We start from the raw sequence: 57,671 nt of genomic DNA, 5'->3' as shown, positions 1-57,671 counted from the left end.
ACGAATGAAATGCAGGAAAATAACAACAAAATTGTTAGTAGATTTTTCTTCATAAAGTTAAAAAGTTAATTAAAAAAAGTAAGTTATTAACAAAAAGGCAACAAAACAATATATACAGTGAAAATTTGTCGACTTTATTGTAAATAAAACATGAATATTATATGCGCTGGTAAAATTTTTACCTAAAACATCATCAGTATTTGCCCCTTTTCTACCTTTTCACCCGCCTTGATCTTTATGTTTTTGATGACCACATCAGCCGGTGATTTGATAATATTTTCCATCTTCATGGCCTCTAATACAAAAAGGTTATCTCCCTTTTTTACCTCCTGGCCTTCAATGACAAAAACTTTGAGCACCATACCTGGCATAGGCGCTTTAATTTCACTTATCCTGGTATTGTTTAAATTACTTAGGCCAAGTTTATCTAATAAAACATCAAATTGGTCTTTGGCAGTAATAGTATAGGTGTTGGCGTTCACCTTAATTTCGGCAGTCTTTTGGGCCCGGTTAAAAGATACTACGTCAAGGTTATAGGATTGGTTGCCTTCAATAATATGATAAATACTACCGCCAATATGCCTGATATCAGCGTGTACCGTAGTTTTATTGAGCAGCAGATTATCGGCGCTTCTTTCAAACTCAAAATCGTATTGGTCGTTTACTTTTAACTGGTACATAATAGTAATGCCTTTTAGGTGATGTGATTTGAGTACAATGAAATAAGCGTAACCCGCTGTAAAGTAGTATACTTTAAAGTTATTAATCTTTTAGGCAAAATGCAAACCCATTCGCAGCAATCATAATATCTATATTTTTTATAGATACTGTATTTTTTAAAAAAAGTTACTGAAAATAGTTAAGCAAAAAACAATTATTGTGTAAACACATACTGGATCATGTTTGCACCCATTTTTAGCGCTTTAAGACGGGTTTCCTGGGTGTCGCCGGCGTAGGTGCCATAATCTTCCCAGCCGTTGCCCAAATCGCACTCATAGTCGTAAAAACACACCAGCCTGCCTTTGTAGATAAGGCCGAATCCTTGCGCACGTGTACCATCGTGCTCGTGTACTTTAGGCAAGCCATTAGGGAAGCTATATTTTTGGTGATAAATGGGATGATTGAGCGGCAACTCAACAAACTCAAGTTCGGGGAAAACTTTTTTCATTTGCGGCCTTATAAATTTATCCAGGCCATAATTATCGTCGATATGCAAAAAGCCGCCGCTGGTGAGGTATTTACGCAGGTTACGGGCTTCCTGGTCGCTAAAGATCACATTGCCGTGCCCTGTCATAAAAACAAAGGGGTAATTAAACAGCGATGCGCTGCCAACTTCCACTACATCGTCATCGGCATCAAAATTGGTTTTAAGGTTTTCGTTGCAAAACTTTATTAGGTTGGTTAAAGCAGTACGGTCGCCATACCAATCGCCACCACCTGCATATTTAAGTCGTGCTATTTTGTACGATGGCGCGCTAAAACCGCTCATCAACATAATGAAAGCAAATGCGGATAATATGCACCTGAATTTACTCATAGGCGATTCAAAAAATTAACTTCAAAGCAGGCCTCCAACGCGGCAGTCTCGGTACGCAGCCGGGCCTCGCCTAAAGTTATGGGTTTAAAACCACTTTCTAAAGCAAGCTCAATCTCGGCCGGCGAAAAATCACCTTCAGGTCCTATCAATATTAAATAGCTGCCGCCGGCGTTTATTTCCTTCCGTAGATCTAATTTTTCGCCAGGCTCGCAATGTGCTATAAATTTTTGCCCATCAAACGGCGCTGTCAGTAACTGGTTAAGTTTAACCGCATCATTTAAAACAGGATGGTATGCTTTCAGGGATTGTTTAATAGCCGCGGTGATGATCTTATTCAACCTGTCAACCTTGGCTTCTTTACGTTCGGATCGTTGGGTAATAATCAGCGAAACTTCATCGATACCTATTTCTGTGGCTTTTTCTAAAAACCACTCCAGGCGTTCAATATTTTTTGTGGGTGCTACCGCGATATGTAGGTAGTGGTTACGTTTATTAAATTGGGGCGTAACCGATGTGATGTTAAGAATAGTACGCTTGGGGTGCGCATCGTGAATCGCCGCATTGTAAAACCCTCCTCTGCCATCTATTAATTGTACTTCATCACCAACCTCCAACCGTAATACACGAATAGCGTGTTTACTCTCTTCTTCGCTCAAAAAGTATTGGGGATGCGTGGGCTGAAGATCTGGTGTATAAAATAGATGCATGGCAAAGCAGATTAGTGTAAATCTACAGCATCTTCTTCATTTATCAGCAATTCTAATTTAACAGATTCGATGTTCTGATCTGATTTCCGTAAAACGGTAATGTTGTAGCCATTTGATTCTTTTTGCTCGCCAACATCAGGAATTTTACCAAAGATATGGCCAAGCCAACCGCTTACGGTATCAAAGTCACCGTCTTCGGGCAGGTCATGGGGCAGATATTCATTTACATCGTAAATTGGAGCCAGCGCGTTTACAATAAACTCGCGTTCGTTCACCTTCTCTACAATTGGTTTTTCCTCGTCGTATTCATCCTGGATCTCGCCTACCAATTCTTCCACAATATCTTCCAGGGTAACCATACCGGCGGTACCGCCAAACTCATCCAATACAATGGCTATCTGGATGCGCTTTTGCTGCAATTCGGCCATCAGATCGTTGATCTTTTTGGTTTCGGGGATAAAATACGGTTTGCGGATAATGTTTTTAAGTACGATCTCTTCGTTACGGGCCAGCAGCGGCAAAATGTCCTTAGCATGCACAATGCCGATGATCTTATCTATTACATCGTCAAAAACAGGCATACGTGAGTAGCCTTCGTCAATGATCATATCCAGCAACTCTTGTTTGGTTGATGAAATATCGATACCCGAGATCTTGGTACGTGGCACCATGATATTTTTTACCACACGTTCATTAAAGTCAAATACATTTTGGATCAACTCATGCTCGTTTGAATCCAAAGCGCCCGATTCTTTACCCTGTTCAAGCAGGTATTGTAACTCTTCGGAACTGTGATGAGCTTCGCCGCCCTCTAAGGTGTTAATTCCCAAAAGCTTTAAAATAAAATTAGCGAAGCCGTTTAATACCCAAATCAGCGGTTTAAAAAACACGAAGAAAAACCTGAGTGGAAGCGAGATTGCCAACACCGTACGTACCGACTTTTGGATGGCTATTGATTTGGGAGCTAACTCGCCAAAAACAATGTGCAACACGGTGATAAAAGTAAAAGCTAAAATATGGCTGGCTGTGATAAAGCCACTTGAAAGTGTTATACCAACAGCCAAAAACGAACGTATAACAATATTGGTGGCAACTTCTTCGCCCACCACACCAAGGGCAAGTGAAGCAATGGTAATACCCAGCTGCGTAGCAGCCAGGTAGCCATCAAGATTATGCAGTATTCCGCGCGCAACTTTAGCGACACCGCTGCCGCCTTTGGCTTTTATTTCTATTTGCGAACCTCTAACCCTCACCATGGCAAACTCTGCGGCTACAAAAAAGCCGTTCAGCAAAACCAAAAAAACGGTTGCAATTAAATAAAAGGTACTTATTTCGTAATGCGCGGGGTCCATCAATTAATTATTGGTGATCAGGAAATGTAGCTTTATACAATTCCAAACTCTCATTTATTACTTTATGGGCGTAACGTACACCTAATAAATGTTCGATGGTTACGTTTTTGCCTTCCAGTTTTTTGTAATCTTTAAAGAAACGCACAATTTCGGTCATGGCATGTGGCGGCAATTCATTCAAATCGTTAATGTAGTTTACCGACATGTCATTTTTTGCTACCGCGATGATCTTGTCATCCTGCTCGCCATTATCAACCATGTGCATTACGCCAACAACTTTGGCCTCGATGATCGACATCGGGAAAACGTCAATTGAACAAAGCACCAATATATCCAACGGATCCTTATCATCGCAATAAGTTTGCGGAATAAAGCCGTAATTAGCCGGATACATTACCGAAGAAAATAAAACACGGTCTAACTTCAATAAACCAGATTCTTTATCAATTTCATATTTGGCTTTTGAGCCTTTAGGTATTTCTATAATAGCGTTAACAATTTCAGGAATGTTTTCACCAGGTGAAACCTGGTGCCATGGATGCTGTGTACTCATCGGTATCTATATATTTTATTTTATACTGTCTCTTTATTCTCTGCTATTTTGCGGCGGATATAAGCCACAACAAGCGGGATAGTAGTAACTACTATCAACCCCAACACAATGTATTGCATATAATCCTTTAATTGCGGAAACCTTTTCCCTAAAAAAAAGCCCCCTAAAGTAAAGGTGCAAACCCAGGTTACACTGCCTATCAGGTTATATAAACCAAATTTTTTAATGTCAACCTTTACAACACCTGCAAATATAGGAGCAAATGTTCTAACTATCGGGAAAAATCTACCTAAAATAAGGGCCATGCCGCCGTGCTTGTTGTAAAATTCGCTGGCCAATACCACATATCTTTTTTTAAAGAACAGCGAATCGTTCCTGTTAAATAGCACCGGTCCCGTTCGGTAGCCAAACCAATATCCCGTAAAATTCCCTAATATGCCAGCTGCAATGAGCGATAACACCAATGTAGATATGGATACATCAACCTTACCTGCAGAACATAGCAAACCTGCCATGAAAAGCAAATAGTCTCCTGGTAAAAAAAAACCAAAAAACAACCCGGTTTCAGCAAAAACAACAACAAGCAAGAGATAAAAACCTCCCCTGCTTATGATGGATTGAGCGTCCGTTAAATTTTGAAGGTAATCCCAAAAACTTTCCATTCACTATATCTGTAAAACTACAAATATTAAATCAATTTGCAGTACACAGTTATTATTAAATGAACCGTGAGATAAAATCGGGATAAATGCCAATGATGATAGTAGCCAACGCGCTGATGGCAAACACCACCTTATAATAGGCCGGTACAACCAGTTCAGTCCGCTCGGCACTACGGAAATACATGGCCACAATAACCCTGAAATAGTAAAAGATACTGATGATAGCATTAATAACCGCTATAATAACCAGCCAGAACTGGTACCTGCTTAAAGCCCCTGTAAACATGAAAAACTTACCGATAAAACCTGCCGTTAACGGGATACCTGCTAATGAAAGCATAGATACGGTTAATACCAATGCCAGGAAAGGGTTCTTTTTAGCAAGACCATTAAAGCTTTCAAAACTATCGTTGCCGCTTTGTTGCTGTACCAATATCAGACCTCCAAAAGCAATGATCGATGCTACAGAGTAAGCGGTAGCATAAATGAATACCGAGTTTGCAGATGCCGAACCTAACGCTACTATAGCGAATAACAGGTAGCCTGCATGTGAGATACTGGAGAAAGCCAGCATCCGTTTAAAGCTTTGCTGATATAGCGCGGTGATGTTACCGATAAACAACGTTGCCACCGTGATCACCAATAGTATCGGTGCCCAGAAATCTGAAAGCGGCGCGAAACAAGCCGAGAATAAGCGAAGGAAAGCTGCAAAGCCAGCAGTTTTTACTACTGTTGACATGAAGGCTGTGATCAGCGTAGGAGAACCTTCATACACATCCGGTGTCCAGAAGTGGAACGGGGCGGCGCCAACCTTAAAACATAAACCTACAATGATTAACCCAATACCAGTGTAAAACATCGGGTCGATATGCGGATGGGCAACAACCCAGTCACGGATAACTTCCAAGCTGAATGAACCTGTTGAGCCGTAAATTAACGTGATACCAAACAGCAGGAATCCTGTTGAAAAAGCACCCATCAAAAAATATTTTAAAGCAGCTTCGTTTGAAGCGAAATCACTTTTCTTGATGCCGGCCAGGATGTATAAACTTACCGACATGATTTCGATGCCGATAAACATCATGGTAAGGTTATAATAAGAAACCATTACAATGATACCGGCCAGCGAGAACAGCATAATAGCGTAATATTCGGCCACATGATTGCTTATCTTTTCAAAATAGCCGCCAGATAACAGCAGGATCAGGATAGTAGTAACAATAGCGATAGAAGAAAAAACCACCGAAAAGTTGTTGAACAACATCATACCATGATAAATAGGCACCGCGGTGTCAGGGGTTTTATATTCTGCAATGGCGAAACCCAGGGCAGCAATTAAGCCGATAACAGTAACAGGTAATAGTGCTTTATTAGCCTTGTACAAGCCAAGATAAAGCAGCACTATTGGTAAAATACATATGATGATTAAAGTGGTCATTTTCTTTTAAACTCTAAATTCTAAGCTCTAAAATCTAAAAATTAAATTCTAAAATCTAACTTTCAAATCTTATTGTTTAACTATTCTGGTTAATTAGTATTCTTTATTTTTTCAAGTATAGCTCCAAAATCTTCGTTAATTCAATTGTCTCCTGAATTAGCAGTTCCCTGGTCGCCCCTTGTTGTTGTTCATTTATATCCACCAGCCTCAGCCATAAACGGCTCTCTTTCGCTTCTTTTCTACAAATTTTTATTCTATGCGAAAAATCATTCCGGCTAAAACTTTCATTTGCTTCGATAAAGTTTGCCGCTACCGAACCTGATGAACGAATTAATTGTTTATAATATTCGTTATTATGAATATTCTTATCTATCCTCTTTAAAAACTCCTTACAATTATTAGCGAAGTCATAAGTTCTATCCTCTAAATTGAACTTCTTTTCTTTGAACCCGCTGTTCTCCATTGTTTCAACTTCTGAATCCTGTTTTATTTATTTTTTTAGAATTTAGAAATTAGGTTTTAGCATTTAAAAAATCAACTTACCGTTTAGTGAGCTGATCAAATTGGTAACCGCGGCTTCTGAAATATGGAGGATAGGCTGCGGATATACGCCCATCGCAATAATCAACACGCATATGATTCCTAAAACCAATTGCTCTGATCCGCTGATGTCTGTAAACTTAGCAGTAAGCTCATTAAGCTCGCCTTGCATTACGTTTTTATACATGCGCAACATATAAACAGCACCCAATATAATTGTTGAGCCTGCAAATATTACAATGGTAAGGTTTTGATAATGGCCCGCACTGTATTGGAACATGCTATCAATCAACAAAAACTCACCCACAAATCCATTGGTTAATGGTAGGCCCACTGTACCCAGTACTATAATTAAAAATGCAATTGCAAATTTAGGAGCTACTTTAGCTATACCGCCAAGCTGACTGATATCGCGGGTGCCCAAACGCCTGCTGATGATATCCCAAATGAAGAACATACCTACCACGTTAATACCGTGACTAAGCATTTGCACCATGGCGCCTTGTAAGCCTTGTACATTTACCACAAATAAACCGGCTGCAATTAAACCAACGTGGGCAATTGATGAGTAAGCGACCAATCGTTTACCGTCTTTTTGCTGAAACGCGATGATTGAAGCATAAACAATACCGATAACCGCCAGTATAGTGATCAACGTTTGCCAGTGTACCAGGCCAAGCGGCGCATTTGGTATTAACCAACGGATAACACCATAAATACCCATTTTCAACATGATACCCGATAACATCATAGTACCACCGGTTGGGGCTTCGGTATAAGTATCGGGCTGCCAGGTATGGAACGGGAATACAGGCATCTTAATGGCAAATGCCAGGAAGAATGCTAAAAACACCCATGATTGCTGCGGTGCAGTTAATTTTAAAGCATAAAAAGTATGAATGCTGAATGTTTTATCGGGTGATTGCAGGTACAGGTAGATCAATGCTACCAGCATAAACAATGAACCTGCAAAGGTGTAGATGAAAAACTTAAGCGTAATCCGGATGCGGTTTTCGCCACCCCAAAGTGCGCATATAAAGTAGATCGGGATCAGCGCTGCTTCCCAGCCTACGTAAAACAGGAAGCCATCCAAAGCGGTAAACACCACCAGCATACCGGCCTGCATAAATAATATCAGAGCATAAAAAGCGCCCGAGTTTTTATACTCATGGCTAAAAGTGCTTAAAATAATAAGCGGCACCAGTATGGTGGTTAGCAAAACCATAATCATGCTAATCCCGTCTATCCCGGCGCTAAAGTAAATACCAAACTTAGCTATCCATGGTACATCAATAGCAAACTGTGTGGTTGCATCGGGTACAAACTTGCTTAAAAACAGGCCTGCTATTGCAAGTTCGGCAATAGAGAAAAATAAAGCGGCGTATCTGGCTGCCGAATTTTTCAAAAAGGCAACTATAACTGCGGCTATTACCGGTAAAAAAATTAATATACTAACGGTCATTTTTATTTTTTAAACGCTTATCGTTTATACTTTAGTTAAACCAAATACGCTATACAGTAATACAGCTACAATACCCAATACCATTACAAATATGTAGAAACCCACATTACCGGTTTGCAATAAACGCAAGCCCTTGCTGGTTTCAACAGTGCCTTTACCAATGCCGTTCACCAGGCCATCAATACCCATTTTATCTATAACATTATAGAAGAAGGTAGATAGGAAATCCAACGGTTTACGGATCAAAAAGTCGTACAGCTCATCAACATAAAATTTATGGTATGACAGGCCGGTTAATGCAGGGCGCTCTTCGGTATCAGCTACCGGAAGACTTCCATTTTGTACATATTTTATATAAGCATAAACCAATGCTATAAAGGCTACGGAAACAGAAGTAATCATCAATGCCCATTCGGTACTTGATGATAATTCTGCCGAAGGCAATATGGCTGCCGAGTCTTTAAATACCGGGGCAAGGAAGTGTGCTAATGCATCATGCCCGCCCATTATTTCGGGCCAGTTTATTAAACCTCCTACAATAGAAAGAATAGCCAATACAATCAACGGAATATACATCGTTGCAGGTGATTCATGCACGTGGTGTTCCTGCTCATGTGTTCCACGGAATTTACCCCAAAAAGTAAGGTACATCATCCTGAACATGTAGAATGAGGTAAGCATAGCCGTAAACACACCAACTACATAAAATGTAGTACTGTGCGCAAAGGCATGTGCTAATATTTCATCTTTAGAGAAAAAGCCCGAGAATGGCGGAATACCCGATATAGCGATGGTACCAATTAGCATGGTTCCAAAAGTAATTTTGATTTTTCCTTTCAGGCCGCCCATTTTACGCATATCCTGTTCGCCGCCCATGGCGTGAATAACAGAACCTGCGCCAAGGAATAACAAGGCTTTAAAGAATGCGTGAGTTAACACATGGAAGAAAGCGCCGGTATAAGCACCAACACCTAAACCCAAAAACATATAACCCAATTGCGATACGGTTGAATAAGCCAGTACCTTTTTAATATCAGTTTGCGTAAGGGCTATCAAGGCCGCGAACAATGCTGTTGCCAAACCTACAATGGCGATGATCTCCATCGTATCTGGCGCAAGACTAAAGAAAATATTTGAGCGGGCAATCATATAGATACCTGCTGTAACCATGGTTGCAGCGTGGATCAGTGCAGATACCGGGGTTGGGCCCGCCATGGCATCTGGTAACCAGGTAAACAGCGGCAATTGTGCCGATTTACCTACCGCGCCTATAAATAGCAATATTGTAATGGTAAAGAATGGTGCAGCGCCCACTTTCATGGCAGCCGCTTTAGGGAATAAAGTGGCAAATTCAACGCTGCCAAAAGCGTAGATAATCAGGAACACCCCTAACAGGAAGCCCAAATCGCCAATACGGTTCATGATAAAGGCTTTCTTGGCGGCATCGGCATAACTTGGATTGGTATACCAGAAACCAATAAGCAGGTATGAGCATAAACCTACGCCCTCCCAACCAATAAACATAATGATGTAGTTTGAGCCCATCACCAGTAAAAGCATGAAGAAAACAAACAGGTTTAAGTAAGCGAAAAACTTACCGAAACCCTTATCATCATGCATATAACCTATTGAATACAGGTGGATAAGGAAACCTACGCCTGTAATGATGAGCAACATGATAGAACTTAACTGATCTACCAAAAAGGCGAAAGGTATTCTTACCGGCCCGGCGTTGATCCAATTAAAGTACGTAACATTGATAGGCGCACCTGTTGATTTTACCTGGAAGAAAACGGCAAGACTCAAGCCAAATGATACCAATACCAATAAGCTGCCAATTAAGCCTGTTAAGTTTTTTGAAAATGAATTACGGCCAAGTCCGTTAATAATAAAACCGGCTAACGGTAATATGGGAATAAGCCAGATTAATTGATTCATAAGTTCGAGCCCCCTCTAAATCTCCCCCTGAAGGGTGAGACTTTAAAAGTTTTGTTTGTTTATGTTGTTATATATATAAATCCCTTTTGTGAGATTCTGATCATTGTATTTATTCCTCCCCCTTAAGGGGGCCGGGGGGCTTTACCATTTAAGCCTGTTGAGCACGTTAATATCTATCGAGTTTGTATTACGGTAGATCATTACAATGATGGCTAAGCCAATGGCTACTTCGGCGGCGGCCAGGGCCATGATAAAGAATACAAAAACCTGCCCGGTTGCATCGCCCCTGTATACAGAAAACGCGGTTAGCAACAGGTTCACAGCATTCAGCATCAGCTCTACCGACATAAAGATCACGATAGCGTTGCGGCGGATCAATACGCCTATTACGCCTATCGAAAAAATGATAGCACTTAATAAAATATAGTGATTAAGCGGTACCGCGTGTATGGTATTTGATAAGCTTTCCATTATGCAGCAGTTTTAGGGTCTTTTGTGGCCAGTAAAACAGCGCCCACCATTGCCGATAGCAACAGTACAGACGATACTTCAAAAGGCAGTAAAAATTCGTTGAACAATACTTTACCAAGGTTTTTCACCAGGCCCAGGTTAGGGTCTTGTAACACTACCGGGTTTGATGCGGCAACCAGCTTTAATGATGATGTTAAAGCAACTGCCAATATACCACCACCAAACACGCCGGCTACCTTTACCATAAATGGCTTAACAGGTTCACTATCCTTATTCAGGTTGATGAGCATCAAAGTGTACAGGAACAATACCAGGATGGCCCCCATGTAAACAATAAAGTTTACGATAGCCAAAAACTGGGCATTCAATAAAATGTAGTGAATGGTGAACGTAAAAAAGGTAAGTATAAGATAAAGGATACTATGTACCGGATTTTTGGCCGTTATCACCAATATCGAAAAGAATATGGACAAAAATGCGATGAAGTAAAATGTACTCATGTTTATATTTACAAAATACCCTGCCCAGCTAAAAGAGTTGGGCAAAGGTATAAAACTTCTTTATTGATTTAATGGTGCCTCTACTAATTTGTCTTTACCGTAAATAAAATCTTTACGTAAATAATCTGCAGGTACAATATCACCGTCAAGGTAAATTGCTTCTTTAGGGCAGGCTTCTTCGCAAAGACCGCAAAAAATACAACGCAGCATGTTTATCTCGTAAACAGCAGCATATTTTTCTTCGCGGTATAAATGTTCTTCGCCTTTCTGACGCTCGGCAGCTGTCATGGTAATGGCTTCTGCAGGGCACGATAACGCGCATAAGCCGCAGGCTGTGCAACGCTCCTTGCCATTTTCATCGCGTTTAAGCGAATGCATGCCACGAAAGTTTTCAGAAAACTCGCGCTTTTCTTCAGGATAACTGATGGTTACCGGTTTCCTGAAAAAGTGCTTCATGGTAGTGGCCAAACCGCCAATAATGGCAGGCAGGTAAGCACGCTCCATTAAATTGAGCGGCTTTACTTCCAATACTTTTTTCTTATTGCTTAATGATTCCATTTAATTAAAATCCAAAGTGTTTAAGTGCTGTGCTTACCACACCGGTAAGTACAATGTTGCCAATTGCCAACGGGATCAATATTTTCCAGCCCAGGTCCATCAATTGATCATAACGGAAACGCGGGATTGTCCAGCGTACCCACATAAAGAAGAAGATGAACAGGAAGATTTTAGCGAAAAGAACCACGGTACCAATCAGCGGACCGATGGCAGGGCCTGTATGTGCCAATACCCAATCCATACCAGGATAGTTGTAACCGCCCCAATACAGGGTAGCCATTACTGCCGATGAGATGAACATGTTGATATACTCGGCAAACAGGTAAAAACCTAATTTCATTGATGAATACTCGGTATGGTAACCACCTACAAGCTCCGTTTCGCACTCTGGTAAGTCAAACGGGGTACGGTTGGTTTCGGCAAATGCACATACGATGAATAGCAGGAAGCCAAGTGGCTGGCGTAATACGTTCCAGTTAGCACCGTGCTGTTGCTCGGCAATTTCTTTTAAGCTTAAAGTACCGGTTAGCATCAATAACGCGATGATGGATAAACCCATCGAAATCTCGTAGCTGATATTTTGCGATGCAGCGCGGATGGCGCCTAATAACGAGTATTTATTATTGGATGCCCAGCCACCAATCATTACGCCATAAACGCCTAATGATACAACGCCAAAAATGTATAATACACCTACGTTAATATCGGTAACCTGTAAATCAATTGTATGACCACCTACTACCATTTTTTGTCCCCATGGAATAACCGCCGAACCTATACAGGCAGTTAATATAGCCAAACAAGGGCCAACAATGAACAGGAAAGGTGTAGCGTTGGTAGGGATGATCTCTTCTTTCAAAAACATCTTGCCACCATCTGCCAATGGCTGTAAAATACCCCATGGACCGGCACGGTTAGGGCCTATCCTATCCTGAAAAAACGCTGCGATTTTACGCTCGGCATAGGTTGAGTACATGGCCACAACCAAACTGATCAGGAAAATAATAACGATCAGTACAATCCTAAATATTAAATCGGTTCCCATTATAATCGTGTATCCCTTTCAAATTGTTCTTTATTCGCTTCCAGTAATACCGGATTGGTTTTAACAACCGGCAATGGTGTAAACTCATAGTGGTTTGAGCTGATCACCGATTTATGCGATACTTTACTTGGGCCTTCAATTACCCAATCGGCAGTTTTCTTTTTATCAAAGCGGCAGGTGTTGCAGATAAATTCCTCAACCTCGCCATAAACATCTTTACGCCCTGTTACCCTTATCACATCTTCGCCTTTGTACCATAATGTTGTTTTACCACAGCATTTATCGCAATCGCGGTGTGCCTGTACCGGTTTGGTAAACCATACACGGTTTTTAAAGCGGAAAGTTTTATCGGTTAACGCACCTACAGGGCAAACGTCAATTACGTTACCAGAAAAATCGTTATCAACAGCTTTGCTGATGTAAGTTGAGATTTCTGAGTGATCGCCCCTATTCAGGATACCATGTAAACGGGTGTTGGTGATTTGGTCAGCAGTGAAAACACAACGGTAGCAAAGGATGCAACGGGTCATGTGCAGTTGAATCTTATCGCCAATATCGATCCTTTCGAACGTGCGGCGGTCAAACTCATAGCGGGTTTTAGCAGCACCGTGCTCAAAGCCCAGATCCTGCAGGTGGCATTCGCCGGCCTGGTCGCACACAGGGCAATCCAGCGGGTGATTGATCAGCAACATTTCAACAATGCCTTTACGCGCTTCAATCACTTCGGGCGATGTAATATTTTGCACCTCCATGCCATCCATTACACCGGTACGGCAAGATGCTACCAGTTTAGGCATAGGGCGGGGGTCTTTTTCAGATCCTTTGGTCACCTTAACCAAACAGGTACGGCATTTACCACCGCTGCCTTCCAGCTTGGAGTAATAGCACATAGCAGGCGGAACAATATCGCCACCTATCTGCCTCGCGGCATTAAGTATGCTTGTTCCTGGTTCTACTTCAACGGGTATTCCGTCAATCGTTACTTTCATCGACATTTATATATAACGTCCTTTGTATAAACTCTAAACTCTAATTCCTAAACCCTAAAGTTTAGAAGCATTATATTTTCCGATATGTCATTGCGAGCGCAGCGTGGCAATCTCGTTATGCATAGTCGTTACCCTGCCTATGAGATTGCTTCGTTCCTCGCAATGACATAGTGGGGTTGTGGTTTATTGTTAAGCCAAAACCTCCGGTTTCGGCAATGGATCAGCGTAGTGGGCCAATCCAAAATTCCTTGTCACCGCTTCAGCTCCGTGTGTTACGTGCCATTCAAATTCATCCCTGAAATGGCGTATAGCGCTGGCTACCGGCCAGGCTGCTGCGTCACCCAGTGGACAAATGGTATTTCCTTCAATTTTTTTAGATACATCAACCAGCAGGTCCATATCGCTCATGCGACCATGACCGTGCTCTAAGCGGTGCAATACTTTTTCCATCCAGCCGGTACCTTCACGGCAAGGTGAACATTGTCCACAGCTTTCGTGGTGGTAAAAACGGGTAAAGTTCCAGGTATTACGTACAATGCACTGATCTTCATCATAAGCTATAAATCCACCCGAACCCATCATGGTACCGCTTACAAAGCCACCGTCGCTTAGTGATTCATAGCTCATCAGGCGTGGTTCGTTGTTAATGGTTTTGAGGAACAGGTTTGCCGGTAAAATTGGTACCGATGAACCGCCCGCAACAACTGCTTTTAAGCGTTTGCCATTGGCTATACCGCCACAATACTCGTCAGAGTATAAAAACTCTTCAACAGGTAAGCCCAGGTCAATTTCATATACACCAGGTTTCTTCACGTTACCACCAGCCGAGATCAGCTTGGTGCCTGTGCTTCTGCCGATGCCCAATTTTGAATATTCTTCTCCACCTTCGTTAATGATAGGTACTACAGCAGCTATTGACTCAACGTTGTTTACCACCGTTGGGCAACCATATAAACCAGCGATAGCCGGGAATGGTGGTTTAATACGTGGGTTACCGCGCTTGCCCTCCAATGACTCTAACAGGGCGGTTTCTTCACCGCAGATGTAAGCACCACCACCCGGTTGTACGTACAGCTCCAGGTCGTAACCCGATCCTAATATATTTTTACCTAAAAATCCTTTTGCTTTTGCTTCCGCGATGGCGCGTTCCAGGATGCGGATCTGCGGCATCATTTCGCCACGAACGTAGATGTATGATGTTTTGGCACCCAGCGCAAAGCTGGCTACTATCATCCCCTCAATTAACAAGTGAGGGATATAAGTCATCAAATAACGATCTTTAAATGTGCCCGGTTCAGACTCATCAGCATTACAAACCAGGTAGCGCTCTACACCTTCGGGCTTAGCCAAAAAGCTCCACTTCATTCCCGTAGGGAAACCTGCACCACCACGACCGCGTAAGCCAGATTTTTTAACCTCTTCCACAATCTCCTCTGGCGACATTGTTTTCAGCGCCTTCTCCACAGATGCGTAACCACCTTTTGAGCGGTAAACATCAAATGTGTTGATGCCGGGTACGTTTATATGTTCTAAAAGTAATTTGCGACCCATGTGTTTAATTTCTAAACTCTAAAAGGTAAATTCTAAATACTAATCTTTAAATTCTAAACTCTAATGCCTATATTCTAAAAAGCCAAAACCTAAAGCTTCTCTGCCTATCGGAGATTGCTTCGTGCCTCGCAATGACGGGTGGAAGCAGTCCTTGCTCTTTGTCTCTTTATCCTTCGTCTTTCAGTCCTTTATCTTTCCGTCCTTACTCTTTAATCCCTTTTCTTAAATCGCCAATCAGTTTATCAACTGACGCTTCGGTTAAGTTTTCGTAAAAAGTATATTCGGGGCCAATTTGTAAAACCGGGCCAAAACCGCAGGCGGCAAGGCATTCAACACCTCTCCAGCTAAATAAGCCGTCGGGGGTAACCGTACCTTCGGGTACGCCTAAAGTTTTTTCAATATGATCCATTATTTTATCGGCACCAACAACCCCACAAGGACCCGTACGGCAAACCTCTAAAACATATTTACCGCTTGGGCGCAGCAGGTACATGGTATAAAATGTAGCTACTTCATAAACCTCTATCGGTTGTATCTTTAAAAATGCTGCAACCTGGTCCATCGCATTGGGGCTAACCCAGCCAAACTCGGCCTGTACATAGTGCAGGATAGGCAACAACGCCGATTTTTGTTTACCCTCTGGATAGCGGGTAACCGTATCGGCCATCTTATTCAGCAGTTCCGGACTAAACTCTACCGAAACCTGAGCATCTTCAACTCTAAGCATCTAACTCTCCGGCTATAACGTTTAAACTACTCATATTAATAATCGCGTCTGATAATAACATACCGCGGCTCATTGGTGCATACATCTGGTAATTGATAAAGCTTGGCCTGCGGAAATGCAAACGGTATGGGCTACGCCCGCCATCATTTACCAAATAAAAACCTAACTCTCCATTGGCACCTTCAACCGAATGATAAACCTCTGTATTAGGGGTTGGAATTTCGCCCATCACAATTTTAAAGTGATAGATCAAAGCTTCCATGTTATTATAAACTTCTTCTTTCGGAGGCAGGTAAAACTCAGGAACATCGGCATGGAAAATATCCGTTGGCTCTTTTTCCAGTTTTGTTAAGGCCTGCTCTATAATGCGCAAACTTTGCCACATCTCCTCGTTACGTACCAAAAAGCGGCTGTAAACATCGCCATTGGTACCTACGGGTACTTCAAATTCAAAATCTTCGTATGATGAGTATGGGTTCATGGCCCTTACATCGTAATCAACACCAGTGGCGCGTAATATAGGGCCAGTCCAGCTATAGCTTAAAGCATCCTCGGCAGTAACAGCGGCCACATCTTTTGTTCTGTCAACAAAAATACGGTTACGGTTAAACAGCGATTCAAACTCTTTTAATGTTTTAGGAAAATCAACCAAAAACTTACGCAGTTTGGCAAAAGCGATGGTATTGAAGTTACGTTCAAAACCACCTATACGCCCAATGTTGGTTGTTAAGCGGCTGCCGCAAACTTCTTCGTAAATTTCGTAGATGGCCTCACGGAATTCCATCATGTACAGGAAGCCGGTGAAAGCGCCGGTATCTACACCCAATACACCGTTACATACAATATGATCGGCAATACGGGCAAGCTCCATTACAATTACGCGCAGGTAATCAACACGTTTTGGCGTGGTGATACCCAACAGTTTTTCAACCGTCATATGCCAGCCCATGTTATTGATTGGCGATGAGCAGTAGTTTAACCTATCGGTAAGTGGAGTGATCTGGTAAAACGGGCGGTGTTCGGCAATTTTTTCAAACGCGCGGTGAATGTACCCTATGGTTGATACGCCGCTTACAATTCTTTCACCATCCAACTGCAGCACATTTTGAAACACACCATGGGTTGCAGGGTGGGTTGGGCCGAGGTTTAAGGTCGAAAGTTCGCTTTGCGGATCGTTATCTGTATATACAGGATGGTTTTGCATCAGTATAAATTATATTTCTTTATATAGTGATGCCGTACTGTTTTACCAATACGGCATATATGTTATCTTCCGAAAAAGTAATCTTTCTTATCAACGCGATTAGGATCTTCCAGCGGAAATTCTTTACGCATCGGGAAAGCCGTCATATCGTCAACATTTAAAATACGGCGCAAATCCGGGTGACCGTCAAAGATCACACCAAAAAAGTCGTAGGTCTCGCGTTCCATCCAGTTGGCACCATTCCAAAGTTCGGTAGCCGTTGGGATGTGCACATCACCATCAACCAAAAATACCTTAACACGAATGCGTGTATTGGTAGTAAGGCTGTGCAGGTGATAAATAACACCAATTTGCTTTTCCTGCTCCGGGTAGTGTATGCCGGTAATATCTGTTAAAAATGTAAAGCGAAGAGCCGCATCGGTTTTTAAAAAAGCTAACAGGTCGATAATTTGCTCACGAGTAGTTTCAACAGTAAGCAAGCCGTATGGCTCACCAACTAAGGTAACCTGTTCGCCAAATTTCTCGCCGATTCTTTTTAAAAGCTCTTCGTTAGGTATAGTGGCCATTATTGGATTCCGTATTTAGCTAATAATTCCTGGTACTTAGGCTCGTTTCTTCTGCGCAAGGTTTCGGTTTTTACCAACTCCTGGATGTTTATAAAACCATCAATGATCGCTTCAGGACGCGGCGGACAGCCGGGTACATAAACATCTACCGGGATAACCTCATCAATGCCCTGCAAAACAGAATAGGTATCAAAAATACCACCGCTTGATGCACAGGCACCAACTGCCATAACCCAACGGGGTTCGGCCATTTGCAGGTATACCTGGCGAAGTACAGGCGCCATTTTTTTGGCGATGGTACCCATAACCATCAGCAGGTCGGCCTGCCGTGGCGAAAAGCTTAAACGCTCGGCACCAAAACGGGAAAGATCATAGTGAGAAGCCATTGTTGCCATAAATTCGATACCACAACATGAAGTGGCAAAAGGCAACGGCCATAATGAGTTGGCACGGGCTATACCAACTGCTTTATCAAGCGAGGTGGCAAAAAAACCAGACCCTTCAACCCCTAAGGGGGCATTAACTATTTGAATATCACTCATTGAATAATGTTAATAGAAAACATACCTGTTATGACACGGTAACGAGCGCAAATTTACGTAAATAACGATGTAAAAGGTACACTATGCGCAGGCAAAGCCAATATTTAGAATCGTTCTAAAGAATTAAACTATTTAAAAAGCAACCATTCAAAGTCCTCTCCTTTGGAGAGGATTTAGGTGAGGCTCCTTAATCCCAGTCTAACGCGCCTTTTTTAATAACGTAGATAAAACCTAATAAAAGGGTGGCCATGAATATAAACATTTCTACCATGCCCTGCTCGCCCATTGCTTTGAAGTTAACAGCCCATGGGTACATGAAAATAACTTCCACATCAAACAACACAAACAGGATAGCAACCAGGAAGTATTTAATGGAGATTGGGGTACGGGCGTTACCAACAACCTCGATACCCGATTCAAAAGGCGTTAGTTTATCTTTTGTTTTACGTTTAGGGCCTATTTTATGTGTTACAAACATGGTAGTAACTACAAACCCTATTGCCACCAGCATCTGAAATATGATGGGCAAATAGTTAATGGGTAAACTGTGTTCCATGCTGCAAATATAATAGAAAGAGTCAAGAGTCAAGATTTAAGAGGAAAACTTATTTAAGTTACCTTATTGACGCTGTATTCATCGTCACTTAAAAATCCGCTCTTTTTTATAATAAAAAAAGAGCCAAGACTTAGAAAAGCTTTTCTCTTTCCTCTCTTGACTCTTAATTCTTATCTCTTGATTCTGCCTTCTAACTATTTGCTTTTACCAGCACCACCTGCTTTACGGGCAAAGAAAGCTATTACCTGTTTATTAGCAGGGTCATTATCTCTTGCCTTTGTAAAGCTATCGGTTGCCTTAGCATCGTCCTTCTCCTTAAATTGATAATAATTACCTAAGTAAACATAAGATTCGGCAAGGTTCTTTTTACCCTTGTCATCCGGAGCTCCTTTTGCCAATATTAACTCAATGTATTTCTCATAAAAAGGTTTAGCATAACCAACAATGTTATTTCTGTCCTTTTCTTTTAAGTCGTTAACACGTGCTCTGTACAAATAAGCGTCTGCATAAGGTGCAGTTGGCGTTTTTTGAATTACGTAGCTAAATGCGCTATCTGCCTTTGTTAATAAAGAATCTGTACCTGGCTTTTTATCATCATAACCGTAGTAGTAGCTTATACCTTCTAAGAAATAGTCGGTAAGTTTTACACTGCGGCCACCTTTCTGAGTAACCAATTTGTAGGCATCGCCCGCCTGAGCGTATTTTTTACCGCGAAATAATGACTTAGCTATCTCACCATAAACATCTGTTTGAGTCGAATCGAGGGATAACGCTTTTCTTAGTGTATTAATCCCAACTGAATCCTGTCCAGACGCCATTTGGATCCTTCCAAGATATAAGTAGTCACGTGGTAATACCCTTTTAGGATCAGCCTTGGTCATCCAGGTATTCATCGCAGTTGATGCAGCCGGGTAATCTTTGTTCTCATATGCAGCATAAGCTAAATAGCGATATGCTCTCAAGTTTGAATTGGATGTTTTTGCAAGATCTGCAGCCACTGTCTGTAATTCCTGGTATTGACCGGCGCTGATCAGGAAGTCGGCATAACGCATCTGCGATTCTGGCGACAAATCTGTTAAACTCAGGTATTTTTTGTACTCCTCAACAGCTTGTTTAATTTTTGCAGATGCTGCTTTAGGATCGGCAGTAGCCCAACGGTTGTCGGTTTCGGCCCATTCGCGGTAAGCCGGACCGTAGTTAGGGTCGATAGCTAATGCATCCTGGAATTGTTTTTCAGAATCTTCAAAATTGTTGGCATATCTCCATAAAACACCGGTAGCTACTTTAGCTGCAGGGTTTTTAGGGTCGATGGTTGAAGCATCTGAGTAAGCCTGGTAAGCTTCGTTACTTTTTATTTGTGAGGCGAAAGCATCACCTAAAGTAATTAAAAGCTCAACATCTTTAGGGGCAACAACTTTACCTTTTTGCAAAACAGCAATAGCAGCGCTTGCATCATCAACAGATATTTTACCATCTGTAGAAGTAGGCAATAAATATGCTTTACCTACATATGTATATGGAGCAGCTGTTTTACCTGCAAGTGCAATTGCCTGGTTAAAATTGGTAGTAGCACCGGCTTTGTCTTTATCCAAACGGGCAACAGCGCCTAAACCAGCGTAGTTTAACCCCGATTTTGGGTTTACCGCAATACCTTTGTTGAAAGCGGTTTTAGCCGAATCGGCGTAATCCTGTTTAATGTATACCCAGCCTAGGTAAAAGAAATTCTCGTCCTTAGTGCCCTGTGTCACTGTAAGGTTTTTGAGCATCGATTTGGCTTTTTGATATTGTTCGGCGTCAATAGCTTTTTTGGCGTCGGCAAGACTCTGCGCAAAAACTGATGATGAACCCATAAATACCAGTCCTAATGATGCCGTAGCTATTTTACTGATTATTTTCATCTTATAATTTATTTACTATTTAATACTATCTGTCTCGGTGGTATAGAATCGGGCAATAAACCTGATCTTAATATTATTCTTTGGCCTACGTCGCTTCCTAAAAATGTTGCAAAGCCAATAGCCAAACCAATTTTGCTTGAGCAGTCAACCATGTATAATCCCCTGCTTAATGGATACTGTTTTAAGACAAGCGTTTCTTGCGAAGGTTTAAAGTAATCATTTGGGTACTGCTTATTTGCCTCATCCTTAATGGCTACAATTTTAAGCTTGTTTACATCATCCGCAATATCTTTTCCCGGGTCATTCAGCCAGCTAAAGCCGGTTATTCCCAAAGCGTCCGGATGTTCACTAACGTATTTGATAACATCTTTATTGGATTTAAGCGCATAAATATTTTTCTGCTTAAATTCTTTATTACCAGAAAACTCTTTCAAATACCTTACCAAACTTGAGTTAGGGTTATCAAAAACAATTGTTTTGTTTAAATCGCCCTGCCCGTTAAGCATTTTTTTTAAGGTGCTTACGGTAATGGTGGTATCGTTAGAGGCCTGGTTTACAATCAATGCCACCGCGTCGACAGCGAAGCGCTGTACTTTTACGCTCAACTGGTGTTTTATAATTACATTTTTTTCGGTAGTGTCCAAATCACGAGACAGTACTGCAAACCTAACGCTATCATTCAACAGCATGTTTACAGCCCTGTTTTCGGCCATGTAAAGAATAGTTGGATCGGCTTTAGGGTGCCTGCTTTTAAAAATATACTCCACCTGGTCAATAATAGGCGAGAACGATTCATCGGCGACAAACGTAGCTTTACCGGTATCAAAGGTATCGCCAGAAAACTTTGGTGTAGGTTTTGGCGTACAAGCCTGCAGGCAAACCGCCGAAAGCAGCACAAAAGAAACGTGTTTAATGCTATTCTTCATCGTCCTTATCATATTGATCTTTCTTAAACACCCTTGAAAAACGTAAAACTGCGTAAACAATTATAAAACCTCCAAAAAGTTTGCGTTGATACGGCTCCAATGATAGCGGCAGCCTATCCCAAAACATGATCATCAACCCTAAGGTTATGAAGCAAATGAATGCGGTAGTTCCTAAAATAAGCAAAAACCGCCTTTTGGGCGATTTTTGCTTCTTATTAAAATTAAATGGCATTATCTTAATTATCGCCAGCTAAGGTAAAGCTTACAGGCACGCTGTATTGTACGCGTACCGGCCTACCGTTTTGGATACCTGGCTTCCATTTTGGTGAAGATTTCAAAGCGCGGATAGCTTCGGCATCGGTACCCTGGCTAAGGCTTCTTGAAACCTTAATGTCGGTTAATGATCCGTCGCGTTCCACAACGAAAGTAAGGATTACACGTCCCTGGGTACCGTTTTCACGGTCAACGGCAGGGTAACGGATAGTTTTACCTAAGTACCTTCCAAAAGCTTCAACACCTCCCGGAAACTCCGGTAAGTTTTCAACTGATGCAAAGATCTTGTTAGGATCCTCTTCAACAACTTGTTTAATATCTGAGTTACCTACAGGCTCATCAATTCTGATTTCCTGGTTAGGGTCACCCTTTTGGTCTTTCTGACCTGGATCCGCTACAGCAAGTTCCTTTACGGTTGGTGGATCTTTTTCCTTAACCTCGTTATCTGGTTTTACAACCGGAGGCGGGAAACGAACCTGGTCAACTTTTGGTTTTGGTGGTTCTGGCGGCGGCGGAGGTGGTTTTTTAGTTTGATCCACCGGTGGCGGAGGTAACAGCACTACGTCTGTTATCTTCACCTTGTCATCAGCTTTGGGGATAAATCCCTTGATCTTGGCTATGATAGTAGGCATTGAAACAACAAGTACAAAAAATACGATGGCATAAATAAGTGCCTTTGATGTATTTTTCGGATTGTCTCTTCTCAACTCATAAGCCCCGTAGGCCTTATTTCTGCTACTAAAAACAACGTCGATCCATTTCTGATCTAATATATCTAATTTTGATCCGAACATGTTTTAGACTTTAATAGTAATTAACATTAAGTAATATTATTTTGCGTCGTTGTAAAGATTTTCCCTTTTCAACAACTCAACTTCTGCTGGTGTGATATCAACAATACCGTACATTAGTATGTTGGTGATAGCCATTTCATCTAATACACTTACCATGTTCTTGTATTTTGATTTATCGCTTGGCTTTATCACAACAAAAATAGTTTTGCCGGTTTTCTCCTGCACTTCTTTACTTTTTTCAACAAGTAATTTGCGCAGGCCATCGGCGTTATAGTTGGTAACTTCTGGAGCCGATTTTCCCGGTTCGCCCAGGTACCACTCCAATTTGTCATCACTTCCTAATAACAGGGTTAATGAACGTGAAGCGGCAATTGGCAACTGGTCTTTGGTTTTTTCGTCCTTATCAGGCATTGCAAGGTCCATCGCTTTAGCTTTGGCCAATGTAGTGGTCATGATAAAGAAAGTGATCAGCAAAAACGCCAGATCCACCATCGCGGTTAAATCTACACGGGTTGATTGCTTTTTACTTCTAACCTTCCCGCCCTTGTGTTTGCCTCCCCCGGAGGTATCTAATTCTGCCATGATTCTTTATTTTTTAGGCGCGGCGCCCAAATCTGTTATTAAACTAAACTTGTTAACTTTTTGCTTTTGCAAAATTCCAATAACATCCTTAATAACCGGATACTCTTCTTTGCTATCACCTTTGATGGCTATACGTAATTGTGTATTGTGTAAAGCAACAGTTGCTTTACGTGCCTCGCGGATCCAGTTAAACAATTCGTTGCTTACAGAATCCCTTGGGATACCTGGCTGAACATATTTCTTTTGCTGATCGGCTGTTAAAGCGATGAATTGCTTAAGCTGATTAAAAGGAACACCAAATGATGGAATTGTTGAAAACCTGTTAAGCTCTTCGGGGGTGAAGGTTATTTTATAAATTTCGCCCATTTGAGTTAACGTTTGTTTGCGTATGTCTGTTCCTTCAGTTCCAAAGAAAGCTTTTTGCTTGCCTACAGAAATTGTTAAAAAGTCAGATTCAGGCACCGGCTGCTGGATAGAAGACTTTGGTATATCAATAGGTACCGGATCTTCTGTTTTTGGTTTTGCAGTTAATATAAAGAAAGTTAGCAGCAGGAACGCCACGTCGCACATGGCGGTCATGTCGATTGCTGTACTCTTTCTTGGAACTTTTATCCTTGCCATATTAAAAATCTTTTAAAAATATATAGTGTAATGAATTAAAATCTCTGCCTTTTACAATTGTGCTTAAGGCAGAAGCACTAATATATTTTTATTTGTTTTTATGTGATGAAGCAAATGTTTGAACAATGCTGAAACCGGTTTCATCGATAGCGTAAGTCAATTTATCAATTTTTGACGTAAATACGTTGTACATGATAATTGAGATAGCTGAAGTACTGATACCGAATGCAGTGTTGATCAAAGCTTCAGAGATGTGAGCAGATAGTTCAACCTGGTTAGGCACACCTGAAGTTGCTAACGCAGAGAACGCACCGATCATACCCACAACCGTACCTAATAAACCGGTTAATGTACCGATAGATACCAGGGTAGCGATGATAGTTAAGTTTTGCTCTAACATAGGCATTTCTAAAGCTGTAGCTTCTTCGATGTCTTTTTGGATAGCTAAAGTTTTTTGATCAACGTCAAGGTTTGGCTCTGCTTCCATTTCACCATATTTTTTCAATGCTGATTTGATAACGTTTGCTACTGAACCTTTTTGTTTGTCGCACTCAGCTGATGCTGCAGCGATGTTACCTGCGTTTAAAGAAGCCTGGATCTTTCTAACAAAAGAGTCAACACTGCCAGTACCAGATGCTTTACCGATAACTACAAAACGCTCGATAGAGAAAACGATTACCATTAACAGGAATGACATGATCAAAGGCACGATAACACCACCTTTGTGGATTGTACCGTAAATGTCTGTAGGTTCAGCTTTTGGATCACCTCCTTTAAAGTGGCTTGGGTCGCCTAAAATGAATATAAAAATACAAATTGCTACTACTATACAAATTGGAATAGTTAAAGAAGCAAATATGCCCGATGCACTTGAGCTTTCTTTTTTAACAGGAGTAGTTGGTTTTGTTGGAGCGTTTGCCATTACTTTTAATTTTTAGTTTTTAGTTTTTGTTTATATTATAAGTTAGTTAAAATGTGCACTGGTTTGCGAATAACAAAAATAGAATTTTCTTTAAATAAAAAAATCATTTATATTATTCTTTACAATTTTTTAATACCAAATTACATTTTGTTTGTAATTGGATATAGATAACGTAGCAATGTTAAATTATTGTGTGTTGCCACAACAATTATTTGCAATGAAAACCATTTTTTTTAACATTATCAAGCAATACTAATAAAATTTATGCGACTATTCTGTTACATTAACATTTAGTATTGTTTTTGTTACGCCGTTAAAGCCAAACAAAATTGGCCGCATTTAGGTGTTTTAGTGTATAAAATACGCTAAGCATTAGCTTAAACATTGGCGTTTAAGGGTATTAAGCCTTTTGAACTATCCGCCTGCTTTTTTTGCTTTGTAGCCATCGGTTTGCAGTAAGGTTAATATTTTATCCCTGAAATCGCCCTGGATCAATATTTCGCCATCTTTTACCGAACCGCCCACCCCGCATTTTGTTTTCAGCTTTTTACCAATGGCTTCCAGGTCGGTATCGGCACCAATAAAGCCTGCAACGCGGGTAACCAGTTTGCTGCCGCCTTTTCTATCAAGATATATTTTTAGATTTTGCTGCTGTGGTGGCAATGTTTGGGCGGCATCGTTCCCGTTTTCCTGGTACGCAAAGGCAGGATCGGTTGAGTAAACTACGCCTGTAAAATTCTTTTTAGCCATAATGGGATGTTTTTAATAGCCAGGGCCTACAATTATTTTTAACGAACCAGGGATTATATTAATATTTAAATTGGCCTGCATTATTTGCGGTTCGCCGTCAAGGTGAATAGGCCCTTCGTTTTCACGGGTTACATTTATTTGTTTACCCCTGATGATCTCGATGTACCTGGAGCTTTCGATGGTTTTAAACATTAGCCTTGCACCAATCTCGGGCAGGCGCCATACCGGAAATTTACGAATGATACATACATCCAATAAACCATCCTGAACTGACGCGTTAGGTGATATATGTACATCATTACCCCATTGCGATGAATTGGCAATACTTACTATAAAGGCCTCGCGTTCATACATCGTTCCGTCAATTTCAATACGATATAACTGGGGCTTATAGCTTGCTATCTCCTGCATGGTTGATTTGATATAAGTTAAAAAACCACGCTTTTTACCATGCGAAAACACTTCGGCTATGTGCGCGTCAAAACCCATACCGGCCATATTAAAAAATGGCTGTCCGTTCATCTGTCCCGAATCGATAGATTCTACTTTATAAGCGCTTAATGCCTTGATTGAATCGGCGGTATTCATCGGAATACTTAAAAACCGGGCTAAACCGTTGCCCGATCCAAAGGGCACCACGCCCAACGCTGTAGTGCTCCCTACTATAGCCGATGCTATTTCATTAACCGTACCATCGCCACCAACAGCTACTACTTCATCGTACTTACCGGCGGCTTCGGCAGCTATTTGCCTTGCGTGCGAAACCCCATCGGTAAATATCACATCATAATCAAATACTTTTTTATCAAGGTTCTGATCAATTAAATCCGGCACACCGTCCTTCTTCTTCCCGCCCGATATAGGGTTTATTATAAATAGTGCTCTACGTTTCAACTATCTGGTATTATTTAAAGTATCAAAAGTAAATGTATTTTCGGCTTTGTAAAATTTGTTTTATTTTTGCCCCCCGAAAGTGGAATGATTTAATGAGCCGGCAACCGCCGGAACCGGATTGCAACCACGTAAAAAAGTGCTAAAACCAATGCTTCTTTTTACTACGATCCCCTTAAATCCTCTCTTTACTATTTTACGTTAATTGTATAAAAATTTTATATGCCATATTTATTTACGTCCGAATCCGTATCAGAAGGACACCCGGATAAAGTTGCCGACCAGATCTCAGACGCCCTGATTGATCACTTTTTAGCATTCGACCCTAATTCAAAAGTTGCCTGCGAAACCCTGGTAACTACCGGGCAGGTAATTTTGGCCGGCGAAGTAAAATCAAAAGCTTATTTAGATGTACAAAAAATTGCCCGCGAGGTGATCAATAAAATTGGTTACACCAAAGGCGAATATATGTTTGATGGCAGCTCATGCGGTGTGCTATCGGCCATTCACGAACAATCACCCGATATTAACCAGGGCGTTGAACGTAAAGCACCCGAAGAACAAGGCGCGGGCGACCAGGGCATGATGTTTGGTTATGCTACTGCCGAAACTGAAAACTACATGCCACTGGCATTAGATATAGCGCACGCCTTATTAATAGAGCTTGCCGCCATCCGCCGTGAAAACAGCGAGATCAAATACCTGCGCCCGGATGCTAAATCGCAGGTTACTTTAGAGTATGCCGATGACAATACACCGCAGCGTATCGATGCCATTGTAATATCTACCCAGCACGATGATTTTGACGAAGAAACCGCGATGCTGGCCAAAATCAGCTCCGATATTATCAGCATTTTGATCCCTCGTGTAAAAGCTAAGTATCCAAAATACGCGCACTTTTTTAACGATCAGATCAAATACCACATTAACCCAACCGGTAAATTTGTTATCGGCGGGCCACATGGCGATACAGGTTTAACCGGTCGTAAAATTATTGTGGATACTTATGGTGGTAAAGGTGCACACGGCGGTGGCGCGTTTTCTGGTAAAGATCCATCAAAGGTAGATCGCTCTGCCGCTTACGCAACCCGTCATATTGCTAAAAACCTGGTAGCCGCCGGTGTTTGTACCGAAGTATTGGTACAGGTATCATACGCTATTGGTGTTGCACAGCCAATGGGTATTTATGTAAACACTTATGGCACTGCCAGGATTGACCTGCACGATGGTGCTATTGCCGCCAAGGTTGAAGAGGTATTTAACATGACCCCATACGCTATTGAAACCCGCTTTAAACTGCGTAACCCCATTTATAGCGAAACCGCGGCTTACGGCCACTTTGGTAAACCAAACGAAACCGTAACCAAAACTTTTATAGCCCATGACGGCAGCGAACTAAAACGCGAAGTTGAACTGTTTACCTGGGAAAAACTGGATTACGTAGATAAAGTAAAAGCAGCCTTTGGTCTTTAGATAAAAGATTAACTTCGTTGAGGGCTTCGCCGTTTTTAGAGCAAGGAATAAAGATAAAAGCGATTGGTGTAGGCCGGTCGCTTTTTTTTTGTGGGGTAATAAAATTTTCTTATCTCCCTTGCTATACTGAGCGATAAAATTTCGAGATTCTGAAGGAGAAATGACAATATAAAGGTATGTCATTGCGAGCGCAGCGCGGCAATCTCGTCGCTCTACAGGGCGAATAAGCATAGCGACGGAGATTGCTTCGTTCCCCCGTCGTCCAAAGTCTCCGGTTTCGAACAATCTTGGCTGTCTTTAATCCAAAAATCCTTGCTCTTTGCTCCAAAAACTAAATCTGCCTGATATACGTCAATTTCAAAATGCCGCCCTGTTGTTTTTGCGGGATGCCAAATGGGGTTCTATAATAATTATTCACACTGTTCGCCACCAGGTAAATGAACGACAGCGGACGGTATTCCCAGGAAAAACGGGCGTTTAGCGATCCATTCCGGGCATCGGTATTGTATTGGTAAAATGCAGACAGCAGCATTGTAGGATTGGCGGCCACGCGTAGTTCGGGAGCCAACAGGTGGGTGGTTGTAGATACCTTATCTATTCCTGCATTTTTAAAATCGTTGCGGGTATAACTCATCACCAGGGATAGTTGGGGTACGGGCGCGGCACGTAATGACAGGTAATAGCTATTAAGCTTACCATTATAATAGCCGCCCGTGCTTAAGCGGGTTTCGGCACTGAAGGGGGCTGCGGCATTGGTGATTCCATAAAACTCGTACCTGTAAAAATGATAGTTTGCTGTCGCGATGTTGATTTTGCGCACCGGCTCAAAGTTATCAGTCAGGTTTTCCCATGAACTGGTAATGTTAAAATTAAAGTGCGACTGATCTGTAAAAAACAGCTGAAAAGGCATCAGCACCACATTGGCCTCCTGGAATTTACCAGTTGATGCCTCGTGATAAATATCGGCCGTAATTTGCGGACTAAAAAACTGCACATTTTTGGGAAACCAGTTTTTATGGGTAAAAAAATAAAAGTTGGGCTGTGTATTGATAAAATTATCGCGGGCAACAAAGCCCGTTTGAGCCTGGTAACCTTTAGATACTGCGGTTTGAAACCAATCGATAAAAAAGTGCGTGGCCGAGTAATTCAGTTCGGCAAAGGCTGCCGAACCTTTTTGCTTGTTGAGCGAATTGCCGGAGTATGATGCCATACCCCGGATAAACAAAGGCTGGCTTACCTGCCAAAAGGCATCCACTACCTCAACCGGATTAACAGAGGTGGGCTGGCCCAGACCGGCCAGGTTTTCGCGCAGTATTTCCATTCCCCCTATTTGCAGGCGGTTGGTGATGTTTCGTTTATAACGAAATACGCCAAACAGCGCGCCACTCTCGGTGCTGTCTCCACTTTGTTTCATCACCAGTAGCCCTGCCGATTGCTTGCTATCCTGGTGTATAAACCTTAAGCCGCCGTTGATGGTAAGCGGGTTACCACCATCGCTTAAACCTATCCGCCGGCTAAAAAAAGGCTGAATAATGCCGCTTTGCCCTACCGAAAACAAACTGGCGTTCTCTAAAAAGAACTGCCTTTTCTCGGGGAAGAAAACGCTGGAGCGGCTTAGGTTTACCACCTGCTTATCCACATCGGCCTGGGCAAAATCGGTATTAACGGTGCCTTCTAATAGGGTATTGGAATTGAGGGCATATTTAACTTCGCCGCCAAACTCGGGCTTATAGCTGGTTTTATTGCCATCTGTTTTATTGGCGTTCACCAGTGCGTAAGGCTCAACCCGCAGGTTAAAATTGGCATCGGGCGGTACAATATTGGTGAGGATGCCCGCATAGGCCATCTGCGTTTCGCTATAAGCCTGCGGCCATGGCGACCAGCCATTGGTTTCACCAATATGCCTGATGTTACGGGCAAAGTTGATGCTCCACTCCGTTGAATTTTTGGGGTAGCGCAAGGAACTGAAGGGAATAGCCACTTCGGTACTCCAGGAGTGATCCTGTATTTTGCTGGCCGCCTGCCATACGGCATCCCATTTATAATCGTAGCTGTAATCGGCATAGTGCATAATATCCATCTGGGTGCCATAAGGCGTTACACAAAAGGTCATTACCGGCAGGCGAGGATCTTTAAACGGGTCTATCAGGATCTCAAAAAGCTCATTATTGCTGTAGCTAAAATCACGGCGAAGATCCTGTACCTGGATGTCTTTTTTGCCCGGGGGGAAATCGCATACCGCACTGATGTAGATATTTTTATCATCGTACAATAACCGTACTTTGGTATCATAGGTGGCCTTATTGCCCTGCCTTGGGTAGGCTGTGGTAAAATAGGTTGCCACAGGTGCCTTATCCCAGGTCGCTTCATTGGGCAAGCCGTCGATAGTTATTTTTTCGATAGTGCGGGTAGCCTGCAGGTGCGGGCGCTGGGCTTCGGGCAATGGCAAAAAAGCTTCCTGGGCCTGCAATCGCGATAAACCAACCTGCATTAACAGGCACAACATCAACCCAAATACGCGATAACCAGGGCGCTGAAATATTTTCATGCCTCAAATAAATGACGCTAAAAACTTAATATTTTTACTTTTAGACGTAACACTCACGTACCGGCATGAATAGGCCCTTAGCAGCCTTAAACATGTTAGCGGTAAAAAACGTACAATTAAAGGCCCGTAACAGGGTGTTGGTCTAATAACCGGATGTAACCCGCCAATTATATTGAATTTTACACCATGCAAAACCTAAAGCAGATACGATACCAGGCCGTGATGCGGCACCTGCTGTTTTGGCTGGCCTATATACTATACCAGTGTGTAAACAATGGCTGGGAAGATAAAGATGTGTTCGCTTTTAAACTCGATCCGCAGTTAGTAACAAGTGTTCCCATTGCCATGCTGGTTACTTATTTAAACCTTTATGTGCTGATGCCGCTGTTTTATTATCCTCAAAAATATCTTCAATATACCATTGGCATGCTGGGGCTGATATTAATTGCCGGCCTTTTACCCCGCTTTTTTGCTTACGCCATTTGGGTACCCTGGGATAAAATTCACGACCCTGCCATGTACCGGATGGAAAAAACAGATTTCTGGATCCCGGTGCGCATTTTTAAAAACGCGGCTGGTAACACACCCATACTTTTAGCCGCTATGCTGCTTAAGTTGATGCGCAATGCTTTTAAACAGGAAAAACACCTGCGCGAAGTGGAGCAGGAAAAATTTACCGCCGAAATGGGCCTGCTGAAAGCACAGATAAACCCTCACTTTTTTTTCAATACGCTCAACAGTCTTTACGCACTTACGTTAAAGGGCAGCGAACAGGCCTCAAAAGTGGTGCTGCGCCTGTCAGACCTGATGCACTACATGCTATACGAGGCCAGCGAAAACAAGGTGCTGCTGCAAGACGAGATCAAACACCTGGAAAGCTATATAGGCATTGAGCAAATGCGCTTTGCCGATAGGCTTGAACTTTCTTTTCAATATTCGGGTGATATTGCCGGTAAAATGATAGCGCCCCTGTTACTGCTCCCCTTTGTAGAAAACGCTTTTAAACATGGCCTTGCCGAGCATATCGGTTACATCACCATTAATTTAAAAGTTACCGGCAACCGTTTATTTTTTAAGGTAGAGAATAGTTACGAACCAAATACCACAGGCACCAAAACAGGACTTGGATTAAAGAATGTGAAAAGGAGACTGGAGCTCACCTACCCCGGCAATTACACCCTGCTGATTAACAAATACAACGAGATTTTTGAGGCCGATTTAAAGCTTGACCTATGAAAAAGATCAATTGCCTGGTGGCCGACGATGAACAACTGGCCCGCGAAGTGATGCAAAGCCACATCAGCAAGCTGGATAAGCTTAACCTGGTGGGCACCTGCAATAACGCCATTGAAGTTTACAATACGCTTAAAAATCAAAACATCGACCTGTTGTTTTTAGATATCCAGATGCCCCAGCTTACCGGGATTGAATTGCTACGTACCCTAAAAAATCCGCCGCCGGTGATATTGACCACCGCCCACCGCGAGTTTGCTTTGGAAGGATATGAGCTTAACGTGATAGATTACCTGCTAAAACCGGTATCCTTCGAGCGCTTTTTAAAAGCGGTTGATAAATACGAAACGATCAGCAACGCCGATACTGTGGTGATCACCTCGCCTACTCCTCCCCCTGTTGTAAAAGACGACCGGCTGGCCTTCATCTACGTAAAATCCGACAAAAAAATGGTGCGTATCCTGCTCAGCGATATCCTTTATATTGAGGGATTGAAAGATTACGTAAAAATATACACCACCGGCAACCCGGTGATTACCTATCAAACGCTCACCTACCTGGAAGAAAAGTTATCGGCCAATCACTTTATCCGCGCGCATCGCTCCTACATTGTATCGCTTAACCATATCAGCGCCTACTCCTCCAACCAGATAGAAATTGGCAAGCGCATTATCCCGATAGGAAACTCCTACGCAAAAGATGTGTTGAAGAAGTTGGAGGGGTGATTTTGATATGCAGATATGGGAGGATGTGCAGATACGCAGATTCCAGATGTGCAGATGAAGCGCCAATACTAAAATAAGTCATCCTGATTACTTGTTTCAGGACCCCACAGGACAGGTTTTCCGCATGAAGTATACTTAGCGCGCGAGGTGCTGAAATAAATTCAGCATGACTACCCCGGGGGTACCGTGGCCGCATAGTATCACCGTAGACCCTTCCCGGCCCTTTCCCTCTTATTTATAGACTAACAACCCGTTTGTGCCGATGAAACGCTGTTCATCCGGCTTAAACAAGCTTCCGTCCGGATGATTTGGGCTATCGTCGATTATTTTGTTGCGCCGGTCTATTGCGTTTTAGTAACCCGCGCGGGTGTGTTTTATTTGCGGCATGAAACTAAAATTATACCTGCTGATATTGCTCCTGCTGCCTTTTACCCTGGTAAAAGCAACCAACATAATCACCGACGCCAGTGCCGGCATTACCGGTACAGTGATCGATTCGCTGAGCCAAAAACCGGTGGATTACGCTACCATAACCGTACTTGACCAGGCAACCGGTAAAATTATAAACGGAACCGTGAGTGCTACCGATGGTAAATTCACTGTTGATAAATTACCTGCGGGAACTTACCGCCTGCGCATCAACTTTTTAGGTTATGCCAATAAAACCATCAGTAATATTAAAATAGATGGCGGTACTTTAAAGTTGGGCCGGATATTACTTGCCCCCAATAGCAAGTTATTAAATGAGGTGCAGGTTACCGCCAAAAAGGCAATCATTGAAGAAAAGATTGACCGCACCGTATACAATGCCGAAAACGACCTTACCGCCCGCGGCGGCGATGCCACCGACGTAATGAAACGTGTACCTATGGTATCTGTCGACCTGGATGGCAACGTGAGCGTGCGCGGCAGCTCAAACATTAAAGTGTTGATTAATGGCCGACCATCGTCAATGGCATCGGCAAGTATTTCTGATGCATTGAAACAGATCCCCGCCGATCTGATCAAAAGCGTGGAGGTAATTACCTCGCCATCGGCCAAGTATGATGCCGAAGGAAGCGGAGGTATTATCAACATCATCCTTAAGCAAAATACCTTACAGGGGATGACTCTTAACGTTAATTCATCGGCAGGCACACGTGGTGCTGGTTTGGGCTTGAACGGTAATTACAAAACCGGCAAGCTGAATTTCTCTTTGGGCGGATTTGGTCGCGGGGGTTATAACATCCCCGGGGAATTTACCAACGACCAAACTGTTACCGATTTGAGCACGGGCGATGTTTCACGTACCAGCCAATCGGCCAATACCCATAATAAATTTTTATTTGCGCGGTATAACGCCGGTTTGGATTATGATATTAACGAGCACAATTCCCTTAGCCTGGGTGTGGTATTTGGTGCCAATGCACGCCCTACCACGCAGGACAATTTTTCAACTAACAGCTACCTCAACGATGCATTAACCGGCACATCGTTACAAACAAATAAGATCACCGCAAATTCTACATCGGTTGATGCAACTTTAACATATACCCTTACCGGCAAAAAGCCTCAACGCGAGTTTAGTTTTTTAACCGAGTACAGCCAGAATAACCGCCACAACAATTTCGAAAACATTTTTCTTAACCAGGATGATGGCTCTACAACCGGCGGATTAAAAAACAATAACAACAGCGTAAACAAGGAGCTTACCCTCGAAGCTGATTACCAAACCCCGCTTTTTAAAAATACGCTGTTAGAATTTGGTGCCAAGGATATTGTACGTACCGTAACCAGCGACTACACTTACCTATCGGCAGCCGATGGTACGCTTAACTATCAGCCTTTGGCATCTTCAAGCCTGTCAAACTCGTTTAATTACAAGCAAAACGTTGCGGCAGGTTATGTATCGTTTACGTTTAACCCGTTTAAAAATTATACCATTAAGGCAGGTACCCGTTACGAGTACACCACCATCAATGCCGATTTCCAAACCGGATCATCTGTAAACATCCCGGATTACGGCATCCTGGTACCCAGTTTGAACATCAGCAAAAAATTCGACAATGGCGATATGATCAAGTTGGGCTATAACCGCCGCATCCAGCGCCCATCTATCGAGTTTTTGAACCCGAATATCCAGGCCTCAAACCCGTTGAACATCAGCAGCGGTAACCCGGCATTGCAGCCGGAGTTTACCAACAACTTTGAGCTGGCTTATAGTACCAACATTAAAGCCAACCATTTCAACATCTCGGCTTTTATGCGCAACACCAATGATGCTATCCAAACCATCCGCACCAGCAGCGGTGATACCATTAAAACCAATTACCAAAACCTGGGTAAGCAAAACGCCTATGGTATGAGCCTATCGGCCAACCTATCGCTTACCAGTAAATTGACGCTTAACGGCGGTCTAGATATGTATTATTTAGATTTGGACAACCAGGACCCTGATCCGCTTTTCCGCGCTACAAACCATGGCTGGGTAGCTAATTACCGCTTGTTTGGCGGATACGATCTGTCAGATAAATATTCCATCCAGGCATTTGCTTTCCGCCGTTCGCGCCAGATTCAGCTACAGGGCTACCAAGGCAGTTTCGGCATCTATAATTTGAGTTTCAACCGCAAGTTCGCCAATAAAAAAGGCAGTATAGGTATTGGTGCCGATAATTTCCTGACTAATGGATTTAAGATCCCAACGGTAATAAACTCTGCCAACATCAACCAAACGGCTTTAAACGTAATGCATAACCGTAGCTTCGAGATCACGTTTAGCTACAAGTTTGGCGGCCTATCGGTAGAGAAACCCAAAAAGCCAAAAAAAACCATCAATAACGATGACTTGAAGGAAGGCAGCAGTAATAACAACAATAACTAAGCACCGGGGAAAGGTCATCCCTTTGAGTTAAAAAAACAGGTAATTTTAATGGAGAAATAATAGAGTGGCCAAAGACTTGCGAAGTTTTAAAAACTTCGCAAGTCTGAAATGTGTAAGCGACTTCTGATTATTCAAAATTCTTATCAACCAACAGCCTTTTACTTTTCAATATACCTAATAGGTATTTACCCTCTGCCTCTTCAACGGCTTCGCCAAATCGTACCGTTTTCATACCATAATCAAATAGTATGGTGCCTATGCTATCTCCTTTAAATCCCCGCAACGATCCAAAACGACCTTGGTTACTATAGATCGAATCGTCCTGCACCCTAAAGCTTTTACAGCCATTCAAATCATAAACTTGAATCTTGCTAAACCAATCGTTTTTCTTTTTAAGTTCCAAAGTTCCCTTGCCTATTTCAATTATTTCTTTGCCGGCAAGTTGCCATAGCGCTGTTTTTAGGGCGAAGAAACCACCCAGCGTCCACCCTGTTAACCATACAATCATAAACAAATCGGGCGCATTGTGGTGTTGTGAGGTGAACACAGTACTGGAAACCGAAAACTCCCCAAAAAACCAGCCGCAAAGCCAAACGCATAAAAAAGCAAGGGTAGCATTATTTCTTTTAGCGGGGATAATTATCCGTACCGAATCAAAATTATCTTCAACAATCGCGCGGCCGTTATAAGGTATTTCCATTGTGATATTATTTACATAAATATCATATTAATTATGATACACACAAATTTTACCTACAGCAATGTTTTAGGCTTTTCGTAATTTTACTATCTATGCAAAATTCTGCGTTCAACAAATACAACGAAAAATTTCAGGAAGCTTTGGCCGGATTAAACCCCGAGCAGCTGGCTGCTGTAAATACAATGGATGGCCCGGTGTTGGTAGTGGCTGGCCCTGGTACCGGCAAAACACAGATACTGGCTGCCCGGATAGGTAAAATATTAACCGATACCGATGCCCTGGCCAACGAGATCCTGTGCTTAACTTATACCGATGCCGGCGCGGTGGCTATGCGCAAACGCCTGTTTGAGTTTATCGGCCCCGATGCTTACCGCATCAACATTTATACCTTCCATGCTTTTTGTAACGAGATCATCCAGGAAAACCTGGAGTATTTTGGTAAGCTGAATTTAGAGTCGCTGTCCGACCTGGAATCGGCCATGCTGTTTCGCGAATTGGTGGATGAGTTTGATAATGACCACCTGCTCAAACGCTTTACCGGCGATGTGTATTACGATACCAAGCGCCTTAAAGACCTGTTCAGCACCATGAAACGTGAAAACTGGAACATGGAAATGATTGAGCAGGCGGTGCAGGAATACCTTGACGATATCCCTAACCGCGAGGAATTTACCTACAAGCGTGCCAACTCCAAAACCGGCATCAAAGTGGGCGACCCAAAACAAAAGGACATTGATGCTGCGCATGATTTGATGAAAAAACTGCTGGCAGCCGTGCGCGAATACCAGAATTACGATTTTAAAATGAAAGCCCGTGGCCGCTATGATTATGACGACATGATCATTTGGGTGCTGCGTGCCTTTCGCGATAATGAGGAGATCCTGCGCAAATACCAGGAACGGTACCAATATATTCTGGTGGATGAGTTTCAGGATACCAGCGGATCGCAAAACGAGCTGCTGCGCTTTTTGCTGAATTACTGGGAAGTACCCAACGTATTTGTGGTGGGCGATGACGACCAGTCGATCTTTAAATTCCAGGGTGCCAATATGAAAAACATCCTCGATTTTGCCAACGATTATGTAAGCACGCTGCACACCGTGGTACTGAAGCACAATTACCGCTCAAACCAGCACATTCTTGATATTTCAAAAGCGCTCATCAACAATAACTTTGAGCGTTTAACCACCCAGTTAAAACTGGATAAAGACTTGCGGGCATCGCACCCACGCTTTGCCCAAATACCGGTTGAGCCTGTGATCCGCGAATATGAAAATCCCGACCAGGAGTTGGTAGATGTATCGGACCAGATCAAAAACCTGGTTGATAATGGCACCGAGCCGGGCGAGATAGCGGTGATTTACCGCAACCACAGCCAGGTAGAAGAAATGATCCAATACCTGGAGGTGCAAAAGATAGCCGTAAACACCAAACGCAAAATCGATATCCTTACCCAGCCCTTTGGCGAAAAGATCATCAATATTTTGCGCTACCTCGATATGGAACTTGATTCGCCCTACAGCGGCGATGAACTGCTGTTTGAGATCCTGCATTATGATTTCTTCAACATCGCGCCTATCGAAATTGCCAAGGCCAGCATAGCGGTATCGCAGGAAAACTTTGCCCCCGGCACACGTGAAAAAAACCGGACATCCATCCGCAGGTATATCCACGAATTGAAGGTACCCACTCAGCCCGACCTTTTTGCGCAGGATAAGTATACCGAAATGAAATACCTCATTTATAATATTGATGAGTTGTTAAAATCGGCAGTGAACGTTACGTTGCAGGCCTTTTTCCAGGATGTGATCGCTAAAATGGGCATCCTCAAATACATTATGCAGCAAACCGACAAGGGCGGCTACATGCAGATGTTATCCAGCTTCTTCGACTTTTTGAAGGACGAGAGCCGCAAAAATCCCGATATCAAACTATCCGACCTGATAGCCACCATCGACCTGATGAAAAAGAACGGCATCAGGCTCGATCTCAATAAGATCATCTACAGCGATAACGGCGTTAACTTTTTAACCGCCCATGGTTCCAAAGGACTGGAATTTGAACACGTATTTTTCATCGGCTGCGATAAACGTACCTGGGATAGCAAGGGCCGCAACAATGGTTTTAGTTTGCCCGATACGTTAACGCAGGCCGGCTCAAATGATATCGCCCAAAAGGAAGAAGCCCGTCGCCTGTTCTACGTAGCTGTAACCCGTGCCAAACAAAACCTGATGATCTCTTATGCTGGCAAGGATAAGAAAGGGAAAGACAATGAGGCCACACAGTTTATTGGCGAGATATTGGCGAATACTTCAACCGTGCTACAGTATCCAAAAGTTACGCCCGATGCCATGATCGGCTTTATAGCAACCCAGTTTAGCGAAACCGAAAAGCCGAAGGTGGAGCTATTGGATACCAACTACATCAGCCAGTTGCTGCAAAACTATACCCTATCGGTAACGCACTTGAATAACTACCTGGATTGCCCGCTGCGGTTTTATTTCCAGTGTTTAATCAGGGTGCCATCGGGCAAAAGTCCGTCGGCCACGTTTGGGCAGGCCGTACACTGGGCTTTGAACAAAACTTATCGTTTACTGAAGGAGAACGATAACGAGTTTTTGTCTACAGAGCAGTTCATGAACGAGTTTAAATGGTACATGGCCCGCAACCGCGATTCGTTCACCAAAGATGAATACAAACTGCGCGTAGCCTACGGCGAAAAGATATTGCCGCCATACTACGAGCAAAATGTTGACGGCTGGAACAAGGTAGCCGTAACCGAAAAACCCATCAAAAACATCGAAATAAATGGCGTACCTATTAAAGGTAACCTGGATAAAATGGAGTTTGACGGCAAACAGGTAACCGTTGTGGATTATAAAACCGGTAAAGTAAAAAATGCCAAAGACAAGCTGTTACGCCCCACCTTTGACGCCCCGCAAGGCGGCGATTACTGGCGCCAGGGCGTTTTTTACAAAATCCTGGTAGACCATGACCGTACCAACGATTGGGAAGTTATTGACACCATTTTTGATTTTGTTGAACCCGTAAGCGAAGGCGAATATTATAAGGAAAAATACGTGATCAGTCCGGCAGATATTGAGCTGGTAACCGGGCAGATCACAGAAACCTATGCCAAAATAATGGCCCACGATTTTAACACCGGCTGCGGCAAAAAAGAATGCCAATGGTGCCATTTTGTAAAAAGCAATTTTAAACAGGCCGAAGGGGTGTTGGAAGAAGCGAGTGAGGAAGAGGAGTAAAAAGTTTTTTTCTGTAGAGACGGATCACATCCGTCTCCCGCTTGCAAATCGAACTTGAAAATCTGCCCTGTATAGTTGGAGACACATGTGATGTGTCTCAGGAAAATAAACAAACCGTAGAGACGGATCACATCCGTCTCCCGCTTGCAAATCGAACTTGAAAATTCGCCCTTTATAGTTGGAGACACATGTGATGTGTCTCTACAGGAAAAAATCAACAACGAACTGTAGAGTCCCCAACAGGACATTCAAACCATGCTCAACCAATGGAAGATAAATTTCAAAATAAATACCGGACAGATTCACCCCGTCTTTCAGGATGGGATTATGGTTCGCACGGTTTATATTTTATAACCATTTGCACCAAACCCCGCCTTCCATATTTTGGTGAGGTTATAATACCCGAAGATCCCGATAATGCTTTTATTAAACATTCCGATATTGGCAAGGCAACACATGAGCATTGGCTAAGAATCCCGGAATTTCATCCATACGTGCAACTGGATGATTTTGTGATTATGCCCGATCACGTACATGGCATATTGTTTTTCAATAAACCCGACAAAACCAATTGGGAGCCCAACAAATTTGGACCACAACGGAATAATTTAGCGTCGGTTTTACGGGGTTATAAAGGATCTTTAACAAAATATTCGATTTTAAATAATATAGAATTTGGATGGCAGCCCCGATATTATGATAGGGTGATAAGAGACCAGAAAGAATACAATAATATCCGGGAATATATTTCTCAAAATCCAAGAAATTGGCTGTCGGATAAAAATGGATTTGAGAAATTTTATATGTAATCGCATATATGCAGAACGAATTACGTCGACTACATACGTAACAAATGTAGGGAGACACATCACATGTGTCTCCCGCATGCAAATCGTATTGGTATATTCGGATATGGAAATTCGCTCTGTACAGCGTGAGACACATGTGATGTGTCTCTACAGGGAAAAATGAAAACACCACCACCATGAAATACATCAAAACCCTCCTTCTCCTCCTCATCACCGCCGCTGCATCGGCACAAACCATTATTAAACCCGATGCGCAGATCAAACAAATGGTTGATGAGGTATCTGCTAAAAACATTGAGGCTACCATCCGCAAACTGGTAAGCTTTAAAACCCGGCATGTATTAAGCGATACCACCAGCAAAACCACCGGCATCGGCGCGGCCCGCAACTGGATCAAAGCCGAAATGGAACGCTATGCCGCCGCCTCAAACGGACGGATGACCGTTGCCTTCGATACCTTTACCCAGCCCAAAAGCGGCCGGATTGATAAACCGGTGATGATTAAAAACATACTGGCTACCTTAAAGGGTACCGACCCAAATGATACCCGGGTTTACCTGGTATCGGGCCATTATGATTCGCGCATTAACGATGTGATGGACGGCAATGGCGTTGAGCCGGGTGCTAATGACGACGCGTCGGGCACGGCGCTATCCATGGAACTGGCCAGGGTAATGGCTAAACGCAGTTTCCCGGCAACCATCATTTTTATGGCGGTTGCTGCCGAGGAGCAGGGTTTATACGGATCTGACCATGTGGCCAAACGCGCCAAAGCCGAAAACTGGAACGTGGATGCCATGCTGAACAATGACATTGTGGGCAACAGCCATGGTATGGAAACCGATTTGAAGGATAACCGTAGCGTACGGGTGTTTAGTGATGGAATACCTACCAACGCTACCGATAAACAGGTGGCTGCGTTGAAATCATTAGGGGGCGAGAATGATAGTCCATCGCGAGAGTTGGCCCGCTATGCCAAGGAAACCGGCGAACGTTATGTTGACCAGCTGGATGTGAAGCTGATTTACCGCCGCGACCGCTACCTGCGCGGCGGCGACCATCTGCCGTTTTTAGAGCAGGGGTTTAGCGCTGTACGCTTTACGGAAATGAACGAGGATTTCAATCGCCAGCACCAGAACATCCGCACCGAAAACGGCGTTGACTATGGCGACCTGCCCGACTTTGTAGATTTTAATTACATTCAGAAAGTAGCCCGCATGAACCTATCGGTACTGGCTAACCTGGCCCTGGCACCTGCCCAGCCACAAAAGGTAGGCATTATAACCAGCGACCTTACCAATAAAACCAAACTCACTTGGGAAGCACCGTCTACCGGCAAAAAACCGGCAGGCTACTACGTACTGATGCGCGAAACCACCAGCGCCTTTTGGGAACGCAAGTTTTACGTAACCGATACAACCGCCACGCTGGCCTACTCAAAAGATAATTACTTTTTCGCGGTGCAAGCTGTAGATGCGGATGGACATGAGAGTTTGCCGGTGTTTCCGAAGCCGGTGAGGTAGGGCCTCACCCAACCCTCTCCAAAGGAGAGGGCTTTAAAAAGCAAATGTCAAAAATTCAAAATAACCAACACGCAAATCAAAAGTCCTCTCCTTTGGAGAGGATTTAGGTGAGGCTAAACAGATATGCTATTAAACACCATGCTCAACCTTATAGCCTCCTCCATTTTTAGCGGAACTATTGTAATAACTCTGTGCCTTGTTGTGGTTAATCTTTTTAAAATCAAACTGGCTAAAATTGATAAACCAACGCTGATAAAAGCCATTAACACCGTATTGCTTTTAGGGGCGATGATATACGCTTTAATGTGGGTAACGGAGCTTTTTATGGCTTACTATTCGGGAGGCGAGTATGAACAGTATACGTTTACCAATCGTTTCTTTGGCTCCTATTGGTGGGCTGCACTTACCTTGCTGATCAGAAGTATTTTGCTTCCGCAGATATTATGGGTCGGGAAGCTTCGCAGGTCATTTATCTGTACAATCATTGTTATTTCTGTTTGGGGTATTGTAAATATCCCCATGACGCTTATAGATATAAGGGTTGCCGGGTTTAATTTGTGGAGTAATTTTTATTGGTGGCTGATAAATTTAGGGCAACTGATTTTTTATGGATTGATTTTAATAGCAGTTTATTTCATTTTGAAAAGAAAAAAACTAACCCACTCAAAACAGAAATTTGCAGGCAGTTAAGCTATTTATAATGGCCACAAAGCAAAAGTTCATTAGGAGGCACCTACGGAGCCAAAAACAAAGGATATACGATGCTATAAACACGAGGCGCCTACAGAGCCTAAAAATAATTCCCAGACTCCAGCGGAGTCCCGTGTTTATAGACATTCTCTCGATTGCTTTTTGGCTCCGTAGGTGCCCCCTATTCTGCTTTTGATTTTAAAAGCTATCTCCCTGTCACGTTTTTAAAAGCCTGCCAACTGATTAGCTTGTTTAATTTATCTTTATGCCGTTACCCGTTAATTCATGCAAAAAAACAAAATCCCCATTCGTCCTTTATTAGCGGTTTTAGGTTCGATATTAAGCGTTCAGATAGGGGCTGCTATTGCCAAGGAATTATTCCCGGCGCTTGGCGCGGCAGTTACTGCCACGCTACGGATTGGCTTATCGGCCATAATCCTGCTTGCCGTAAACCGGCCCGGCCTAAAAACCTTAACCCGGGAGCAATGGAAAGCGGTTATCCCTTATGGTTTGTGTTTGGGTGCCATGAATTTAATTTACTACCTGGCCTTATCCCGCATCCCGCTGGGCATAGCTGTTACGCTTGAATTTATGGGGCCGCTGCTACTGGTAGTATTCAGTTCAAAACGGCTCATCGAGTTTTTATGGGTATTGCTTGCGGCGGGTGGCATTGCGTTGATGACACCGTGGAACAACACCAATATCGATTTATTTGGCGCAGGCATGGCCTTGCTTGCAGGCGCATTTTGGGCCGGATATATTGTTTTAGGCAGGCAAGTATCTGCCGTGTTAGATGGCAGGCAGGCCGTTACCATAGGGATGCTGTTTGCCTTGCTTGTGGCATTACCCTTTGCTTTCACCAGCGGTACCATGGTAAACTTTAAAAGCGGCATGATCATCCCGGCGCTGTCACTGGCTTTATTTTGCAGCGCTGTTCCGTTTTCGTTAGAGATGTACGGTCTTAAATATATCCCCACCAAAACCTTCAGCATCCTCATGAGCATGGAACCCGCAGTTGGGGCCATCTGTGGACTGATATTTTTGAAGGAGTACCTGTCCCTACAGGAATATGCCGCAGTTATATTAGTGGTAATTGCAAGTACCGGGGCAACCTTAGGCAACCGGGAGGATATGGGTAAAATAACGCCCGAGATTTAATAATAATATCGAACACCGAACGCCCAATATCGAATAATGAAGTAAAACTTCGATGTTGGAAATTCGAAATTCATTATTCGATATTTTTTACCGGATACCCACGAACTGAAGGCAGCCAGAATAGAAACTAACCACGCAAATCAAAAGCCCTCTCCTTTGGAGAGGGTTGGGTGAGGCTTTTTTTTTACTAAGTTTGTATTATGTATTTCTTTAGAAAAAAAGATCCCAACAGGCCAGATAACATTAACCTGCGCATTATGCATTTTATAAATGCGTTGGCTATCCTGATGTTTTTAGCGGGCATCATCTACAAGCTGATACAAGTGTTCATATTTAAAAAATGATGGAAATAATAAACACCAATAACGCGCCTGCACCTATCGGGCCGTACAGCCAGGCTACTGTAGCCGGTAATTTTGTATTTGTTTCGGGCCAGATCCCCCTTAACCCTGCCACCGGCGAACTGGTAACCACCGGTATTACCGACGAGGCCGTGTTAGTAATGGAAAACATCAAAGCTATTTTAACCGAGGCCGGTATTGGCTTTGCCAACGTGGTAAAATCAAGCATCTTTTTAACCGACCTTGGCAATTTTGGCCAGGTAAATGAAGTATACGGTAAATACTTTACCTCCAACTTCCCGGCCCGCGAAACCGTGCAGGTATCTGCTTTACCCAAAGGCGTAAATGTAGAGATCTCGGTTATCGCGGTGAAGTAAGAGCCTCAAAGCCCCACCCAACCCTCCCCTGAAGGGGAGGGCTTTTGAATAAAAAGTTTTAAAATCATGCTAATAAAAGTCTCCCCTTCAGGGGAGATTTAGAGGGGCTGCCGCTTTATGGATCCTTTTCAAACACCACTCACATACTTAAAAGGTGCCGGGCAGGCCCGGGCCGAGGTTTTGAAAAAGGAACTGGGCCTGGCCAATTTCGAGGATCTGCTGCGCCATTTCCCCTTCCGGTATATTGATAGAACCAAGTTTTATAAGGTTAAGGATATTAACCCCGATTTGCCTTACGTACAGGTTTTGGCAAGGGTTATCAGTAAGCAGGTTGTTGGCGAAAAACATACCAAGCGCCTGGTAGTGCAAACCCGCGATGATACGGGCACGCTTGAACTGGTATGGTTTAAGGGGATTAACTGGATAGAGAAAACCATTATACCCGGTACAGTATACATTGTATTTGGCAAGCCCGGCTTTTTTAACATGCAGGCCCAAATGGCACACCCCGAAATGGAGGTGTATTCGCCGGCTACCATGCAAAGGCAGGGTAATGCTACCTTACAGCCGGTATATAACTCTACCGAAAAGCTTAAGCAGTTTCAGTTAGATAGCAAGGGCATTCAAAAGCTAACCTCGGTTTTATTGGGGATGCATGCTAAGGACATCCTCGAAAATTTGCCGCTGTATATCATCCAGCATTTTAAACTCATCAGCCGGGCCGAGGCCTATAAAAATATCCATTTCCCGGCCGATGCCAATTTGCTCAATGAAGCATTACACCGGCTAAAGTTTGAGGAGCTTTTCCTGTTACAACTCAGGCTGCTGCGCAATAAGCTGCTGCATACCCAAAAGTTTAAGGGCAATGTATTTGGCACAGTAGGCCATTACTTTAATGATTTTTATCACCATAAATTACCTTTTGAACTCACCCCGCCGCAAAAAAAGGTTTTAAAAGAGATACGGCAGGATACCCAGCGCGGCGTACAAATGAATCGCCTGTTACAGGGCGATGTGGGCAGCGGCAAAACCGTTGTAGCGCTCATGAGTATGCTGATAGCGGTTGATAACGGTTTCCAGGCCTGTATTATGGCCCCTACCGAAATTTTGGCTACCCAGCATTTTCAAACCGTGTTTAACCTGGTGGGCGATGGCTTTATTGAGGTTGCCCTGCTTACCGGCTCTACCAAGCAAAAAGACCGCAAGGTATTACATCAGAAGCTGGAAAGCGGCGAGCTCAAAATACTGATAGGCACCCATGCCCTTATTGAGGATAAGGTACAATTCAAAAACCTGGGCTTTGTGGTGATTGATGAGCAGCACCGCTTTGGGGTAGAACAAAGGTCCAAACTATGGCGCAAAAATATCATTCCACCCCATGTTTTGGTGATGACAGCCACCCCCATCCCCCGCACCCTGGCCATGACTTTATACGGCGATCTGGATATCTCGGTGATCGATCAGCTACCCGCCGGGCGTAAGCCAATCCAAACCCTGCACTTTTTTGATAACCAGCGCCTGCGGGTATTCGGTTTTATGAAAAAGGAAATAGCGCTGGGTCGGCAGATCTATATTGTATACCCGCTCATCCAGGAAAGTGAAAAGTTGGATCTGAAGAACCTGGAGGATGGTATCGCGGTCATGTCGCGCGAGTTCCCTTTGCCCGAATATAAGATCAGTGTGGTACACGGCAAGCTCAAAGCCGCCGATAAGGAATTTGAGATGCAGCGCTTCATCAAAGGAGAAACACAAATTATGGTGGCCACCACCGTTATTGAGGTTGGGGTTAACGTTCCCAACGCTTCGGTAATGATCATTGAAAATGCCGAGCGGTTTGGTCTGTCGCAATTGCACCAGTTACGTGGGCGGGTTGGTCGCGGTGCTGAGCAATCCTATTGTATTTTAATGAGCAGCCATAAGCTGAGTCACGACGGGAAGATCCGTTTGGATACCATGGTGAAAACCAATAATGGTTTCGAGATCTCCGAGATCGACCTGCAACTGCGCGGGCCCGGCAACCTGGATGGCACCCAACAAAGCGGCGTGCTCGACCTCAAAGTTGCCAACCTGGCTACCGACCAGGAGCTATTGTTTAAAGCCCGCAAAACGGTAGAGCAGATTTTTGCCAAAGACCCTCAACTGGCCCTGCCCGAAAACCAGGTGCTGCACCATGCCTTCCAAACAAATAATGCCGGCCTAAGTTGGGATAAGATTTCCTGAGGCTTTCATTTTCCACCCAAAATATTAAATTTGTTTCCGACTGACTTTATTTGATGAGCGTACCAAACGGTCTGTAAAAGAAAGGTGATCAAAAGGTACTTCAAAAGGATGCCAACGGTAATCGAAAGGTTATGGTAAGGTATGCCGGAGGATATCCGCAGGTTGCTGAAAAGTACGTTTATCTGCCAAAAACATACAGAAAATAGATGAAAAAAACATTTACTTTATTATGCGCCGCGATGCTGGCCGCCCCCCTTGTCCATGCCCAACAGGACTCCCTAACCATCCGCAAAATTTATGACGAAGCCCTGGTAAACGGTAAAAGTTATGAAAGCCTGCGCTACCTGTGCAAAAACATTGGTCAGCGTATCAGCGGCTCGGCCAACGCCCAAAAAGCTGTTGAATACAGCAAGAAACTGATGGAAAGCTACGGCTTCGATAAGGTTTATTTACAGGAAGTTATGGTACCTCACTGGGTACGCGGCGAAAAGGAAACCGCCTTTATCTTTGATGGCAAAACCCGTATCCCCGTACCTGTCGCCGCTTTAGGCATGACGGTAGCTACCCCCAAGGAAGGCGTCACCGCCGATGTAATTGAGGTACAGAGCCTTAAAGAAGTTGAATCTTTGGGCGAGAAGGTGATCAAAGGTAAAATTGTGTTCTTTAACCGTGCTTTCGATCAAAGGTTTATTGAAACCGGCCGCGCATACGGCACCGCGGGTGATCAGCGCTTTATGGGCCCTGCCGTAGCCGCCAAATATGGCGCGGTAGGCGTTATAGTCCGTTCGTTAAGCAGTACGCTCGACGATTTCCCGCATACGGGTGCCACCTTAGTTGATAAGGATGGTAAAAGTATCCCGGCGGCGGCTATCTCCACAAAAGCAGCTAACAAGCTAAGTGCCATGCTTAAAATGCGCAAATTCCCGGCTGCTAAATTCTACTTTAAACAAAGCTGCCAGTTACTGCCCGATGCGCTGTCGTACAACGTAGTAGGCGAGCTAACCGGCACCGAGCACCCCAACAAATTCATCACCGTAGGTGGCCACCTCGATTCATGGGACCTTGCCGAAGGCGCGCATGACGATGGCACCGGTGTAATGCAATCGGCCGAAGTGTTAAGGGTGCTTAAAGCTATTGGCTATCACCCTAAAAACACCATTCGTGCTGTATTTTTCATGAACGAAGAAAATGGCGACAGAGGCGGCCTTAAATACGCCGAACTTGCCGCCCAAAATAAGGAAGAGCACATTGCAGCCATTGAAACCGACGAAGGTGGTTTTACGCCACGTGGGTTTAGTTTTTCTGATGTATCCAAAGATTTTATAGCTAAAGTAAACACCAACTGGAAAGCCCTGCTTGAGCCCTATGAAGTTGATCAGTTAACTATCGGCGGTGCCGGTGCAGATATTGAACCCATGAAAAAAACTGTACCCGGCGTAGTATTAATAGGCTTTCGCCCTGATTCTCAGCGGTATTTTAACATCCATCACACGCCAAACGATGTATTCGAAAATGTAAACAAACGCGAACTTGAATTGGGTGGTGCAGGTATGGCAGCGCTAATCTACCTGATTGATCAGCACGGGCTTTAGTCAGATGTGAAGATTTCAGATTTCAAATGTGCAGATGATTTTTTGATGTCCTTTAAAACTTACGAAGTTTGTCAAACTTCGTAAGTTTGATTAGCCGCTTCCAACAAAGGCGGCTTTTTTTGTGCCTCATCTGCACATCTGAAATCTGCACCCCTGCACATCAAAAAAAATCCTGCCAATCCTGCTAAATCGTAAAAATCGTGTCGTAAATTTGCAGTGCATCATCCAAAACAACAAGTGACCGAAGAAGGCGATAGTACCCCCCAGAAAATAGATTCCTTTGCAGCATTGCGATATAAAGATTTCCGGTCTTACATCGGCATGCGCTTTTGTTTCACCTTTGCATATTCCATGCAAGCCGTTGTCATCGGTTTTTACATGTACCAGATCACTCATAGCGCTTTCGCCCTGGGACTTATCGGTTTATGTGAGGCTATCCCAGCAATCAGCATTGCGCTTTACGGCGGGTATATTGCCGATAAATCCGAAAAACGTAAAATGCTGCTGTTCATATTCAGCGGGGTTATACTTACTTCATTAGTAATGTTTACTGTTACGCTCAAAAGCATGAGCGGCATTATTCATGTAGGTTGGATCATCCCCGTAATTTATGTGATGATATTTTGTAACGGCATTGCCCGTGCCTTTTACGGCCCCGCAACGTTTACTATTTACGCGCACAGTATTCCCAAAGAAGTTTATCCTAATGGCAGTACCTGGAGCAGTTCGAGCTGGCAGGTGGCGTCGATTATCGGCCCGGCTGCGGGTGGGTTAATTTACGGCTACTCCGATAAATTATTCGGCATTAGTGGTATTACCGCAACGTTTGGCTGCATCATTTTTTTCCTTTTAGTATCATTGGTATTAGTTGCACTGTTGCGAAAATATCCGCCAGTATTTGTGCCGAAAGAAAATATCTGGAAGAGTCTTTCGGCCGGTATTGAATTTGTATTTGGCAATAAAATGATGATTGGGGCTATGAGTCTTGATCTGTTCTCGGTATTTTTTGGTGGTGCAGTGGCTTTGCTTCCTGTATTTGCCAACGAAATACTGAAAGTAGGAGCCGAAGGATTGGGTATTATGCGTGCCACGTCCTCCTTAGGAGCAGTCCTTACCATGCTGGTAATGACCCGTTTTTCGCCAATGGGCAAACCATGGCGTAACCTGTTGATAGCCGTTACAGGCTTTGGTTTATCTATAATCTGTTTCGGTTTATCAAAAAGCTTTTACCTATCGCTGGTGTTTATCTTTACAGAAGGCGCATTTGATAGTGTCAGCGTAATTATCCGTGGTACTATCATGCAATTATTAACGCCCGATCATATGCGTGGCAGGGTATCCGCTGTAAATCAAATGTTTATTGGCTCATCTAACGAAATTGGCGCGTTTGAGTCTGGAACAGCAGCCCGTTTATTAGGCACCGTGCCATCGGTAATATTTGGCGGCAGCATGACTATGCTGATTGTAGGTATAACCTATCTGAAAACCAAAAGACTTGTACCACTATCGCTGAGCCAAATTCAACCCCCAGAAGTAAAAGAAGAAGAAATTATCACCCAATAAGTCTTCCTTTCATGGGAGGTTTGGAGGAGCCTTTACCCCAACACACTATCCACCCAGGCTTTGCCCCAATTTTCCAACTCTTCTTCGCTCCATAGCGATGGGTAAAAAATGCGTTTCTGAAAGCGCGGAGGTAGGTATTTTTGCCAGTTGGTACCGCCTGTTGCTTTGATCTCTTCAGGTTCGCGGTTAAGGTAACGTACGGCAGATTTATAGTGCGATAGTGGCCAGTTCACGTTTACGTTCACATCTAACTGGCGCAACTCTGTTTTTAATTCTGGAGTTAGTTGGCCCGTTGCTTCAAATTGCAGGGCAAGCGTATTAAAGTTGTAATTGACAGCAGCTTTTCCTAATTCGATGAAAGCTTTGGCGTACTTTTTCTCGAACTGCTTAAGGGTTAACGTTTTTTTGCCTGTCGATAGTTCGGTAGCGCCAAACTTCCAGTACAGGTATTCAAATTGTTCTTCTATGGATGCATTGCGCAACTCTTCGCGTTTATCTTTGGTTACCAGGTTGATAAAGTCGGTAGCGTAGATCTCGATCATCCGGTACTGCCCCGATTGGAAACCGCTGGCAGGTAACAATGACATCCGGAACTTCAGGAATTGCTCCTTTTCCATCCCATCAACCATAATCTCAAATGATTGGGTTAATGCGCCAAAATAACGATTGATGCGTTTCAACCGTGCTGTTAAAAATTCAACGGTTAAAGGCTTCGCTGTGGCTATCTGCTCGCACTCGTGCAAAGCAAGCTTAAAATACAGCTCGGTGATCTGGTGGTAGATAATAAAAATTTCTTCGTCGGGAAAAGGCGTTTTAGGGCTTTGGAGGCTTAATAAGGTGTCCAGGTGGATATAATCCCAATAGGTTAAAAAATCGGCATATAGGAGCCCGTCAAGATACGAGTTCATATCCTGCCCCATGGCCTCGTATTTTTCCTGTAGCTGCGCTAAGCGCTCTTCAATTTCGGGCGAGAATTGCATAACCAAAGGTAATAAAATTGGCTTGGGCGACAATTATGGATTAAAGCACCAGAAAGAAAACTTTTTGGCTTTGCAAGTGTCTTATTTCTTATCAGACAATCTTTAAACATCATGAAAATCAGCAAAATATTAATTGGCATTGACGATAGCGCCTACGCCCGCAATGCCGCGGCCTATGGCTTTGATATAGCACACAGCTATAACGCTGTAGTTGGCCTTGTCCACATTATTGAGCCAATGATTTTTCAGCCCGACCCGAGCGATAGCTTAACAGGTATGTCCATGGGCACCACGCTGGGTGTTGAACAGGCCGAGCTTCTTGATATACAAGCTAAACAGTCGTCCCTGGTAATTGATGGAATAAAAAGGGAATACGCAGGTGATCTTGAAGTAACCTCGTTCACAGAGTTTGACGTAACAGCCAACGGAATAATTAACTGCGCCAAACAGTTTGGAGCCAATCTGATTGTTTTAGGAACTCATAACCGCTCAGGCCTCGACAGGCTACTTATGGGCAGTGTAGCCGAAGATGTTGTACGTCATTCGCCCATACCGGTATTAGTTGTGCCATTTGCAGGGTGATCAGGTTCGGGGTACGTGTTGCGGGGTTCGGGTGGTATAGTTTGAGATTAAATAGTGTAAGATAACACGAACCTCACAACCCGAGCCTCGCAACAGAACAATTAATACAGCAACCTGAACTTTATAGTATGCTCAATGGCTTTCAGTTCGTTTAATACTTCGGTATCGTAACCGGTATTTACATCGGTAATAACGTAGCCTATTTGCGGGTTGGTTACCAAAAACTCGCCCACTATGTTGATGTTATGGCGGGCAAACACATCATTGATCTTTGCAAGGATACCAGGTACGTTTTTGTGGATATGGATTAAGCGGTGCGCGTTGTTTACCCGCGGTGGCTGCAAATCCGGGAAGTTACAGCTGGTATGCGTTTTGCCTTCGTTCATGAAAGCCATCACCCTTTTGGGGATAAAATCATTATTGTGAGGATTGTGCCTTGGATCATCAAATATGATGATGCCGTTTTCGGTCGCCGCATCGGCCAGTTTGTGGCTGCACTTACCAAAAATACCAATCACCTTTAACCTGCCTGCATTTTGTACCTGCTCGGGACTTGGCTGATGGTCTTCATCGCAAAATAAAACACCGGCTTCCTCTAAATATTTGTCTTCAACCTCTTCGCGGTTACGAATGTTGTAGCCTTCCTTTTTCATTTGCGCCTGTGCTTCCTCGTCAATAGCACCAACTACCAAACATTTAATGCGGTTTTTGGGGTACGATATAGCGCGGGGCAGTTTATTGAGATACAGAAACTCGTCGAAACTTGGGGTAACGTGATCTGCCTTCTCGGCAACAGATTTACGTTCAATGTTTTCAGTAAAGGCATAAAACTTTTTAATCATACCCGACTCCTTCAATTGGAAATCAGAATAACCATCGCCTATACCATAAATATCGCCGGGTAATTGAAGTTCTTTCAGCAATTTTACCTTACCGCCTTCCTGTGAAAGAGGGTTGGTACGATCATAACCAATGATATTGCCTTCCTCATCAAACTCAAAGGTATTGGCGTATATGTTTTCTTTTTTGATATGATATTCGGTAACAACAGGCGTAATAAACTCCTTGAAGCCGCCGGATACGATCAAAACCTCATCCTGGTGATTTTTGAAGAAAATAGTATTACGGGAAAATGATGTTGATACCTTTTTTTTAAGATGACTGATCAGTTGTTTTAAGTGATCGCGATTGGCACACAGTAATTTAACCCTCGCTTCCAGGCTTTGGGTAAAGGATAACCGGCCTTCCATCGAGGCATTGGTTAAATCTTCTATCTGTTTGTAAATACCCTCACGGTCGGGGTGGTTTTTGAGGGAAATGCGGGCCAGCTCGTCAAGAGCTTCAACCTGTGTGAACGTGCTGTCGAAATCAATAATAAAGTACTGCTCCATCTTGGGTGCAAATGTGCGAAAAATTTTATTGATAGAATAAGTAGAGTTTTTTTAGTTTGCCTTGTAACCTTACTTCAACACTTCTACAATTTCCAAGATGGTTTTGCTTATCGGTTTAAACTCAATACCAATGGCATCCTTGATTTTTGAGTTATCAAAATCCCGGTTTAATGAGGCCGTTTGTGCCGACGTCTTATCTATAGCAGGCGCTTTACCTGTTATAGTGCCAACAAACGCGGCAACGCGCCAGGCTACTTCCATAACCCATGACTTAGCCAATATAGCAGGTGGCTTAATGCCAAAGCCATTAGCCACCTCGGTAGTGATATCTTTATAATTATAATTTTCGGCACTGATCACGTATCGTTCTGCGGTAATGTCGCTATTCATTACAGCGATCATGCATTTGGCAACATCCTCCACATCAACAAAACCAATGCTGCCGATGGTATAAAATTTAAGCCCTTTGCGAATGGTTTCAAAAAATACGCCGCTCCCTTGTTTGCCCGCGCTTGCTCCTATAATGAGTGATGGGTTTACAATTACGGCGTCAAGCCCTTCGGCAATGCCACGCCATACTTCCATTTCGCTTTCCAGCTTGGATATGGCATAGCCGTCATTTTCGGCAGATTCTTCGAGATGGTGATTCTCGGTGGTCAGTTCGCCGGGCTTAGCCAGGCCAATCGCCGCAATCGAACTTACATGTACCATTCTTGCGCCTCTTTCAATACATAAATTAACCAGATTGGCTGTTCCGGTAACATTGGTATTAATCATCGGTTCTTTATCTGCCGCCTTTAATGATACCCAGGCAGCGCAATGATAAACCTGTGTTATTCCCTCAAGCGCGTTTTCCAGGGCAAAGATATCCAGCAGATCGGCATCAACCCACTCAATCTGTGCCTTAAAGGGCGCAAGCAATACAGGTATGATAGAGGTAGTCCGTTTGGTACAGCGAATGTTATTGCCCATTGTAACCAGCAGTTTAGCCAGTTCGGCCCCCAAAAAACCCGTTGCGCCAGTTATAAGAATCATCTTGATTTGAAAATTTGAAAATGTGCCGATTTGAAAATGTAAAAGTGCACAATATCATTTTAATTTAAGGATTTGAAAATTCATAAGTATGAAGTGAAGTTGCAGATTTACTGATGTGAATTTGCATCTTTGCACAGATGGTTCATTTTCAAATCTTCAAATTGACACATTTTCAAATTAATAATTAATGTCCTTAGCTGATTTTTTTACACCTATTGATCTTAAAAAGATCACTCCTAAAAAGGGGTATTATACCAGCCAGCTTGGCGATAAAATTGTGCATTACAGTGTCGACTTTCCTGATCTGGAAGAAAAAACCGACCTGGCCATCATCGGTGTTATGGACGACCGTAACGCCGTGGAAAACCAGGGATGCGGACTTGCCCCTGATTACATTCGCGAAAAACTTTACCAGCTAAACGAGGGTGGCTATAACCTAAAGATTGTTGATTTAGGAAATATAAAGGCCGGTGCTACAGTTAAGGATAGCTATTTCGCTCTTAAAACAGCGGTATCTGAACTCATCAAAAAAGATATTTTACCGATCATTATTGGTGGCGGGCAGGACCTTACCTATGCCCAATACCTCGGTTACGAAGACCTTGAACAAAAGGTTGACCTGGTAATCGTCGATTCGCGCTTTGATCTGGATGAAGATGAAATGGGCGACAGCATAGAAACCACCTCGCAATCCTATCTCAATAAAATATTTCTGCACGAACCTAATTACCTGTTTAACTACAGCAACCTGGGTTACCAAACCTACTTTGCCAGCCAGGAAAGCCTGCGGGTAATGGATAAGCTTTACTTTGATGTTCATCGCCTTGGCGAGTTAGCGGGCAATATAGCCGTTACTGAGCCGGCCATTCGCAATGCCAGCATGATCAGTTTTGATATGGGCGCCATTCGCTCGTCAGATGCTATGGGCAATGCCAATGCAACCCCCAATGGCTTTAACGGCCAGGAAGCCTGCCAGATCTGTCGTTACGCGGGTTTTAATGACAAACTCACCTCTATCGGTTTCTACGAATTTAACCCGGCTTATGATAGCAACGGACAAACCGCGATGTTGATGGCGCAAATGATCTGGTATTTTATTGATGGTTTTTATGGTCGCAAGCGCGATTTCCCGCTCAATCCAAAATCGCAATATTTGATTTATAAAACCAGCCTGAAACATGAAGACCAGGAAGTGGTATTTGTAAAAAGCAAAAAATCAGACAGATGGTGGATGCAGGTACCTTACCCATCAGGTGGGTCGCGTAATGAGCGTTTTCACCTGGTACCATGCAGCTACGCCGATTATAAAACCGCTACATCGGGCGAGTTGCCCGACCTTTGGTGGCGTACTTATCAAAAATTAAACTGATAATCACAATTATACACTGATTTTAACGTTAACAATCCTTACAGTTTTTATATTCTGATGAAGAAATTTCTTTTATTGTTCATAGCTATTGTGCCTGCAATGGCATTCGCTCAAAATCTTGATAACTTTACTATTAACGGCAAATTAGGCACTACCAGTGCACCCGCTAAAATTTACTTATCCTACCAATTAGGCGCAAATAGCATCATCGACTCGGCCGATCTTGTGAACGGCGCTTTTAGCTTTACCGGCAAAATGCTTAACCCTGTTAATGCAAGCTTAGTTGTTGATTACAAAGGGGTGGGTATCGAAAAATTCACCCAACAATATTCGGATGGGCGTGCCCTTGCCAAAAACGCAGATAATCTTAACTTTTTTATTGACAAAGGTACAATCACCATCACCAGTAAAGATTCGGTATCTAAAGCTCAAATTGAAGGTTCGCAGCTAAATATAGATAACGCGAAACTGCAGGGGCAGCTAAAAGGTATTAATATGAAGGGCGAGCGATTAATGGCCGAAGTTAATGCGGCAACACCCGAGCAAAAGAAATCCGCCACTTTCCAAAACAGCATCCAGGCTAAATATAAGGCGCTGCAAACCTTAGAGAGCTATACGTTAAAAACCTTTATTACCGATAACCCCAAAAGCTATTTAAGCTTGTTGGCCCTAAGTTCGGTAGGTGGCCCATCGCCAGATCCACAGGAGATTGAGCCATTGTTCAATTCCCTATCGGTTGAAGTTAGGGAAACTGAAGCAGGCAAGGTGTTAAAAAAGCAGCTTGATGCCTTAAAATTTACCGCGGTGGGTTCATTAGCGCCCGATTTTACGCAAAATGATGTCAACGGTGTACCAGTTAAGCTTTCTTCGTTTAGGGGCAAGTATGTTTTACTTGATTTTTGGGCTTCATGGTGTGGCCCTTGCAGACAGGAAAACCCTAATGTGGTGCGTAACTATAACAAATACAAAGCAAAAAACTTTACGGTATTGGGTGTGTCATTAGATAAGGCCGATGGTAAAGCTGCCTGGCTTGCTGCTATTAAAAACGACGGACTGGACTGGACACAGGTATCTGACCTTAAATTCTGGAATAACGATGTTGCTGCCCTTTACTCCATAACATCTATCCCCCAAAATTACCTGATTGGCCCCGATGGCAAGATTATAGCCAAAAACCTTCGCGGTGCCGATTTGGATGCCAAGCTACAGGAGTTGTTTGGGAAGATATAGTTTGGTGAGTGGTTGATTAGGTTGATTGAGTTGGATTAAGTTTATTGAGTTAGATTGGTTGGATAAGTATCCAAACTGAATCAACCAATTAACCTAATCAACTCAATCAACCACTCTCAAAATCAACTTAATCCAACTCAATCAACCAATCAACTTTTTCCCTATCTTGCGGTATTAAGTTTACTGACATGAAAAAAATATTATTATTAACGCTGGCTGCTTTGCCGGCCCTCTCTTTTGCACAGGATGCAAAATACACCATACAGGGTAAAATTGGCGAAGTAAACGCACCAGCCAAGGTTTACCTGGAATACAGAATAGCCAAAGGCAAATCACAAATCGATTCGACAGTGGTTACCAATGGTAAGTTCCAGTTTACCGGCAAGGCCGGTGCTGCTCCGCTTAGTGCGTACCTGCTATTTAACCCTAAAGGTACCGGTACTGCGAGTGCAGAAGACTACCGCTCAATATACCTGGAGCCCGGTGTAATTAACATTACTACCGCCGATTTGCTTGCCAATGCCAAGGTAGACGGCCCTAAAACCAACCAGGATAACGAAGCCTACCAAATAGCCCAAAAGCCTGTTAACGACGCCTACAAAGCCATTGACGATAAACAAAAAGCAGCCACCGATGAGCAGAAGGCTTCGCCCGAGTTTAAAAAACAGGCTAAGGCTGATGAAAAAGCCGCTGAAGCGCTAAGTGCTTCTATCGACAAGAAATTTATTACCGAGCACCCTGACTCTTACATCAGCTTAAACGCTATAGAATCATTTGCATACAGCGCCGATTACGTAGATATCAAACCGCTGTTTGATGCACTAACCCCGGCTATAAAAAGCACTGAAGACGGCAAGAAATTTGCCGATAGGATGCCTAAAATAAAAGCAGTTGCCTTAGGTGCCACCGCGCCGGAATTTGCAGAGGCTGATACAAGCGGCAAAGAGATCAGCCTGTCGTCGTTCCGTGGTAAGTATGTATTGATTGACTTTTGGGCATCATGGTGCGGACCATGCCGCAGGGAAAACCCAAATGTTGTAAAAGCATACAATCACTATAAAGATCAGAAATTCACGATTTTAGGAGTTTCATTAGATAAGCCAACCGCCAAAGACAAGTGGCTGGCCGCCATCCACAAAGATGGCCTTACCTGGAACCATGTATCTGATCTTAAATTTTGGGACAGCAAAGCCGCCGATATGTATGCTGTACGCGGCATCCCACAAAACTTTTTGTTAGATCCCAATGGCAAAATCATAGCCAAAAACCTACGTGGCGATGATCTGGAAGATAAATTAGCCGAGATCTTTGGGAAGATTTAATTGGTTCATTAGTTTATTGGTTGAACTGTTTAATAGAAAAAGAGGCCGTATCATAATTCAAATGATGCGGCCTCTATGTTTGCAACGTATTGGCTCCATGTTTATCTGTTTTCGTTGAATTTCTCAGCAAGG

The 57,671-nt window shown here is 43.3% G+C and carries 54 protein-coding genes (1 of these 54 running past the window's edge); 18 read left to right on the top strand and 36 right to left on the bottom strand.

The features are described 5' to 3' along the window. The 31 genes from FHS10_RS12520 to FHS10_RS12370 form a co-directional block, all read right to left on the bottom strand. Window positions 1-53: the 5' portion of a SusC/RagA family TonB-linked outer membrane protein gene (locus tag FHS10_RS12520; protein ID WP_259091084.1), read on the bottom strand. 3,034 nt of this gene lie to the left of the window's left edge; the window shows 53 of its 3,087 coding nt (coding positions 1-53); its start codon is at window positions 51-53; the stop codon falls past the left edge of the window. 129 nt (window positions 54-182) lie between these two features. Beyond that, window positions 183-680, bottom strand: coding sequence for an acyl-CoA carboxylase biotin carboxyl carrier protein subunit (locus tag FHS10_RS12515; RefSeq protein ID WP_259091082.1), 498 nt, complete (start codon window positions 678-680; stop codon window positions 183-185). 194 nt (window positions 681-874) lie between these two features. Then, window positions 875-1,537: a DUF4159 domain-containing protein gene (locus FHS10_RS12510; protein WP_259091081.1), complete on the bottom strand. Its 663-nt coding sequence runs from the start codon at window positions 1,535-1,537 to the stop codon at window positions 875-877. Next, window positions 1,534-2,244 carry a 16S rRNA (uracil(1498)-N(3))-methyltransferase gene (locus FHS10_RS12505; protein ID WP_259091080.1) on the bottom strand — a complete coding sequence of 237 codons (711 nt, stop codon included), beginning with the start codon at window positions 2,242-2,244 and terminating at the stop codon, window positions 1,534-1,536. Before FHS10_RS12505 ends, FHS10_RS12510 begins: the two co-directional genes overlap by 4 nt. Before the next feature lie 11 nt (window positions 2,245-2,255). Continuing rightward, window positions 2,256-3,596 (bottom strand): hemolysin family protein, encoded by a 1,341-nt coding sequence (locus FHS10_RS12500; protein ID WP_259091078.1) that lies wholly within the window; start codon window positions 3,594-3,596, stop codon window positions 2,256-2,258. Window positions 3,597-3,603: 7 nt separating this feature from the next. Continuing rightward, the gene (locus tag FHS10_RS12495) at window positions 3,604-4,149 is read right to left on the bottom strand and encodes an inorganic diphosphatase (RefSeq protein WP_259091077.1); all 546 of its coding nucleotides are present in this window, start codon (window positions 4,147-4,149) and stop codon (window positions 3,604-3,606) included. Window positions 4,150-4,169: 20 nt separating this feature from the next. Beyond that, window positions 4,170-4,811: a DedA family protein gene (locus FHS10_RS12490; RefSeq protein WP_259091075.1), complete on the bottom strand. Its 642-nt coding sequence runs from the start codon at window positions 4,809-4,811 to the stop codon at window positions 4,170-4,172. A 55-nt stretch (window positions 4,812-4,866) separates the two neighbouring features. Then, the gene (locus FHS10_RS12485; RefSeq protein WP_259091072.1) at window positions 4,867-6,249 is read right to left on the bottom strand and encodes an NADH-quinone oxidoreductase subunit N; all 1,383 of its coding nucleotides are present in this window, start codon (window positions 6,247-6,249) and stop codon (window positions 4,867-4,869) included. Window positions 6,250-6,352: 103 nt separating this feature from the next. Next, on the bottom strand, window positions 6,353-6,712 hold the full coding sequence (locus FHS10_RS12480) for a four helix bundle protein (RefSeq protein WP_259091071.1): 360 nt from the start codon (window positions 6,710-6,712) through the stop codon (window positions 6,353-6,355). Window positions 6,713-6,775: 63 nt separating this feature from the next. Then, on the bottom strand, window positions 6,776-8,251 hold the full coding sequence (locus FHS10_RS12475; RefSeq protein ID WP_259091066.1) for a complex I subunit 4 family protein: 1,476 nt from the start codon (window positions 8,249-8,251) through the stop codon (window positions 6,776-6,778). Between the two features lie 24 nt (window positions 8,252-8,275). Further along, window positions 8,276-10,189 carry an NADH-quinone oxidoreductase subunit L gene (nuoL, locus tag FHS10_RS12470; RefSeq protein ID WP_259091063.1) on the bottom strand — a complete coding sequence of 638 codons (1,914 nt, stop codon included), beginning with the start codon at window positions 10,187-10,189 and terminating at the stop codon, window positions 8,276-8,278. A gap of 141 nt (window positions 10,190-10,330) precedes the next feature. Beyond that, window positions 10,331-10,660, bottom strand: coding sequence for an NADH-quinone oxidoreductase subunit NuoK (gene nuoK / locus FHS10_RS12465; protein ID WP_259091053.1), 330 nt, complete (start codon window positions 10,658-10,660; stop codon window positions 10,331-10,333). Continuing rightward, on the bottom strand, window positions 10,660-11,160 hold the full coding sequence (locus FHS10_RS12460) for an NADH-quinone oxidoreductase subunit J family protein (RefSeq protein WP_259091051.1): 501 nt from the start codon (window positions 11,158-11,160) through the stop codon (window positions 10,660-10,662). The genes nuoK and FHS10_RS12460 overlap by 1 nt, the downstream gene beginning before the upstream one ends. A 60-nt stretch (window positions 11,161-11,220) precedes the next feature. Beyond that, a complete protein-coding gene (locus FHS10_RS12455; RefSeq protein WP_259091049.1) occupies window positions 11,221-11,718 on the bottom strand; it encodes a NuoI/complex I 23 kDa subunit family protein in 498 nt (165 codons plus the stop codon). Window positions 11,719-11,722: 4 nt separating this feature from the next. Beyond that, window positions 11,723-12,763 carry an NADH-quinone oxidoreductase subunit NuoH gene (gene nuoH / locus FHS10_RS12450; RefSeq protein WP_259091048.1) on the bottom strand — a complete coding sequence of 347 codons (1,041 nt, stop codon included), beginning with the start codon at window positions 12,761-12,763 and terminating at the stop codon, window positions 11,723-11,725. Continuing rightward, window positions 12,763-13,752: an NADH-quinone oxidoreductase subunit G gene (locus tag FHS10_RS12445; protein WP_374759826.1), complete on the bottom strand. Its 990-nt coding sequence runs from the start codon at window positions 13,750-13,752 to the stop codon at window positions 12,763-12,765. Before FHS10_RS12445 ends, nuoH begins: the two co-directional genes overlap by 1 nt. Window positions 13,753-13,941: 189 nt before the next feature. After that, complete coding sequence (gene nuoF / locus FHS10_RS12440; RefSeq protein WP_259091045.1) at window positions 13,942-15,303, bottom strand: NADH-quinone oxidoreductase subunit NuoF; 1,362 nt, start codon at window positions 15,301-15,303, stop codon at window positions 13,942-13,944. A gap of 202 nt (window positions 15,304-15,505) precedes the next feature. Next, entirely contained in the window at window positions 15,506-16,030 is a 525-nt protein-coding gene (locus FHS10_RS12435; RefSeq protein WP_259091043.1) for an NADH-quinone oxidoreductase subunit NuoE family protein, read from the bottom strand. Beyond that, window positions 16,023-17,234, bottom strand: coding sequence for an NADH-quinone oxidoreductase subunit D (locus FHS10_RS12430; RefSeq protein ID WP_259091042.1), 1,212 nt, complete (start codon window positions 17,232-17,234; stop codon window positions 16,023-16,025). The genes FHS10_RS12435 and FHS10_RS12430 overlap by 8 nt, the downstream gene beginning before the upstream one ends. A gap of 62 nt (window positions 17,235-17,296) precedes the next feature. Then, entirely contained in the window at window positions 17,297-17,800 is a 504-nt protein-coding gene (locus FHS10_RS12425; protein ID WP_259091041.1) for an NADH-quinone oxidoreductase subunit C, read from the bottom strand. Further along, entirely contained in the window at window positions 17,800-18,342 is a 543-nt protein-coding gene (locus FHS10_RS12420) for an NADH-quinone oxidoreductase subunit B (RefSeq protein ID WP_259091039.1), read from the bottom strand. The genes FHS10_RS12425 and FHS10_RS12420 overlap by 1 nt, the downstream gene beginning before the upstream one ends. A 187-nt stretch (window positions 18,343-18,529) precedes the next feature. Further along, entirely contained in the window at window positions 18,530-18,898 is a 369-nt protein-coding gene (locus FHS10_RS12415; RefSeq protein WP_259091038.1) for an NADH-quinone oxidoreductase subunit A, read from the bottom strand. 194 nt (window positions 18,899-19,092) lie between these two features. Then, on the bottom strand, window positions 19,093-20,796 hold the full coding sequence (locus FHS10_RS12410; protein WP_259091037.1) for a tetratricopeptide repeat protein: 1,704 nt from the start codon (window positions 20,794-20,796) through the stop codon (window positions 19,093-19,095). An 8-nt stretch (window positions 20,797-20,804) separates the two neighbouring features. After that, the gene (locus FHS10_RS12405; protein WP_259091035.1) at window positions 20,805-21,722 is read right to left on the bottom strand and encodes a PstS family phosphate ABC transporter substrate-binding protein; all 918 of its coding nucleotides are present in this window, start codon (window positions 21,720-21,722) and stop codon (window positions 20,805-20,807) included. Continuing rightward, window positions 21,712-21,954 (bottom strand): hypothetical protein, encoded by a 243-nt coding sequence (locus tag FHS10_RS12400; RefSeq protein WP_259091034.1) that lies wholly within the window; start codon window positions 21,952-21,954, stop codon window positions 21,712-21,714. Before FHS10_RS12400 ends, FHS10_RS12405 begins: the two co-directional genes overlap by 11 nt. Window positions 21,955-21,958: 4 nt before the next feature. Continuing rightward, window positions 21,959-22,789 (bottom strand): energy transducer TonB, encoded by an 831-nt coding sequence (locus tag FHS10_RS12395; RefSeq protein WP_259091032.1) that lies wholly within the window; start codon window positions 22,787-22,789, stop codon window positions 21,959-21,961. Window positions 22,790-22,825: 36 nt separating this feature from the next. Then, on the bottom strand, window positions 22,826-23,371 hold the full coding sequence (locus tag FHS10_RS12390; RefSeq protein WP_259091030.1) for an ExbD/TolR family protein: 546 nt from the start codon (window positions 23,369-23,371) through the stop codon (window positions 22,826-22,828). Between the two features lie 6 nt (window positions 23,372-23,377). After that, entirely contained in the window at window positions 23,378-23,992 is a 615-nt protein-coding gene (locus tag FHS10_RS12385) for an ExbD/TolR family protein (protein WP_259091029.1), read from the bottom strand. Window positions 23,993-24,080: 88 nt separating this feature from the next. Next, entirely contained in the window at window positions 24,081-24,914 is an 834-nt protein-coding gene (locus FHS10_RS12380; RefSeq protein ID WP_259091028.1) for a MotA/TolQ/ExbB proton channel family protein, read from the bottom strand. 414 nt (window positions 24,915-25,328) lie between these two features. Then, complete coding sequence (locus tag FHS10_RS12375; RefSeq protein ID WP_259091026.1) at window positions 25,329-25,664, bottom strand: translation initiation factor; 336 nt, start codon at window positions 25,662-25,664, stop codon at window positions 25,329-25,331. Between the two features lie 12 nt (window positions 25,665-25,676). After that, the gene (locus FHS10_RS12370; protein WP_259091025.1) at window positions 25,677-26,558 is read right to left on the bottom strand and encodes a diacylglycerol/lipid kinase family protein; all 882 of its coding nucleotides are present in this window, start codon (window positions 26,556-26,558) and stop codon (window positions 25,677-25,679) included. 219 nt (window positions 26,559-26,777) lie between these two features. Here FHS10_RS12370 and metK point away from each other — a divergent pair, with 219 nt between their 5' ends. Continuing rightward, a complete protein-coding gene (gene metK, locus FHS10_RS12365; RefSeq protein WP_259091024.1) occupies window positions 26,778-28,028 on the top strand; it encodes a methionine adenosyltransferase in 1,251 nt (416 codons plus the stop codon). Window positions 28,029-28,359: 331 nt separating this feature from the next. Here metK and FHS10_RS12360 read toward each other — a convergent pair whose 3' ends face one another. Continuing rightward, complete coding sequence (locus FHS10_RS12360; RefSeq protein ID WP_259091022.1) at window positions 28,360-30,576, bottom strand: carbohydrate binding family 9 domain-containing protein; 2,217 nt, start codon at window positions 30,574-30,576, stop codon at window positions 28,360-28,362. A 186-nt stretch (window positions 30,577-30,762) separates the two neighbouring features. On the opposite strand from FHS10_RS12360, the gene FHS10_RS12355 reads away from it, so the two are divergent. The 3 genes from FHS10_RS12355 (at window position 30,763) to FHS10_RS12345 (ending at window position 35,394) form a co-directional block, all read left to right on the top strand. Further along, a complete protein-coding gene (locus tag FHS10_RS12355; RefSeq protein ID WP_259091021.1) occupies window positions 30,763-31,812 on the top strand; it encodes a sensor histidine kinase in 1,050 nt (349 codons plus the stop codon). Then, complete coding sequence (locus tag FHS10_RS12350; protein WP_259091015.1) at window positions 31,809-32,534, top strand: LytR/AlgR family response regulator transcription factor; 726 nt, start codon at window positions 31,809-31,811, stop codon at window positions 32,532-32,534. The genes FHS10_RS12355 and FHS10_RS12350 overlap by 4 nt, the downstream gene beginning before the upstream one ends. Before the next feature lie 385 nt (window positions 32,535-32,919). Further along, window positions 32,920-35,394: a TonB-dependent receptor domain-containing protein gene (locus FHS10_RS12345; protein WP_259091009.1), complete on the top strand. Its 2,475-nt coding sequence runs from the start codon at window positions 32,920-32,922 to the stop codon at window positions 35,392-35,394. A gap of 127 nt (window positions 35,395-35,521) precedes the next feature. Here FHS10_RS12345 and FHS10_RS12340 read toward each other — a convergent pair whose 3' ends face one another. Next, window positions 35,522-36,094, bottom strand: coding sequence for a hypothetical protein (locus FHS10_RS12340; RefSeq protein ID WP_259091008.1), 573 nt, complete (start codon window positions 36,092-36,094; stop codon window positions 35,522-35,524). Between the two features lie 92 nt (window positions 36,095-36,186). On the opposite strand from FHS10_RS12340, the gene FHS10_RS12335 reads away from it, so the two are divergent. The 10 genes from FHS10_RS12335 (at window position 36,187) to FHS10_RS12290 (ending at window position 49,630) form a co-directional block, all read left to right on the top strand. Continuing rightward, window positions 36,187-39,357, top strand: coding sequence for an ATP-dependent helicase (locus FHS10_RS12335; RefSeq protein ID WP_259091006.1), 3,171 nt, complete (start codon window positions 36,187-36,189; stop codon window positions 39,355-39,357). 266 nt (window positions 39,358-39,623) lie between these two features. Then, window positions 39,624-40,166 (top strand): transposase, encoded by a 543-nt coding sequence (locus FHS10_RS12330; protein ID WP_259091005.1) that lies wholly within the window; start codon window positions 39,624-39,626, stop codon window positions 40,164-40,166. 176 nt (window positions 40,167-40,342) lie between these two features. Further along, window positions 40,343-41,689 carry a M20/M25/M40 family metallo-hydrolase gene (locus FHS10_RS12325; RefSeq protein WP_259091003.1) on the top strand — a complete coding sequence of 449 codons (1,347 nt, stop codon included), beginning with the start codon at window positions 40,343-40,345 and terminating at the stop codon, window positions 41,687-41,689. A gap of 138 nt (window positions 41,690-41,827) precedes the next feature. After that, a complete protein-coding gene (locus FHS10_RS12320; protein WP_259091002.1) occupies window positions 41,828-42,379 on the top strand; it encodes a hypothetical protein in 552 nt (183 codons plus the stop codon). Between the two features lie 285 nt (window positions 42,380-42,664). Next, window positions 42,665-43,537, top strand: coding sequence for an EamA family transporter (locus tag FHS10_RS12315; RefSeq protein ID WP_259091000.1), 873 nt, complete (start codon window positions 42,665-42,667; stop codon window positions 43,535-43,537). A 200-nt stretch (window positions 43,538-43,737) separates the two neighbouring features. Further along, entirely contained in the window at window positions 43,738-43,881 is a 144-nt protein-coding gene (locus FHS10_RS12310) for a DUF6728 family protein (RefSeq protein WP_259090999.1), read from the top strand. Beyond that, entirely contained in the window at window positions 43,878-44,255 is a 378-nt protein-coding gene (locus FHS10_RS12305; protein WP_259090997.1) for a RidA family protein, read from the top strand. Before FHS10_RS12310 ends, FHS10_RS12305 begins: the two co-directional genes overlap by 4 nt. Before the next feature lie 117 nt (window positions 44,256-44,372). Continuing rightward, window positions 44,373-46,475, top strand: coding sequence for an ATP-dependent DNA helicase RecG (recG, locus tag FHS10_RS12300; protein ID WP_259090995.1), 2,103 nt, complete (start codon window positions 44,373-44,375; stop codon window positions 46,473-46,475). 206 nt (window positions 46,476-46,681) lie between these two features. Next, a complete protein-coding gene (locus tag FHS10_RS12295) occupies window positions 46,682-48,067 on the top strand; it encodes a M20/M25/M40 family metallo-hydrolase (RefSeq protein ID WP_259090993.1) in 1,386 nt (461 codons plus the stop codon). Window positions 48,068-48,304: 237 nt separating this feature from the next. After that, window positions 48,305-49,630: an MFS transporter gene (locus tag FHS10_RS12290; RefSeq protein ID WP_259090991.1), complete on the top strand. Its 1,326-nt coding sequence runs from the start codon at window positions 48,305-48,307 to the stop codon at window positions 49,628-49,630. 32 nt (window positions 49,631-49,662) lie between these two features. On the opposite strand, the gene FHS10_RS12285 is transcribed toward FHS10_RS12290, so the two are convergent. Beyond that, complete coding sequence (locus FHS10_RS12285; protein WP_259091496.1) at window positions 49,663-50,610, bottom strand: tryptophan 2,3-dioxygenase family protein; 948 nt, start codon at window positions 50,608-50,610, stop codon at window positions 49,663-49,665. 111 nt (window positions 50,611-50,721) lie between these two features. Between FHS10_RS12285 and FHS10_RS12280 the strand changes: the two genes are divergently transcribed. Continuing rightward, window positions 50,722-51,192 (top strand): universal stress protein, encoded by a 471-nt coding sequence (locus tag FHS10_RS12280; protein ID WP_259090989.1) that lies wholly within the window; start codon window positions 50,722-50,724, stop codon window positions 51,190-51,192. A gap of 101 nt (window positions 51,193-51,293) precedes the next feature. Here the strand turns inward: FHS10_RS12280 and FHS10_RS12275 are convergent, their stop codons facing one another. Beyond that, window positions 51,294-52,583 carry an HAD-IB family phosphatase gene (locus FHS10_RS12275; protein ID WP_259090988.1) on the bottom strand — a complete coding sequence of 430 codons (1,290 nt, stop codon included), beginning with the start codon at window positions 52,581-52,583 and terminating at the stop codon, window positions 51,294-51,296. A 69-nt stretch (window positions 52,584-52,652) separates the two neighbouring features. Then, window positions 52,653-53,618, bottom strand: coding sequence for an NAD-dependent epimerase/dehydratase family protein (locus tag FHS10_RS12270; RefSeq protein ID WP_259090983.1), 966 nt, complete (start codon window positions 53,616-53,618; stop codon window positions 52,653-52,655). Window positions 53,619-53,805: 187 nt separating this feature from the next. On the opposite strand from FHS10_RS12270, the gene FHS10_RS12265 reads away from it, so the two are divergent. From FHS10_RS12265 to FHS10_RS12255, 3 genes are all read left to right on the top strand, one after another. After that, complete coding sequence (locus tag FHS10_RS12265; protein ID WP_259090981.1) at window positions 53,806-54,987, top strand: formimidoylglutamase; 1,182 nt, start codon at window positions 53,806-53,808, stop codon at window positions 54,985-54,987. A gap of 57 nt (window positions 54,988-55,044) precedes the next feature. After that, window positions 55,045-56,217 carry a TlpA disulfide reductase family protein gene (locus FHS10_RS12260; protein WP_259090976.1) on the top strand — a complete coding sequence of 391 codons (1,173 nt, stop codon included), beginning with the start codon at window positions 55,045-55,047 and terminating at the stop codon, window positions 56,215-56,217. Window positions 56,218-56,405: 188 nt separating this feature from the next. Further along, complete coding sequence (locus tag FHS10_RS12255) at window positions 56,406-57,539, top strand: TlpA disulfide reductase family protein (protein ID WP_259090974.1); 1,134 nt, start codon at window positions 56,406-56,408, stop codon at window positions 57,537-57,539. Window positions 57,540-57,671: the final 132 nt, after the last annotated feature.

Origin of the sequence: Mucilaginibacter dorajii (assembly GCF_024808255.1) — a bacterium.
Classification (GTDB): Bacteria; Bacteroidota; Bacteroidia; order Sphingobacteriales; family Sphingobacteriaceae; genus Mucilaginibacter; species Mucilaginibacter dorajii.
This window is presented reverse-complemented; position numbering and strand designations above follow the sequence as displayed.

Coding starts and splice junctions, on each gene's coding strand:
- nuoH (WP_259091048.1), bottom strand. CDS start 12,763: ATGGGAACCGATTTAATATTTAGGATTGTACTGATCGTTATTATTTTC.
- metK (WP_259091024.1), top strand. CDS start 26,778: ATGCCATATTTATTTACGTCCGAATCCGTATCAGAAGGACACCCGGAT.
- FHS10_RS12355 (WP_259091021.1), top strand. CDS start 30,763: ATGCAAAACCTAAAGCAGATACGATACCAGGCCGTGATGCGGCACCTG.
- FHS10_RS12375 (WP_259091026.1), bottom strand. CDS start 25,664: ATGGCTAAAAAGAATTTTACAGGCGTAGTTTACTCAACCGATCCTGCC.
- FHS10_RS12325 (WP_259091003.1), top strand. CDS start 40,343: ATGAAATACATCAAAACCCTCCTTCTCCTCCTCATCACCGCCGCTGCA.
- FHS10_RS12415 (WP_259091038.1), bottom strand. CDS start 18,898: ATGGAACACAGTTTACCCATTAACTATTTGCCCATCATATTTCAGATG.
- FHS10_RS12390 (WP_259091030.1), bottom strand. CDS start 23,371: ATGGCAGAATTAGATACCTCCGGGGGAGGCAAACACAAGGGCGGGAAG.
- FHS10_RS12380 (WP_259091028.1), bottom strand. CDS start 24,914: ATGGCAAACGCTCCAACAAAACCAACTACTCCTGTTAAAAAAGAAAGC.
- FHS10_RS12310 (WP_259090999.1), top strand. CDS start 43,738: ATGTATTTCTTTAGAAAAAAAGATCCCAACAGGCCAGATAACATTAAC.
- FHS10_RS12410 (WP_259091037.1), bottom strand. CDS start 20,796: ATGAAAATAATCAGTAAAATAGCTACGGCATCATTAGGACTGGTATTT.
- FHS10_RS12320 (WP_259091002.1), top strand. CDS start 41,828: ATGCTCAACCTTATAGCCTCCTCCATTTTTAGCGGAACTATTGTAATA.
- FHS10_RS12385 (WP_259091029.1), bottom strand. CDS start 23,992: ATGGCAAGGATAAAAGTTCCAAGAAAGAGTACAGCAATCGACATGACC.
- FHS10_RS12495 (WP_259091077.1), bottom strand. CDS start 4,149: ATGAGTACACAGCATCCATGGCACCAGGTTTCACCTGGTGAAAACATT.
- FHS10_RS12315 (WP_259091000.1), top strand. CDS start 42,665: ATGCAAAAAAACAAAATCCCCATTCGTCCTTTATTAGCGGTTTTAGGT.
- FHS10_RS12475 (WP_259091066.1), bottom strand. CDS start 8,251: ATGACCGTTAGTATATTAATTTTTTTACCGGTAATAGCCGCAGTTATA.
- FHS10_RS12425 (WP_259091041.1), bottom strand. CDS start 17,800: ATGGCCACTATACCTAACGAAGAGCTTTTAAAAAGAATCGGCGAGAAA.
- recG (WP_259090995.1), top strand. CDS start 44,373: ATGGATCCTTTTCAAACACCACTCACATACTTAAAAGGTGCCGGGCAG.
- FHS10_RS12485 (WP_259091072.1), bottom strand. CDS start 6,249: ATGACCACTTTAATCATCATATGTATTTTACCAATAGTGCTGCTTTAT.
- FHS10_RS12490 (WP_259091075.1), bottom strand. CDS start 4,811: ATGGAAAGTTTTTGGGATTACCTTCAAAATTTAACGGACGCTCAATCC.
- FHS10_RS12420 (WP_259091039.1), bottom strand. CDS start 18,342: ATGAGTGATATTCAAATAGTTAATGCCCCCTTAGGGGTTGAAGGGTCT.
- FHS10_RS12350 (WP_259091015.1), top strand. CDS start 31,809: ATGAAAAAGATCAATTGCCTGGTGGCCGACGATGAACAACTGGCCCGC.
- FHS10_RS12345 (WP_259091009.1), top strand. CDS start 32,920: ATGAAACTAAAATTATACCTGCTGATATTGCTCCTGCTGCCTTTTACC.
- FHS10_RS12430 (WP_259091042.1), bottom strand. CDS start 17,234: ATGCAAAACCATCCTGTATATACAGATAACGATCCGCAAAGCGAACTT.
- FHS10_RS12500 (WP_259091078.1), bottom strand. CDS start 3,596: ATGGACCCCGCGCATTACGAAATAAGTACCTTTTATTTAATTGCAACC.
- nuoK (WP_259091053.1), bottom strand. CDS start 10,660: ATGGAAAGCTTATCAAATACCATACACGCGGTACCGCTTAATCACTAT.
- FHS10_RS12295 (WP_259090993.1), top strand. CDS start 46,682: ATGAAAAAAACATTTACTTTATTATGCGCCGCGATGCTGGCCGCCCCC.
- FHS10_RS12260 (WP_259090976.1), top strand. CDS start 55,045: ATGAAGAAATTTCTTTTATTGTTCATAGCTATTGTGCCTGCAATGGCA.
- FHS10_RS12445 (WP_374759826.1), bottom strand. CDS start 13,752: ATGAAAGTAACGATTGACGGAATACCCGTTGAAGTAGAACCAGGAACA.
- FHS10_RS12330 (WP_259091005.1), top strand. CDS start 39,624: ATGGAAGATAAATTTCAAAATAAATACCGGACAGATTCACCCCGTCTT.
- FHS10_RS12455 (WP_259091049.1), bottom strand. CDS start 11,718: ATGGAATCATTAAGCAATAAGAAAAAAGTATTGGAAGTAAAGCCGCTC.
- FHS10_RS12335 (WP_259091006.1), top strand. CDS start 36,187: ATGCAAAATTCTGCGTTCAACAAATACAACGAAAAATTTCAGGAAGCT.
- FHS10_RS12265 (WP_259090981.1), top strand. CDS start 53,806: ATGTCCTTAGCTGATTTTTTTACACCTATTGATCTTAAAAAGATCACT.
- nuoF (WP_259091045.1), bottom strand. CDS start 15,303: ATGGGTCGCAAATTACTTTTAGAACATATAAACGTACCCGGCATCAAC.
- FHS10_RS12280 (WP_259090989.1), top strand. CDS start 50,722: ATGAAAATCAGCAAAATATTAATTGGCATTGACGATAGCGCCTACGCC.
- FHS10_RS12360 (WP_259091022.1), bottom strand. CDS start 30,576: ATGAAAATATTTCAGCGCCCTGGTTATCGCGTATTTGGGTTGATGTTG.
- FHS10_RS12270 (WP_259090983.1), bottom strand. CDS start 53,618: ATGATTCTTATAACTGGCGCAACGGGTTTTTTGGGGGCCGAACTGGCT.
- FHS10_RS12285 (WP_259091496.1), bottom strand. CDS start 50,610: ATGCAATTCTCGCCCGAAATTGAAGAGCGCTTAGCGCAGCTACAGGAA.
- nuoL (WP_259091063.1), bottom strand. CDS start 10,189: ATGAATCAATTAATCTGGCTTATTCCCATATTACCGTTAGCCGGTTTT.
- FHS10_RS12305 (WP_259090997.1), top strand. CDS start 43,878: ATGATGGAAATAATAAACACCAATAACGCGCCTGCACCTATCGGGCCG.
- FHS10_RS12400 (WP_259091034.1), bottom strand. CDS start 21,954: ATGCCATTTAATTTTAATAAGAAGCAAAAATCGCCCAAAAGGCGGTTT.
- FHS10_RS12505 (WP_259091080.1), bottom strand. CDS start 2,244: ATGCATCTATTTTATACACCAGATCTTCAGCCCACGCATCCCCAATAC.
- FHS10_RS12460 (WP_259091051.1), bottom strand. CDS start 11,160: ATGAGTACATTTTACTTCATCGCATTTTTGTCCATATTCTTTTCGATA.
- FHS10_RS12480 (WP_259091071.1), bottom strand. CDS start 6,712: ATGGAGAACAGCGGGTTCAAAGAAAAGAAGTTCAATTTAGAGGATAGA.
- FHS10_RS12510 (WP_259091081.1), bottom strand. CDS start 1,537: ATGAGTAAATTCAGGTGCATATTATCCGCATTTGCTTTCATTATGTTG.
- FHS10_RS12405 (WP_259091035.1), bottom strand. CDS start 21,722: ATGAAGAATAGCATTAAACACGTTTCTTTTGTGCTGCTTTCGGCGGTT.
- FHS10_RS12340 (WP_259091008.1), bottom strand. CDS start 36,094: ATGGAAATACCTTATAACGGCCGCGCGATTGTTGAAGATAATTTTGAT.
- FHS10_RS12435 (WP_259091043.1), bottom strand. CDS start 16,030: ATGCTTAGAGTTGAAGATGCTCAGGTTTCGGTAGAGTTTAGTCCGGAA.
- FHS10_RS12255 (WP_259090974.1), top strand. CDS start 56,406: ATGAAAAAAATATTATTATTAACGCTGGCTGCTTTGCCGGCCCTCTCT.
- FHS10_RS12395 (WP_259091032.1), bottom strand. CDS start 22,789: ATGTTCGGATCAAAATTAGATATATTAGATCAGAAATGGATCGACGTT.
- FHS10_RS12515 (WP_259091082.1), bottom strand. CDS start 680: ATGTACCAGTTAAAAGTAAACGACCAATACGATTTTGAGTTTGAAAGA.
- FHS10_RS12275 (WP_259090988.1), bottom strand. CDS start 52,583: ATGGAGCAGTACTTTATTATTGATTTCGACAGCACGTTCACACAGGTT.